The sequence below is a fragment of the Acetobacterium tundrae genome (genome assembly GCF_008086615.1).
Classification (GTDB): domain Bacteria; phylum Bacillota; class Clostridia; order Eubacteriales; family Eubacteriaceae; genus Acetobacterium; species Acetobacterium tundrae.
On the sequence record NZ_RXYB01000007.1, the window covers coordinates 1 to 57,671 of the forward strand.

Sequence of the window (57,671 nt, forward strand, 5' to 3'; positions counted from 1 at the left end):
ACCGGTATTGATCGCGAGCCAATTGATGCCCATCCCGATTTAGAAGTCATGGCGTCTTCTGATGAAGTGGGTGTTTATATTGTAATCGCCCATGAAGGACGCCAGATTTTTGTAACCGGCCATAGTGAATATGATCCTGAAACGCTAAAAGGTGAATACGATCGCGATATTTCCCAAGGGAAACCGATTAATGTTCCCAAAAATTATTACCCCAATGATGACCCTACCCAACCTCCCGTCGTGCGGTGGCGGGGGCATGCCAACCTCCTGTTCAGCAACTGGTTAAACTACTACGTTTATCAGGAAACACCCTATGACAACATGTCAATCGCTGAACTTTAAATCATTCCAAAAACACCACCTGAAAAAGAGAACCAGCAAACTTTATATCATAAAGTTTGCTGGTTCTCTTCAAATTATATCTGTAAGTCTATTATGGCCTAAATAAGGGGGTAAAAGCCATCGTTAGATCAGATAGTTTTCCTTAACGTTTCCTTTTCCGTAAACACCCCATTTAGCTAAGGCAATGCCTAATTCTTCATGTTCTCTGCCGGCTTCTTCTAAATCCTGTCCGTTCATATAGGCATCGATAGCTTGTCTAAATGCTACCGCACCTTTTCTTGGTCCTTGCGGATGACCGTGGATAGCGGCTCCGACACCCAGTAAGCAGTCATTTCCGGTTTTATCAAGAATGATCGGGATTAAGCCTTCAATAACGCCGCCGCCCATAAATGGTACTGACGTGTTCATATCGTATAATTTGCCTGAGCAGGCGATGACTCTTGAAATATATTTGTTTTCAACATTGTCGAATTTTCCCCATGGTGCTTCAATTAAGATGATGTCCGCACCACACATTCTGGTTAATTTTGTCAATACGACTGAGCTTACGCCCTGATATTTAGCTACTGATTGAGCTCCGCCAAAGCAGCAATGTGCTAAAATCGGAACATTGATTCTGGGATCTTCGGCCAAATCTCTCAGTGCCGATAAACCGATTCCGAAGACGTCAACCATGATTCCATTGGCACCGGCGGCGATTGCTCTTAAGGCATTATCTTTTAGTCTTGAAACCTCATCGGTGATGTTAACCGTATAAAGTGTTTTTTCGCCTTTAATAGCATCTGCCTTTGCAGCTGCTGCCATATTCATTTTTACGCGGTCTTCAAGTTTGTTGAAGACTCGGTCGCCACCGATTAATTCATCATCTTTGATGATATCAACTCCGCCGACTGCCGCTTCAAAGAATAATTTTGCTCCGACTTCCGGTGTGTATCCGGTACATGGCTTAATCATGTTATTTAACAATGGTCGGTCATAAACCCCTAAAAGATCTCGGACTCCCTTAATGCCGAATTTTGGTCCTTTGAATTTTTTTACAAAGTTCTTAGGGAAATCAACATCTAAAAGTTTTAGATACGGCATCGCGGTGATATTACCGGTTACTGTCGCAAAGAATAATGGTAAATTATCATCAACGTTATCAACCGGGAAACCGATTCTCATGATATAGAATCGCATTCCGCCATCAGGCACCGTTTGGTCAAGATCCATTTTTAATTCAAAATCAGGTACTTCGTATACGCCGATTGTTTTGCCGGCATATTTTTCTCTGATTTCATCGGTTTCGCCGGGAACGTCTACCCATGAGCCGGTTGTTTGTTCAATGGCAATACTTGCTGCCTTTAAAATTGGGTCTTCATCCTTTTCAGCTCCAACTAAATAAGTTGCAACGATTAAGTTTTCAACATCTGCACCTTCATAAAGCTTGTTCAATACATTACTATACAGTCTGTTCATTTTTTCCTCCATCACTTTTTGAGTGTTTAAATTTGGTTTGTATTATTCTATTTCTGCTGGTAATACTGACTGGTTATTGCGTAAATAGGATCCTTAACTACATTCTAATCAGCATTGGAATTATTATCAATATGGAAAATATTTTCATTCAATCTTTTTTAGATTGCCGCATGAAACCAAAACACCTTTACCGATTCTGAATTTTCGTCTCTCTTTATCGCATGTTGCACACCGGCTGGAACAATAAATGATGTTTCCGGTTCAAGCTTAATTTCCTGATCCCCGACCTTTGCCCATCCGGTTCCTTCCAAAACCAGAAAACCTTCCTGGTCCTCATGCGCCTGTGAATTTGGGTATGCTGTTTTTATATGACAGCTTATCCCCGTTTTGCATCCAGCTACACAACCATTTTTCTCATCGACTAAATAGCGACTCGTATAATCCGGTCTTTGCGTTTCTTCAACGTCTCTCAAACGAACATAGTACTTCATATCAGGACTCCTTTCTTAATCAAGAAACCTTTTTGATACTTCTGCAGCAAACTAAATCCACACCTGTCCCGGCAATGTTCGGCATGACAATATCCCCGACCTTAACCGGCGAATCCATCGCTAATTGAGTGATGGCTTTCATCACTTCAAATATTTTTTCTTTATTAACTGCTTCTCTTGTCTTTACCGGCACGAAAGGCAAAACTCCGTTATTCAGTTTGACTGTTGTAGTGATAATTCGTTTTGGTTCAGTGAACTCTGTTTTCGCATATTTAAGCCCGTTATCACAAGTATAGCCAGTAATCTCATTAATTGTTTTACCGGTGTGTTTTATGGTTATACCGCAGCCTTTAGGGCAGCCAATGCAAATCAACTTTTTTTCTTCCATGGCTTTTTCACCTCCATCCTTATTCTGCTTGTTCCCTGGCAATTGAAATATCAATTGAAGACGTGTCTTTGGTAACAAACTGTCTTGGCAGATTGAAAGTTATCATTGTCCCCGGTTCCACGATTGATTTTTTAACGTTCATTAATACTTTTTCAGAATTGTCTTTTACGACCAGTTTTATATCTTCATCCGGATTTTTCACCCGCAGGAAAAACTTAACGACTTTATCCTGATTATTTAAGGCATCAAAATGCTGTGGCAAAACATAACCAATATTCTTGTCATGGGTAACTTCCACGATCTTTTCTTCTTCATTCATTTTACCGGTGATCAAAGCCGCGGCAGCTTTACCGGCAATTTCAGCCTCCTGGGTAACATTGTCAACCAGATCATGCACATGAAGTACATTCCCGCAGGCAAATACCCAGGGAATATTGGTAATCCGTTTTTCGTTAACAATCGGCCCTTTGGTGACCCGATCCATTTCACAGCCTAATTTGTTGGTCAATTCATTTTCCGGTATTAATCCGACGGAAAGCAAGAGGGTATCGCAGCTTACATACTGCTCTGTTCCTTCGATCGGCTGAAGTTTCTCATCAACCGCTGCAATCGTAACCCCTTCAACTCGGTCTTTGCCATGAATCTCGGTGATGGTGTGACTTAAGAGGAGGGGAATACCAAAATCATCAAGACACTGCACTTTGTTACGGACTAATCCGGTTGAATAAGGCATAACCTCAAGAACCCCTTTGACATTGACCCCTTCTAAGGTAAGTCGTCTTGCCATAATCAATCCGATATCGCCAGAGCCTAAAATCACGACTTCTTTTCCCGGAATGTATCCTTCCAGATTAACATAGTTTTGTGCCGCTCCCGCTGTCATCACGCCGGCAGGTCGCTCACCGGGTATTGTAAGGGCTCCACGGGTTCTTTCTCGGCACCCCATTGCGAGTATTACCGCCTTCGTTTCGACGATAAACATTCCGTCTTTTCGGTTGACCGCAATAATCTGTTGATCTTCCAGTATTTCCAATACCATCGTTCCCAGTTTTACGTCGATATCCGTTTTTTCCACTTCCGTAATAAAACGCTCGGCATATTCCGGTCCGGTCAATTCCTCCTTGAAGTATGATAAACCAAATCCGTTATGGATACACTGATTTAAAATACCACCCAGATATGGCGCTCGCTCACAGATCAGTATTTTTTTAACGCCATTTCTTTTGGCTTCCAGTGCCGATGCCAGCCCGGCCGGGCCGCCGCCAATGACGACTAAATCATATGCTAATTTTTTCATAATTTCGGTCTCCTTCTTCTAAAGATAATTCCTTATTCCTAGAAGCCAATACAAAAGACTTATCTCCCTTTTGTGTAACTTCAAGCGGAGAGATATTCAGCTCTTCACTTAAAATATCCAATACTTTAGGACCACAGAAGCCACCCTGGCAACGTCCCATGCCCGCTCTGACCCTACGTTTGACTGCATCAATATTCGTTGCTGGAATTGGTCGGTGGATTGCCTTTTTTATCTCACCCTTGCTGATCGATTCGCATCGGCAAACTATTTCCCCGAAATCAGGATTCTTTTCGATCAAAGCCGTTCTTTCTTCATAAGGTAGGTCAGCCAGAACCACTGGTGCCTGTCTGCCTTTCTCATAGTTTGTTCGCGGCGCGAAATCCAAGTCATGGTCTGCTTCTCTCACCAGTCCTTCAACCATCGTCGCGATTGCCGGTGCTGACGTTAATCCCGGCGACTGAATCCCGGCAACATTAATGAATCCTGCGACTGTTTTGGCCGGTTCAATGATAAAGTCTTCATTCGTACTGGCTGCTCTCAATCCTGCAAAAGTCGTAATGACATCCCCCATTCTTGGAAGTTGTGGGAATAAATGTGAAATCGTATTTCCATAAATCCCATTTAACGCTATTGATGATGTTGCCAAATCCGTCGTATCATCAATAGTCTCAGCGTTTGAACCGGCCAGCAGGTTACCATCAACCGTCGGAACAATAATCATTCCCTTGGAAACCTTGGTTGGTGCTGAATAAATTGGATGATTTAAAACACTTCTCCATTTTTTATCATACAAGAAATACTCCCCTTTTCTGGGTTTAATCTCAAAATCAACAGCTTCTACCATACCTGCTATTTTATCGGCATATAACCCCGCCGCATTGATAATAACTTTTGCTTCAATATCGCCATTGTTTGTTTTAACACCTTTAACTTTTTTGTCTTCAACAATAACATCTAAAACTTCAGTTCCCAATATAACTTTTGCCCCATTAATCACTGCATTTTCAGCTAACGCTACCGTGAATTCGAAAGGATTGATAATTCCTGTTTCTGGTTCATACAAGCCATATTTTGCCTCCGGATTCAGATTGGGTTCCATTTCATGGAGCTCTTTCTGATTTAAGAGTTTCATTCCCTTGATGCCATTTTTTATGCCGTTTTCCAAGGTTCCCTTCATTCTTTCAAGATCAGATTCTTCAAATCCAACCGTTATTGAGCCCAGTGGTTTTATATAGCCAACACTTAAATCGTCGCACAATTGCTTGATCACTTTGTTTGATTCTAAAGCTAATTTACCTTTTAACGTATCGCCTTTAATATTAAAGCCACTATGAATCATAGCGGAATTTGCTTTACTGGTTCCCATACACACATCACTCGCTTTTTCAACCAGGATAATATCCATATTATATTTTGCCAGCTGATGTGCAATGGAAGCACCAATTACACCACCACCAATTATTAAAACGTCTGTTTTCATGGTGTCACCTCCATATTCTATTTGTAAAAAATGTTCATAGTCTTCGGCAGCACTTACCCGAAGTTTGTCAGCGCTGCCAAAGTAAATAATTTATTAATCTGCTCTACCGGTCATTTGACCATTCAAGGGTTGCTCTTATTGCCCGTTTCCAACCCTTATAAAGATCATCCCGGGATGATTCTTCCATTTTTGGTTTAAACACCGTGTCTACTGTTCTCTTGCGAACGATTTCGTCCTGGTCTTTCCAGAATCCAACTGCCAAGCCGGCTAAATATGCTGCGCCTGCGGCCGTCGTCTCCGTGTTGTCAGGTCTTTCAATATCAACGTTGACAATGTCAGAAGTAAATTGCATCAGCAAATTATTATTACAGGCACCACCATCTACTTTCAATATGGACAATCGTTCGCCCAAGTCTTCCGAGAATGCATCGAACATATCTCTTGTCTGATACCCTAAGGATTCCAGAACTGCTCTGATAATATTATTCTTGGTCGTTCCTCTTTCGATTCCAAATATTGTCGCTCTGGCATAGGAATTCCAATATGGCGCGCATAAACCGGTAAAAGCCGGAATAAAATAGACGCCACAGTTGGTTGTTTTCGCTTTTAGCGCAAAATATTCAGAATCGGGCGATTCATCAAGCATATCCATCTCATCACGGAGCCATTGAATGGCCGATCCGGCCGAGAAGGCAACTGCTTCCAGCAGATATTCCACCTTCCCATTGATCCCCCAACCGATTGTTGTCGTCAATCCGTTGTTTGACAAGAAAGGTTTTTCACCAATATTCACGGTCATAACCCCGGCGGTTCCGTAGGTAAATTTGGCCATACCTTTTTTAAAACAGCATTGACCGAAGGTTGCCGCCTGCTGATCCCCGGCATCTCCGGTAATGGGGATTTCTCGTTTAAATATTTTAGCAGTTACGCCAAAATGACCGCTGCTTTCCTGAACTTTTGGCAGCATACTGGCCGGCACATTCAAGAGCTTCAATAAGTCTTCATCCCACTTGAGATCATGAATGTTAAACATTAAGGTTCGGGAAGCATTGCTGTAATCTGTTGCGTGGGTCTTCCCACCGGTCAGATTCCACATAATCCAGGCATCAACATTTCCAAAGATTAAATCGCCTTTTTCCGCTCTTTCCCTTGCCCCATCAACATTATCAAGTATCCATTTAACTTTTGTTCCGGAAAAATAAGAATCAATCATCAATCCTGTTTTTTCTCTAACGACTGCTTCAATTTTGGGATCATCTGCTTTTAACTGATCACAATATTCTGCAGTTCTTCGATCCTGCCACACGATGGCATTGTAAACAGGTTCTCCGGTTTTTTTGTCCCATACAATTGCTGTTTCGCGCTGGTTTGTGATACCGATCGCAATGATTTCTTCTTCTTTGATGTTTGATTTTTTCATTGCTTTCTCGATAACTTCACTGGTAACCGCCCACATCTCCATCGGATCCTGTTCTACCCATCCTGAAGCCGGATAAAACTGATTAAATTCTTTTGCAAATACACTTACAATATCTCCGTCATGATTAAAGAAAATAGCTCTAATGCTGGTAGTACCCTGGTCAATACTTAAAATATACTCCTTCATCCGTTTCTTACCACCTTTACTTTTATTAAAAATGCAATGGTTAGCATTTTTTCTATTTTAAAATTCTTCCTGTTTTTTTTCTTTCTCTTTTGCATACAGGCTCATAATTTCGCGGCCAAGTGCATAGTCGATAATCAGAACATCCACCAGTTTACCTTTCAGCACTGAAAGGATTGTATGAGCCTTGTGTTCCCCTGATGAAATGGTTATTTTAGTGTTTATCTTCTTAAACTTTTCTAAATCAATTGCAATCGTTCGGTCTCTTAAATCTCCGCCACATTCCTCTCCGCGGTCATTAATAAATCGCAAGGCAATGTCGCCGTACACGTTTTCACTTTGAAGATCTTTCAACTCTGCTTCGGTCAAATAATCTCTGCTGGCTAATACGGAACTCAGGTTCGGATACATCGATCCAATCCCATTGATTGAAATCGTTACTTTATCAAACATATCAAAAACGACTTTCGTGTTTTTTTCATTTCTGATTGAATCAGCAGTCGCTTTACTGCTTAATAATGCTTCTGTCAGAAGATAATATTGCCTCCCGCCGAATGCCATGGCCATTCTTGATACCAGCGTTCTGACATCTAATTCGGAATCGCAAAATGCGATGCTCCCATGAAGTGTAACAAAAGCGGCATCCACTTTTTGGCAAGGATTCAGATAATGGATCAAATAATACATCGTTGTGCCCCAGGTGATACCCAACACGTCATTTTTTCTAATAATTCTCTGCAAATACCTGGCGCCCTCAAGGGCGACAAGCTTCTTAACCGACTCGGCGGTATTTTGCGCATCATCGACATGATTTAAAAAATCATTCGGTGCAATGATCACATCTTTTAATCCAAACGTATTCAGCAGTTCTTCTTCCAGGTGCATGCATTCAATATATGGATCTCTGATAACGAATTCCACAATTTTTTCTTCTCTGGCTTTTTTGATAAGCCGAGAAACAGTTGTTATTGAGATATTCATCTTTTTAGCAATTTCAGTCTGGGACTCATTTTTTATATAGTATAAATAGGCCGCTTTTGAAATTGCAAAATTTGATTGATTATATACTTCAGGTTCCATAATCACCCTTCTTTTTTCAGCTGCTCAAACAAGCATTATTTTGGTTGTTTATCTAAATATAAAAAGCCATTCTGAATAAAAAACTTACAAATTATTACCCTTTTTCTTTTTCGTTATTCAAATTCTGCTTATAATTGTGATTATACTTCCTGTGCTATTTATTAACAATAGTGAAAATATTTTCACTAAAAATTTATTATCGAATCTTAATTTTATAAAATTAAAAAAACGCAGCGATTACATGCTGCGTTCCGGCTCTTAAAAAAAGACTATTCTCTTGCCAATTAGTATTTTCAGACTTTTCTAATATAAAGCTTTCTTTTTTGATAAAACAACTTTAAATTTCCAGCCATTTTCTTTGGCTGCAGATTTTATAATTTGATTGAGCTTTCCTATATCAAAGTCATATTCGTAAGCTTTTCCATCGGTACTATACTGCACTGCCTTGACCTTCCGTGATAATGTAGATCCGTTTTGTGAAAAACTATCCTTTGTGAATCCAAATGAAAAGCCACTCTTAATTTCTTTGGTTAATTCCCAAAAATTGATGGTTTTTTCTTTTTCATTGAATAAAACAGCATTTTCATAATGAATTTTTATTTTCCCAGTTGGATGTTTTACATCTAACAATTCCTGATCAACAGCAATATCTGATGAACCGCCAATTTCAGGGACGATTCCAATAGCCGCATATTGTTTAGCAATACTATCGATCATTTCTTTTTTTTCCATTTTATCACCTTCTTCACATTAAATTCTTATTTAACCACAAATTCATTAACCGTGTCCGGTGTATCACGTTCATCAATATAGATCTCTACTGAATAGTTACCCGGCTGGGTGACAAGTGCTGCCGGCAAATAACCGGCCAGAGGTGCATCGCTAACATTTCCATTTGTAATGGTTATGGAATCTACTTTCTGTCCTTCATAATACCATACAAAGGTAATATTCGTATCGTTCGGTGCATTTTTCAACTCTGCAGCTACATAAACATCGCTATTAACAGGAAATTCTGTCACATTATCAATGGGGGCATAACTATCATCAATACCTGTTGTCATTACCGCATTGCTTACTTTCGCGGTAGTAGCACTGCAACTCGCTCCCATAAATAGCATCGAAACCATAAGAACAGTGATTGCCAATAAATATCCTGCAATTTTAGTCATTTTCATGCTTGTTTCCTCCTAATTGATTAATTTTTATAATATTAATCATATTTTGTCTTGCGGCTACTGGCTAAACAAAACACTTTACAAACGATTACATCACCTATCCCGACCTTCAGCCTTCTAAATTGTTTTACCTCCTTTTTCATTTCTATCTTTCTTTGTGTGATTTTTACCCTTTTATCATCGAAAAAAACAGAATTGTTCAATTATTTCTTAAGCAACCTAAAAAACAACCTTAAATACTTTTTCTGCAAAAAAAGTAATTTAAAGTTGTTTTTTATAAATTATTCAAGCTTATTTAATGATTATTTCTCCACCGTCAGTCTATTATTTTATATGAATTCTAGATAAATCCTGTCCTTTTAAGGCCTTCATTACATCAAAATAACGATAGGTAATTGTTTCGATTATTTTGATGATGTCCTCAACCGTATTCACTTCTTCATGTCTCATAATTAATGCATCAGCAATAAGTAACGAAAGCCGCCTTGCGCAATTACGGCTGAAAGGATTTTTTAACGCATCAAAATCCGGTAAAGGAAGCAGCCCTGCGACCCGACTGACAATTTGGCAACCTGCAAATCCGCATACTTCTTTAACGTAATTCTTAAGAACAACCTCCCGATATTCGGGATACCCCCGATAGATGGGTTTTGCATCTTTATCCCAGCATTCAGAATAGACCCTGATATATTCATTGACCACAGCGCTTATGTAACCCATAATTTCTTTTCGATAGGCTTTTCGAGATTCCCGGGTCCCTTCCGTATGATGGAACCAGGCAATATATTCATAAATCAAATTTCCGATAAGATACCCTGTATCCGATGACAGCGGTCCCATAAAAGGATACTCCATATCGATGACTTTCATCTCATTTTCGCCAATCATGATATTTGACGTATGCAAGTCGCCATGAACTAAACACTCGCTTCTTTTCATGTAAATGGCACGAAGCTTTAACAATTCCACCCGGACTTCCCGTTTATCCCAAAACAATTCAGCCATCGCTAAATGATTGGGGTCAACTTCCGAAATCTTCTCAAGCTTTTCATTGTCTGATGGATATCTTTTTAAAAATTGGCCGGTTTCCATGATTTGTCGCATTTCTGGGTTCATGAACTTACATTCCAGCGCTTTGTGCGCGATCTGATCTAAATAAATTTCCGATGTATAAAAATTTGATTTTGCAATATATTCCCCAATTTTTTTGGGGAATTCAGGGAACGATTTTCCCTTAATTAATTCAAAACGCATAATTTTCAGGCGACTGCAATCTTCATAAACAAATAAATTGTTTTGCGGATCGACATGATACATTTCCGGCAAATATTCCGGGGTGATTGCCGCCCTCAGCTTAATAATTGCCGCTTCGGTCTGATTTCGTTTTGTCGTCAGTTTTGCCGCTTTTCCAAAAATGCGCATATAGGGCTTAGCCTGCTTTACAATAACTGATTTTCCGGTTTTATCCCAAACCCGATAAATGTGATTGACAAAACCGTCCCCGTCTTCTTCTTCGCCGCCGATTTCATAGACATCAAGGATTGCCTCTGCGGGAAAAATGTTCGTATATGCTTTTATATATTCAATGACTGTTTCCGGATTCAAATCGCTGTAGAACATATCTTACCTCGCATCATTTTACTTGATAACCATTTTTATTCATTCTATCATGATCGTGAGTCTAATGAAATGAACTATTTATTTCAATAATGCGATTTTTTTGCATATTCACCTTATAATCTAGCTTTTTAAACGATCATATGAATCAAATGCCTTTTTCCGGGTTAAAAGAATTGATAAATGAATGCCAAAGTATCGAGAGATTAAGATCGCCGCCATAATTACAATTTGGTAAACAATCGCCGTCATCGGCATGGAACCACCTAAAATTTGACCCGTCATCATGCCGGGAAGCGAAACCAAACCGATCGTTTCCGTTGTCGCAATGGTAGGGTTTAAACAAGCTATAACCGCTTCTTTGTACCAGGGCAGCGTTGCTTCCCATTGATTGGCAGACAAAGCTAACCGGTAATGATATTCTCGTTCATTTTTTTTCAATCCATTATAGAAGGTATTGATCCCAATGATATTCCCGCTTAAACTATTACCCAATAGCATTCCCATTAAAGGAATATAATATTGGGCATCAAAAATGTTATTGAGTCCAATAACAAATTGATTAATAAAAAGAATCATGATCATATTGGGAATTCCAAAGCCCAGTAAAATAGGGATTAGTTGGCTCTTTAAGGTTAATCCGCAGGTTTTTACCGTTGACAAAGCAGCTGCTGAAATCATAAAAAGAATGTAGGCTGAATTTACCCAGGGGTTATTAAAAAGAAAAATATATTGAAGAAAAAATCCGACTAAAACTAATTGAATCGTCATCCGAAATACAGCATAAATAAAGCGTTTATTTATGTTTATTCGCATCTTGTAATTGATTATTACGAGTGGAATCATAAAAACAAGTAAATAAAAAGGTGTGTAAAATGATATTTCCTGAACGCCCATTACCAAGACACCTCCGTTAGCCCCCGGCCATGATAGACATCATCGTGTGATACAATCAGCATCGTCTTATCATAGCGCAATAAGATATCCACAATCTTTTTCTTGAGTTCTAAGTCCAACCCCGTTGTGATTTCATCCAATATCAAAATATCACGATCCAACAGAATTCCCATGATGATTGCCAATCGCTGACGTTCACCACCGGAAAGGGAATTCACATCTTTTTCAATTGTATCCGATGGCAGTAAAAAATCATCAAGCCACTTTATTAAATGCTCTTTTGTGTATTTCAAATGACGATTAGCCTGAAATTTAAATACTTCATCGAATACTTCGCCGACAATTCCTTTTGGGATGTCGGCATCTTGACTCACATAGGCTATTTTCTTTCGAATAAGATTGACCGTATCCCCGGATAATTTCATTTCATCAACAAAAATTTCACCATTATCCGGAATAACAAAACCTAACAGCATTTTAACCAGGGACGTTTTTCCGCTTCCCGACGGTGCTGATAAAAGGACTTTTTCATTCTTATTTATTTCAAGATTGAATCCTGAAATAATCGTCCTTTCATCAAATTTCAAATCAATATTTCGATATTCAACCAGCGGCATTTTTATCGCCATGAAATTTCCGGTTTTTTACGTGGCACGGTTCGCTGATATTCAACTCCCGGATAACCGATAACCAAACAGGCGATGATCTTTTTTGCATTGTCTTCAAGACCTAAAAAGGCCCTGATCTTTTCACTATTGTTGGCAGCACGAACAAAAAAACCGCTGTAAAACATTCCCAAGCCCTGGGCCTGAGTCATTAATTCCATTGATGATGCCGCCAAACCTCCATCAATCGGAGAATCGGAAACAACCAATATAACATTAGGTGCTTTAAAAAACAAACTTGTCGGCTGCTCCGGTTTTTCCAGATAGTCCTCATACATTTTCATCCATCGCTTCGCATAAAATAAAACCAATGGTGTTTCATTCTCTTTGTTTTTCAAATAGCCTTTTCCAATCTGAGCCAGGCTTTCCAAAGCCAACTTTGTCAGTTCAGGAAGCCCCTCTTGAACAACAATATAAGATACCGGCTGGCGGTTGCTTCCCGTCGGTGTAAAACGGCCGGCTTCAATAATCTGTTCGATCTTGTTTTTCTCCACCGGTTTATCTTTAAATTGACGAACCGCCCGTCTGAATTTAATAAAATTGAGCAGCTTTTCTGAGCCTATCGCAAAACTCTCGGCATCATATTCTTTCACCTCTGTCATGTCGTAATCCGTTATGCTCACGGCATTGACCGGACAAATGGCAATACAATGCCCACATTTTATACAATTGACATTTTTAGGTTCGGCCTTATCATTCTTGACAACAATATCCTGTGGAAAGCAGTCCTCGACACATTTTTCACAGCCAATACATTTTTCCTGATTAATCTCAATCATTTTTGCCTCCCTTAATATATTAATCTTTTTCAGTGCCTGCAGCGAATTGAAAATCCCGGTTTATAATTGACCGGCGATTAAGAAATAGGCTAACACAATCACCCCTAATACGATTCTGTACCATCCAAAAATCTTGAAGTTATTCTTTTTAATATAGTTCATTAAGAACTTAATCGCTAGTATTGACGTTAGAAAAGCGGTAACCATTCCGACCAGCAGAATAACCACTTCCCAACCGGTAAAAGCAAATCCGAACTGAACGAGTTTTAAAAAGCTTATCCCAAACATAACCGGAATGGCCATGAAGAAAGTAAATTCTGCCGCAATCGTTCGGGATGTTCCCAGAATCATACCGCCAATAATTGTCACTCCGGAACGGGAAGTCCCTGGTATAATCGATAATGCCTGAAACAAACCAATCAACAATGCAGTTTTATAAGTAATCTCGGGTAATTTGACGATTTCCGGTTTTCGTTTTTTGTTGTAATTCTCAACCACAATAAAGAGAATCCCATAAAAAATCAACATTGCTGAAACGGTTATTGGATTCATGAACAATTCATCAATGATCTTGTTAAGCAATACATATATCACGATTCCTGGCAGACAGGCCACCACAATTTTCGACCACAGTATTGCAATGTTTTTCCTTACCACCAACTTTTTGTCCTTGTATGTAAATGGCACCAATTTGTGCCAGTAAATATAGACAACTGCTAAAATCGCCCCTAATTGAATCACATATAGGAACATCTTTATGAACGAATCCGACATGTTCAGTTTTATAAACTCGTCCACTAAAATCATATGTCCGGTACTGCTAATCGGCAACCACTCGGTTATCCCTTCTACAATGCCCAGAATGATGGCTTTTAAAATCTCTATAAATCCCATATTTCCCTCTCTTTTGTCCTTATTTATAACGTCCTTAATCTCTTTAGTCAGATGTTTTTCTATTTAACTGTTGAGATAATAAACTGCTAACATTAATATTACTTTTTAATGCAAAAAATTACAACTTTTTTTAATATATTTAAGCTAATATTTCAAAAAAGAATGGTGCCGACTCAATTGAGACGGCACCGCTTTTTTTCTGACAACAGACTATTAGTTGCTGGGATTTTGGACTGCACCCATAAAAACAATCGCCCCGGTCTGACTGTCCTGAATGGCATAAAAGAAAGGACGGTTGAATTTCAGTTCAAAATCATACTCCGGCATGCTGGTAGCCGTCATTCCCGTCGAGGTTACCGCTGCTGCTTCTGTACCTGCCTCATCCACTTGAAGAAAGGTTTTATGTTTGACTTCACTGATGAAAATATTTTGGCTGGAATCACCGGTCGCCATCCCGGAGAAATCTGCCTTACCACTTTCAAAAGCGATACCCAATCCTAAATTTGTCAACGCTTGATTTAAAGTCTTTTCGTATGCTATTGAAAATTTCGGAAGCATGAGGGTCCCCTGTTTTTCCTCAAAAGAGGAAAGCCAACCGGCCCAGTTTTCGCTGTTAAGCTGGCTCTGGAATTGCTCCAGACTTGAGTCTTCATCCGGCAGGAAGAGAACCATCGCCATTCGATCTTCCTCCCCATAAGGCAAACGCAGCGCTTGAAAGTTCTGGCCTTTAAAATAGCTGAAAGAGCCACTCTGATACATCGTGGGCACCGTCACCGACTGATCATCTTGGGTAAAAAATGTTTGGTCAGATGTCAAATTCTTATCAAACTGGTGGGTCCATTCGCCTTTAAAATAAACGGCATTGATAAGAAACAGAATACTTGAAGGATCAACCGGCGGCTCCACAATTTCTGTAATCAACCCCTGGGTATTTTTCTTAACCCATTTGTTGATGATATTGGCTGCATTGGAATCGTTAAAGTCCAACTTCTGACTAGCGGCATGATAAAAAGCTTCAACATTATTTGTAAATTCAGAAGCGAATTCAAAATCCTGATTCAGCCAGACGGAATTGGCAATACTCAGTGTCACCTTTGGATCTGCCGTGCTTAACAGATAAAGAAGGGCCTGGTTATTCTTGTTCAGTTCTTCAATCTCATAACCTTTTACTTTTAATACCTCAGCCATCGCTTCTTTTGTATCTCCCTGAGCGCCATTATATGCCATAGTTAAATCCATGGCGACACTGGTCGGTGAAATCATGATGTTTTCACCGTCACTGGAGAGTTCTCGATAGAGATTAAAACCGAAATCATTGTTTTTATCTGCTATGGTTTTTTGAAAAGAATTAAGAATGCTGTCACTAGGTTTAGGTACTGCAGACGTCTGATTTTCGCAACCTGATAGCAGTAAACTGGCTGTTATCAGCCCAGCTATAACTGATTTTTTCATTTCCATATAATCTCCTTTCTCACGATTCTACAGAATTGCATGTCCATATTATTGCTTTCCTGAACTGCAGAATTTTAAAATTCATCCAACCGGGTAATTAAAAAAAGTCGACCTTTCCGGTACTTATATCATATTTCGCCCCAAACACCTTAACACTTTCCGCCTCCACCAGTTCATTAACCAACTTACTACTTAAAATTCGGTTCCTGCTGTTTTCAATATTAAGCCGCTCACAGATACTGACATCTGCTTCCTCTTTAAGGGCTGGTTTTATTTCATCAATTATCGATTGGATATGCCCTTCTCCATGTCCGAACATAGCGGCTGAAACAGCTCCGCAATGATTATGCCCCAATACGATAACAACACGTACCCCTAAATGTCCGACTGCATATTCAATGCTTCCTAATTCAAAATCACCAATGACGTTCCCTGCTGTTCTGATTACAAAAAGTTCACCGATACCGGCAGAAAAAATATGCTCCGGGGGCACCCGGGAATCCGAGCAGGTAACAATCACCGCATCCGGTTTTTGTCCATCCCGGGAAGTTGTTGTCCTGACGAAACTAGAAATATCGCCATGGTTCTTCTCTAGTTTTGTAAAATTTTCATTGCCTTTTTTCAGTGTTTCAATTACTGTTTCAATTCCCTTTATTCCCATTGTATCCACTCACTAACCTTTTTCAAATTTTTTTCGCTATTATAAACACTTGTTAAAATTCATTGGAATTTAAATTTCAGGCATCATTTTTTTCTATGCTTAACGCCCAAGTTTTCTCTGCATTTTTTCTCACTGTACCATTTTATCCGAATGTACCACTTCAACAAACAGCCTTGCAATATTAGGGTCAAACTGATTTCCGGCACACCTTTTGATCTCAGCAATTGCCTCATCTTTTCTCAATCCTTTTCGATAAGTTCGATCGCTGGTCATTGCATCAAAAGAATCCGCCACGGCAACAATCCTGCCCTGCAGCGAAATCTCCTCCCCCTTTAAACCTTTGGGATAGCCTTTACCATCCCATCTTTCATGATGCTCAAGAATATAATCAGCCATTTCTGAAAATTCATTGACCGAGCTTAATATTCGATAGCCGATTTCAGGATGTTTTTTAATTTCCTTCCATTCATCCATATTTAGCTTCCCCTGTTTGTTTAAAATATTTTCATCTATTCCCATTTTTCCGATATCATGAATTAATCCCGCGGTCTTAATCCGATTAATCTCATCCTGGTCAAATTTCATTTCTATTCCTATCTTTTCACAAATTCGACTCACTCTCGTTGAATGCATCATTTCGCGGTCACTTTTTTCATAAAGTGTGTTCATAATTATTTCAATGGTTTTGCTTCTTTTACTTGAACTTTCATACAACTTATGCTGATACATATTATCCTCTGCATTTTTAAGTACCTTTTGGATGTTTTCTTCTTTTCGCTCTTTTGTATAATTGCCAAACGCAATCGAGAGCTTTAATCCTTTAACCTTTTCTTTCGCTGCGAATGCTTCTATTTCTTTAATTATCCCTGCTGCCGTATTCTGACCCGTTTTAGGTAGAATAATCACAAACTCATCTCCGCCAAGTCTAGCGACGACATCACTTTTTCGGCAACCATTTTTAATCACTTTTGAAGCTTTTTTGAGAAGTTCATCACCAACGGCATGACCAAAAGAATCATTGATAATTTTTAAACCGTTAACATCTGCCATCACCAAAGTAAGCGGAAGATTTTCTTCTTTGTCTAATTTTGACAGTACTTCTTCGTAAAATCGCCGATTAAACAACCCGGTTAAATAATCATGGTAGCTTAAATAGCGAATTTTCTCTTCTGTCTTTTTTATCCGTGTGATATCTTGAATTGTTCCAAAATTACCGATATGATTTTCATGATCATCTAATTTGGGAATAACCCGTACATTCACGATTCGCTCTTCCAAATCCGGCCTGATAGCTCGGAAAATAAAATCTGCCGATAATCTTTTATTTAATGCCTTTTGCATATTCTCAAGCACATACGACAAATCATCGGGATGTATATATTTGACTAATTTTTCTTTATGATCAATCAAGGTTTCAGAGGAAACGCCAAAAATATTGAGTGCTTCATCCGAATAAGTCATTTTATCATTAGCTATATTATGTTCATAATTACAAAGATGTGCTAAATTTTGAGCTTCCATCAAAGCTTTTTCGCTTTTTTTTCTAGCTTCATTTTCCTTTTCCAGATCACTTAGCAATCTGATCGTCTTTTCATGCGCGGCTTCCAATTCCCGAGTTTTTTCCCTCACCAACGCCCTGAGTCTAATCTTTTCATTTCGTCTTTGAACGTTTGCATTTTTTATTTTCACCATTGCCCGGATCTGTGAAATAAGCTCATACTCATCAATTGGCTTATAAAGGAAACCTTCCGCTCCGCATTCCAATGCCAGTATCCGATTTTCTTTATCGCCTCTGGAGGTGGTAACAAAAACTACCGGTATATCTGAAAGATCTGTTTTCGATTTTAGTTCTCGGCATACTTCAAAGCCATCCATCTCCGGCATAATGATATCTAAAAAAGCAATATCCGGATCCTCTATCGCTGCAATTTTCAAACCTTGTTGTCCATCAAGAGCCATCAATACTTTCGCATCTGGAAAAGCATTATTGATCATCGCTTTCAATGTCACAATATTATCCTGATTGTCATCAATCACTAACAGTTTCAACTGTCTATTTTCCACAAATCACCTCTTAAAAAATCCCTATCTGATTTCTCCCTTTGTCTTTAGCTGTGTTTAGGGCCGAATCGGCTCTGGACACAATATTGGCTGGCAAAAGGTCATTTTTATATGCGGCTATTCCAAAACTAGCCGTTAACTTACCAACTTTTGTAAAATTAAAATCATCCATCATCGCTCTTAACTTTTCTGCCAATATCTCTGCCCCATTTTTATCTGTGTCTGGGAGAAGGATCAGGAATTCTTCACCATTCCATCTTCCCACTATATCGATTGACCTTACATTTTCTTTAATTATCTTTGCATACTCCACAAGCACGGTGTCGCCAATCTGATTTCCATATGTCTCATTCACCATTTTTAAGGAGTCGATATCCACTAGTATTATCGCAAATGGTCGCTCTGTTCTTTCAGAACGGTCAAGTTCCTTTTCCAAAATTTCATCGATTATTATTCGGTTATAAACTTGAGTGAGTTTATCTGTAATCGAAAGCCGTTTAATTTCTTCTTCCAGCCTTCTTCTTTCCGATATATCCTTGATTATAATTAAAACATGCGGTTTTCCTTTTATATTAATAACGCGAGATGAAACGAATCCAATAATCGCGTCTTCATTTTCATTGTTTACAGCAATTTCCATTTTCAGTCCATCACAAAAACCATTTTCTTTTAATTCTTCAAACACTCTTTTATCAAGTTCAAAATACAAATCCGGTGCACTCGTTTTTTTGTCTATAAGCGCTTCTTCTCTGATCTTGAAAACATCAGCAAAGACTTTATTATAGGCAACCACTTGTCCTTCATCCATGGTTATAAAAATAGCGGCCTCCGGAACCGTTTGAAATACCAGTTCCAAATTCTCTTGCGCCTCTTTTAGTTCTTTGACTGAATTTTGAATCGACTTGATTATTGCATCAAGTTCCCGGAAATCCGGATCCTGGATAAACTGTTCTGGAATAATCCCGCTTAACTTTTCATCAATAACCAGGGTCTTAATATAATCAATCAGTTCTTTTGTATCTTTATTTAACATGATCATTCCTATAAACACTTTCCCCACTCAGATGATTGGCCAAAATTAATTCAAAAGCACCTTTTCCATTCATGATTTTATCCCCTAAATTTTATTATTCTATTCTTATATTTTTGTAGTTTTTTTACACCATTTCGTAATAATAAGATTCTAACAGATATACCTGTTCGTATTTAACTGCCATTTTCCACAAATTTTTCTTTACTTTTTTAATCGATACTTCCCCTTTTTCGTACCGATCCAGCAGCTTTAAAAAATACTTTTTTTCACTGGGTAAGGCATTATTTCTAAAATAGCCCCATATATGTTGCGCAACATTAATCGAATTTCCGATGGTTGTTTCTTTTTGCAAAGCATTTTCAATCAAATGATAAAATTCAATGGCGGGATAATTGTTTTTATTATGTAACAGCTTTCGGATTTCCAGATAGTCCAAAGGTGATCTTTCTAAAACTGCATATTTGTACCTACTCCATTCTCGTTCAAGCACCTTAATTTTTCTATCTTCAGATATGCAATTAAGGCACTTTATTGCGGAGAGGTTTTTATCTTTCACTTCAAGCATAATATCTAGGTTCTTGTCGTCCAATCTGTCGTAAAAGGCCATAAACTCATCAATCCTTATGTTCTTGGAATGTGATCCCTGCTTTTTTTCAGGGTTCTGCTGTGAGTAATGGATTTTTTGATTGCCATCTTTTTTTTCCCATGTTTTTTTGCTTTCTTTAATCCAGAAGGCATCCGTTTTTTCCTCTTTGCAAGGGTTATCCTTATGATGAAGAACATCAAAAATAACCGGAATATCCAAATAATTTCCTATTTCCAACACATCACAGATTGTGTAACACTTGCCATCGTTTTCAATAACCAATCTGTTCTTAATCCTTTTATCCAATCCTTGATAATTTTTTATGAATCTCAGTTTCCCCTTATTTTTGTTATTGTATACTCCGCCGATGTGCAGAACGATTTTATGTTCAGTTCCGACGCCAAGACTATCTAACAAGCGGGTATGATAATTCAAGTCTTCTATGGCTCTTTTCACGATATCATCATCAATAGCATTTAATACCGTATACTGACCAGGATGTAGTGAAACACGCATTCCACTTTGCCTGATTTTTTTACCAATATGGGCCAGCTTCTTATCAAAAAGTTCCCACCAATTAAAATGATTCACCGGGCTGGAGCCAAAGGGAATTAACGAAGAACTTATTCTAAAAAGGTTGATATCATTTTTTAAATTGTAATCAATCATATTTTCAAGCACATTCAAATTATGCTCAATCAATTCAATCAATTTTTCATCGGAAGCATTTTTTAGCAAGCAAGTTTTTAAATCTGTATTTGGTACACCTACCGTTAAACATGCATAGCCAATCTTCATCAAACCCCTTCTTTCTTTAAATTAATACTCAATGAATTCCTTTATGATGCTTGTTTTTTATTTATTATAACATATCGTTTGCAAAAACAATATCAAGAAAGCGCTTTTCAATTTTCGCTTTTTTTCACTGACGTTCGCACTCATTTGCCTCTTTACCCCAGTACAAATAAAAAGCTGCCAAACAGGAAGAATTTTTTCTGTCTGACAGCTTACCTTGTATCTTTCTTTAAAACTTCTTCTATCAATACCCTGGCAACCTCCGGATCAAACTGTTTCCCTGAACATCGCCTGATTTCATCGATTGCTTCTGCTTCGCTTAATCCTTGTCGATAAGAACGATCACAGGTCATTGCATCATAAGCATCAGCGACGCCAATTATTCTTGCCTGAATGGAAGTTTCCGCTCCGATGAGTTTCTTGGGGTACCCTGTTCCATCCCATCTTTCATGATGCTCTAATACATACTTGGATATTTCTGAAAATTCATTTGATGCGCTTAAAATACGATAGCCAATTTCTGGATGACGATGAATTTCTGTCCATTCATCGTCATTCAATTCTCCCTCTTTGTTTAGAATCTTTTCATCAATTCCCATTTTTCCTATATCATGCATCAGGCCTGCGACTCGAATTTGATTGATATCGTCTTTTTCAAAGTTCATTTCTTTCGCAATCAATTTACACAATTCACCGACTCTTTTTGAGTGAAGCATCTCACGGCGGCTTTTTTCATAAAGTGTATTCATAATAAGATCAATGGTTTTACTTTTAATGCTTGCACTTTCAAACAATTTATGCCGATACATATCATCTTCCGCTCGTTTATAAATTTCTTGAATATCCTGTTCCGCATTTTCTTTGGTTTCATAACCAAAAGATATGGAAACAGCAAACGCGCCAATCTTTTCGTTTGAAATCTTTGCCTTAAGATTTTTGATCACTTCAACCGCTTGAAAAACATCCGTTTGGGGTAAAATAACAATAAATTCATCCCCGCCAAGCCTGGCCACAATACTTTGTTTCGGACACGCCGATGAAATGAGTTCCGCCGCCCTTTTAAGCAATTCATCCCCCATGACATGTCCAAAGGAATCATTGATGAGTTTTAGTCCGTTAACATCACCCATAATCAGGGTAATCGGCAAATTAAATGGGGTATCCAATCGAACCAATTCTTCTTCATAAAACCGGCGGTTATACAAACCGGTTAAGTAATCATGATAACTCAAGTAGCTAATTTCTTCTTCCGCTCGTTTTCTTTCTGAGATATCAGATATTATTACTGCAAATTCTTTAAATCGTGGCGAATATGCAATCACTTCAAAACATTTATCTAATTCGATTGAATAATTTTCAAAATGGACTGGCTCACCCGTCATTGCCACCTGACCATATACCTCAATCCAATATGTTTCTGTTCTTGGCAATACCGTCAATACGGATTTTCCAATAATATTTTCCCGTTTAAGTCCAGTCAACCGCTCATAGCTTTCGTTGGCATCCAAAAATATATAATCAACAACATTCCCTGACTTATCTACGATTACTTTATGAACAGCCAGTCCCTGAGACATTTGGGTAATCAGCAACCGATGCCGCTCTTCACTTTCTTTTAAAGCGTCCTCAATCTGGTTACGTTCTGAAACATCTACCAAGATATAACTGATCAATTTTCTTTTTAAATCGAAATCATTTTTATTAATATAAAACCATCTGGTATCATTATTTATTGTAACCTTAACCGGTGTTCGTTTAAAAATTTCCTGATCCAGGCTTTTTATTGTTTCTTTAATATCCTTTGCATTCAAAAATTCCTTTGCATTTGCATTAGAACAGACGATTTCCTGATCATTATTAATCAGAAATGCACCTTCTCCAATATTAGAAAAGGTGTTTTTCCAGCGATTTATTTCCAACTCAAAAATATCATTTTTAACTTCAATGTATCCAATCAAAGTAGTTATGAACAAAATGACAATCGGAGTCGGATCAAGATATTTATCAAAACCCAATAAGATGACAAGTACGGCAATCCAGGAGACCTGCATCAATAAAGCCAATATTTTGTAATTTCTTTTCAAGCTGACCGTATTTGTTTTGATAAAAGCTTTAAACAATGCAATTGTTGAAAACAGCAAAAAAACGGCATAGTAAACCAGTATTAAATAGTATCCAAGGTTTTTTGAAGTATGTGCTACTGAAAACCCTTGAATTCTTATTAATTCTATGCTGTTGTAGGTCCAATGATGAATAGGATTTGTTATATAAACAAGCCACAGCAGACTAGAAATTGCAGCCACAGCAGCCTTAGCATAAAAAGGCAGTTTGTTCTTTGTCAATCCCGAAACAAACAGCATCCCACAGGTTGGAATAAATACCACCCCCAAATATTCGAAGCTTCGAAAAATCAAAAATAAATCATTATCTAAAGAATTGAGTGCCAGAAAATAACCAAATGCATAAATTGCAGCGGCAAACATGAAAAGCGAAAAAAAATTAAACCGCCCCTCCACTTTTTGTTTAAACAACCTGATTCCAACAACAGTATAGGCAACCGAAATGATTGGCAGCGTAAACACGATTAAATTTAGCAACACCTGTTGAATATCCATTTCAATTCCTCATCATTCTCCGGCCAGTTTATTTTTTGTCTCTAAATTTAATGGGCACATGCATGGCGTCACAAAACGGTTTATCGCTTGACTTTCCACACCGACAAAGTACAACCCGATTTCTTTTTTCATAACATGTTCCGTCGGAAGATTCGATTGGGATATTTCCCTTTACAAAGATTCCGCCACTTACGCCTCTTTCCGGATCCTGAATGATATCAATACCTGGTTCGTATTCAGGTTCAAAAGCATTTCCAGCTTTATCAACGGCAACCAACCGCCCTGCCGGGCAATCGCTGGCGGCCTTAATAGCCTCTTCTCTTAATCTGGGATTGTTGGATTCTTCGGTTAGTTCCCAGACATCGCCATCATTTCTGTGACAGAAGCGGGCAAATGCACACCGATGATCATCAAATAAATCAAGATCCGGTCCTTCCATATACTCTGCCCGGTCTTCAAAGCTGTCTTTTGATGCGGTTTCTTCTCCATTAAAATCACTTTTTATATGAGCCCCGTCGCAAAATGGTGGATTTTTCGATTGACCGCAGCGACATAACGTATAGGTTTCAGCCTGGGGAAGCTCGCGCCCCTCAGTGTACACATAACCTCTTCCCGCCGCTGTTATAATTTTCTCAGAAAGTTTAACATGACCTGATACAACATAAGGCCCGTTTTTTAATATCTTTATTTTTTCACTTGTTTCATTATTTTTCATAATTTCCGTCCTCTTAGCTCCTTTTTAAAGACTTAGTAAAAAACACATAACCAAATACAGGGTGGTTCATTTGATGTATAGGCTACCCGATGCTTTTGGTGGGGAAGGATCAAAAGGCTGTCGCCTTTTGCTAATGCGACCCAATTATTCACAAATTCCAACTCAGCATTTCCATCGCATAGTACCACAAATTCAGTTTCTTCCTGATCATACCAGTCTGATATTTGCCCAGTGCTGATAATTTTTTCGATTCGGACTTTTTCATTTTCTATTAAAATAGTTGTCATTTCATTTGTTAGTGAAAGTTCCGATAACTCAAAAATATTCATTTTCTACCTCTATATACTGATGATATCATAAAATTCAACATTTGAAAAACAATGTGTTAATTTTTCCTTAAGTAATAGGGTTTACATTTAAAAACCGACCTGTTATACTGAAATTATTTAATTGTTTAAACTATCCAGGGGGGATCTTAACTTGACAGAATCATTATTAGAATTAAGAAAATTTGTTGTTCCAGAAATAATCATTGGCGTGGATGCGCGATTGCTGATCGGACGCTATATTTCTCATTTTAATGCAAAAAAACCAATGATTGTGACTGACAAAGCGATACAAAAGTTCGAATGGTTTCAGGAAATTATTAATCTCGTCCGATCATATTCCCACGGGTTTTATCTTTTTGATGAAATCACTCCAAATCCCGATGACATTGAAGCCATGCTCGGCGCTGAGCTATTTCTATCTTTCGGTTGCGACCTGATTATTGCCATCGGTGGGGGCAGTTCCATCGATTGCGCAAAATGCATCAGTATTGTCGCTGCAAACGGTGGCTATATCTTGGATTATGAAGGCGTCGATGAGGTGAAAATGCCGGGTCCTCCCCTGATTTGTATTCCAACGACCGCTGGTTCTTCTGCCGACGTATCTCAATTTGCAATTATCAAGGATAGTTCTACAAATATAAAACGTGCCATCATCAGTAAAAAGATCGTCCCCGATTTGGCCCTGATTGACCCTGTGCCCCTTATGACCATGGACCCCTATTTAACAGCTTGTACCGGAATGGATGCCTTAACTCACGCAATTGAAGCTTATGTATCCAATACCCATTCGGCATTAACCGATGTTCACGCCTTGGAATCACTCAAACTAATCAGTCAGGAAATTGAAAAATCAATATTACCCGATAGAACCCTCGATACGATGTTTCAAGTCATGCATGGTTCCCTTCAAGCCGGCCTGGCTTTTTCAAATGCCAGCCTTGGTGCTGTCCACGCCATGGCCCACTCCATGGGGGGGCTTTTAGACCGGCCTCATGGTGAATGCAACAGCATTTTACTCGAGCATGTTATTCGTATTAATTTTGACAGTGTGCCTGATCGGTTTAGAAATATTGCTAAACAATTGGGCATTCCAGTCGATAATCTTACTAATGACGTTCTTCTTGAAAGAATCATCGACAAAATTGTTTCCATGCGAAACAATCTGCACATCAAATCCACCATTGCCGTGGAAACACTTGATGGGGCGATGCTGGATTATCTAGTCGAGAATGCACTCAATGATCCCTGCATGGTAACCAATCCAAAAGTTTTAACAAAGGATGAGGTGAAAAGCATTTATGAACGAGTATTATATTCCCAAAAATAAAAAAGAGATCACCCGAGAGTCCATTATTGGTCTTGGAGAAAACTCATTTAAAAAGAATTATTATTCTGAACTTCAAACTAAATTATTGGATCTGGAACGGGTTAACAGCCGCAGTAGGGCATTAATTGCCACCATTCCGGATATTTTATTAATCGGCGATGAAAACGGTCACATTGCTCCATTTGGTTCTTCTTTAAATTGCGCCTCCAATGTTACTTTAGAAATCATGCGAAACCAAACCATTATGGATGATTTGAAACAGGTGATCCAATCGGTTGTGGCTAGCAAAGTTTTAAGCGCCTATTATTTTACGATGCCTTTAAATGAGCAACTTCACTACTTTGAGGTTCGTATTCAAATTTCAGAATTTGATGAAGTATTGATCATGATTCGTGACATGACTGAACGGGTAACGCTGGAAAACAGATTGCGAGATTTAGCCGAAAAGGATGCTCTAACGCACATTGCCAACCGACATTTTTTTGAAGCAGCACTTGAAGAAATAGACCATCAGGACATTAAAAATCTGATCATTATTCTCCTCGATATTGATGGTTTAAAATTTGTCAACGATACTCTTGGGCACTTAGCAGGGGATCAGGTAATTATTACAACAAGCCAATTTATCAATCAGTATTTTCAACGATTTGGCATTGTATCACGAGTCGGCGGCGATGAATTTGGTGTTATTGTACGAAATCAATTGCCTGAAACCATCGAGATGGCTTTAGAAAATTTGAAAATCGCATTAAATGCCTTTAACGAATCCAGTGATTCGGCGTTTAAGATATCTCTTTCTTATGGATACGCTTACCATGCCTCCGGCTGTATCAATTCTGATTTTCTTTTTCAAGAAGCTGACAATAACATGTACCAAAATAAATTGCTTAAAGAGTCCAGTATTCGCAACAGTTTAGTAAAAACACTCATGAAAACTTTGGCCGCCAAAGATTACATCACCGAGGGTCATACCAATCGGATGCATGCTTTATCAACCATTATTGCTCAACACCTTCATTTACATCAAAATATTATGGACCGCATCCAGTTATTAACAAAGTTTCATGATATCGGAAAAGTTGGTATTCCAGATAGCATTCTTAAAAAGCCATCCGGTTTAACGCCTGATGAATGGAAAGTAATGAAAAGCCATTCTATTATCGGAGAGCGGATTGCCAATGAATCCTCAGATTTAAAAGAGATCTCCCATTTAATCCTCAAACATCATGAGAGATGGGATGGATCCGGCTATCCGCTAGGCATATCCGGAGATAAAATTCCTATTGAATGCCGTATTCTGGCAATTGTTGACTCTTTTGATGCCATGACAAATGATCGACCTTACCGTCCGGCGCTATCCATTGATACTGCAATTAATGAAATTATTAATTGTTCCGGAACCCAGTATGATCCGAATTTAGTTGAAATATTCATCAAGGTGTTCGACAAATATATAAAGTCTCAATAAATGCTCAGTTTTATTGAGACTTTAGTTAAATCAGTTCATTCTTTAATCTGATCCGAGCTTGATGCAAAAGCAGATTTATCATCTTTCTTCCACAAATTCTCTTTCCAATGCCTCCACGATCTCCGGATCATAGTGGGTGCCAACATTTCTTTTTATTTCTTCTATTGCTTCTTTTTGGCTAATTACTTTTCGATACGATCGATTGCTTGTCATGTCATCAAACCGTTCCCCGACTGCAATAATTCGCGACAATTTTGGTGTCTCTCTTCCTTTTAATCCTTGTGGATAGCCGCTTCCATCCCATCTTTCATGATGCCCTAAGACGATATTTGCCAAATCAACCGTGTGATCAAAGGCATTCAAAATCCGATAACCCACAACCGGGTGTAATTGCATTTCTTTCCAGGTATTATCTACCACATATTCATTCTTAGAAGCAATCTCTTTATCAAGGGCAACTTTACCAATATCATGTAAATATGCCGCTTTTGAAACCTTGATAACCTCTTCATCGGAAAGATTCATTTTTCTCGCAATTTTTTGGCATATTTCGCTTGTTTTTCTAGCATGTCTAGCCTCAGATGGAAATTCTTCATAAAGTGTTTCTAAAATCATATTGAAAGAATCTTCTTTGTTTTGGCCCCGATCCAAAGTTTTTTTCATATACATATTTTCTTCTGCTTTTTCTAGAATATTGGCAATATTCTCCTCCGCCTGATACTTTGTTGCATATCCCATTGATACATTTCCTTGAACGGCTTTTATTTTTTCTTTGCTAAAATCATCTTTAATCCGATTTGAAATTCTTTCAGCATCTTTCTTTTGAGTTTGAGGAAGTAAAATGGCAAACTCATCGCCTCCCCAACGAGCAATAATATCATCGGCCCGGCACACCTTTTTGAATATCTCTGATACTTTTCTCAATAATTCATCACCGGCTTCATGTCCAAAAATATCATTTGTTAATTTTAATCCATCAACATCGCCAATAATCACTGAAATCGGAAGATTCCTTTCGGTATCCAATCGGATCAGTTCTTCCTCAAAAAATCGACGATTGTATAAACCTGTCAGTGAATCATGAAAACTATTGAATTCCAGTTCTTCTCTTTTTTCTGTTTTTTCAGTTACATCTCTGAATACCACCACCGCACCGCCAACATTTCCTTCATCATCGCTAATTGGTGCGACACTGTCTTCCAAATGGTATTTTTCGCCATTTCTAGCAACCAACATAACCTGACTATCTAATTCTTTCATCGAATTAGTATTAAAAACGGCCTTAATCGGATCAATAATAATCCCCTCTTTTTTTTCGTGAATTAAAACAAAAACCTCTTTATAATGCTTGCCTACTGCCTCTTCTGCACTCCATCCCGTCATTTTCTCGGCGGTGCTGTTTAACATTTCAATGATTCCTTTTCGATCGACCACCATTACCCCATCACCAATTGAAAGCAAGGTTTTTAAATATTTTTCTCTGTTTCTTTCCGAAACACTTCGGATATATGTACCAACTCCAAAGTTTCCATTCAATAAATCGACTGGAAATTTAGTCGATTTATATACATTTCCCTGCCATAACATTTCATCTGTCACAAATGTTTTCGTCTCCAGTACTTTCCGATCAGTTTTTCGTTCTTTGGTGGCCGTCTTCTCATCAAGTATCTCAAAATCATCCAAGCCAATAATTTTTCCCGAACTGATTCCATAAAATTTTTCCATCGCACCATTTATGAAAATATAACTTAATTCTTCATCTTTTAAGCAAACGGGGATTTCTTCTGATTCAATGAAGGTTTGAACCAACTCATTAAATCGTCGGATCTCTCGGCCCTTTTTTCTTTTTATTCTTTTTTTCATACCCCAAAAAACAAAAATGCCTAATAGAAACACGCTGCTAATGATGATGATGATTTGCAATATTGATATCTTCATTGATTATACTTTCTCCAATCATTAGCTTCAAATTTAAATTTTATCTGACGTTGTCATTAACTAGCCCATTATTAATGCACAATATTTATTATATTATAAACATTTTGCTTAAAATTGTACACAATTCAAACGATAATATTATTCACTCTCCAAATTTGTGAAAAAACCAAGTTTTAACTAGTTGGGTCAAGACGATATATCCCATTAAAATAAATAACAGCAACAGCCAGTAAAGCGGCGGTAATGACACAAACCCCAGTGTTTGAGCGAGTGGCGAAACCGTCAGCCAGGCCGCCGCTAAAGCAATGAGAATTGATGAAATAAGCAGAGGCCAGCTTGCGCGGCTTTGAAGAAATGGTATTTTATTGGTCCGAATGACATGAATAATCAGCGTCTGAGTAAAAACAGATTCAACAAACCAACCGGTATGAAACAAGGCCGGATTATCCCAGCAGTTAAATACATTAATCATCATGAAAAATGTCAGATAATCGAAAATCGAACTGATCGGTCCAATACATAAAATGAATTTTTGGATTTCTCCGATTCGCCATTGACGGGGTTTCTTCATCCATTCCGGATCAACCTGATCGGTGGGGATGGTTGTCTGGGAAAAGTCATATAACAAATTATTAGTCAGTACCTGTATTGGCAGCATCGGCAGGAATGGTAAAAATGCACTGGCTCCGACTACGCTGAACATATTACCAAAATTGGAACTGGCAGCCATTCGGATGTATTTAACGATGTTTCCGAATACCCGTCTGCCTTCTTTAACCCCTTGTTCCAGCACCAAAAGATTATTATCCAACAAAATGATGTCTGAGGATTCCTTGGCAATATCGACCGCATCATCCACAGAAATTCCAACATCGGCCGCCTTTAAAGCTGGAGCATCGTTGATTCCATCTCCCATAAATCCGACAACATGGCCATTTTTCTGCAAAGCATGGATAATCTCCTCTTTATGATTTGGCGAGAGTTTTGCAAAGATGACGGTTTCATTGACTGCTTCAGCAAGTTCCGCTTCATTCATTTTTTCAATTTGAGAACCGATCAAAATCTTATCAGTGGCAAGCCCTACTTCCCTGCAGATATAGGCAGTCGTAACCTCATTGTCACCGGTTAGAATCTTAACTCCCACATTCAAATCCTTTAAACGTTTCAATGCGTCTGGCACAGAGTTTTTCGGCGGATCAAGGAAAGATAAGAATCCCAGCAGCACAAGCTCCGATTCATCTTTAATTTCATAAACCGGCTGATCCGAAGCATTCGGAATTTCCTTGTATGCCAGCGCAATAGCAAGAAATCCCTGCGCATTTAACTCGCCAACGACCTTCTCTGCGTTTTCTTCATATTCGGGAAGCATCGGAAAAATGTTTCCATGGATTTCCACACGGTTGCAACAATCAATAATTTTGTCCACCGAACCTTTGCAGATCAATATATTCAAACCAGTTTCGTCTTTAACAATAACCGACATCCGTTTTCGGGTAAAATCAAAAGGGATCTCATCGATCTTGTTATACTTTTCATCGGCTTGTAAAAACTCTTCCAATTCACCATGATCGAGAATCGCTTCATCCATGAGATTTTTCAATCCGGTATGATGATAACTATTCAGATACCCATAATGCAGGACCCTGGAGCTTGGTTCTCCCTGTACATTGACGTGCTTTTCAAGAATTATTTTCCCCTCTGTGATGGTTCCGGTTTTATCGGTGCATAACAAGTCCATGGCACCAAAATTTTGAATTGAATTCAAGCGCTTGACAATCACCTTTTTGCGGGACATCATCATTGCTCCCTTTGAAAGATTGACCGATACAATCATCGGCATCATCTCAGGGGTTAATCCGACTGCGACTGCCATTGCAAAAAGAAAGGCTTCCAGCCAGTTCTGCTTGCTGATACCATTAATCAGAAATACCACAGGTACCATAACCCCAATAAAACGAATCATCAGCCAGGTAAATCCATTGATCCCTTTATCAAAACTCGTTAACTCCTGTTCCTCTGTAATACTGGCGGCCAAAGAGCCAAAGTATGTTTTATCACCGGTATGAATCACCACTGCCAAAGCCGTTCCGCTCACAACATTTGAACCTAAGAAGCATAAATTCTCAACTTCTAGAGGATTACGCTGGTCTTTTGACACTGGTTTTGACTGTTTTTCGATTGGCATCGCTTCTCCCGTAAGTGCTGACTGATTGAGAAATAAGTCCTTAGCTGATAGAATGCGAATATCACCGGGGGTCATATCCCCCGCCGATAAACGAATGATATCTCCGGGAACCAACATCTTCAGTGGTATTTCTTTTTCTTCTCCATCCCGGATCACAGTTGCTTCGCTGCTGACCATTTCTTTAAGTTTTTCCGCGGTATTATCAGCACGCATTTCCTGAAAAAAGCGAAGAACAACGCCTAAAATTACCATTGCAAAAATAACTAAGGTCGCCCGTACATCTCCGGTCAGATATGAGATCACAGCCAAAACGGAAAGCAGAATAACTAAGGGATTTTTTAAATTATTGAAAAAATGCAGCAGCACCGATTTCTTTTTTTTTCGAGCAATCTCATTGAATCCGTATTGTTTTATTCTCAAATTGGCTTCATCCTCTTGAAGGCCTTTTAATTGCGTATCAAGTTGCCTCAAGACATCATCGTTTTCTGCTGTTGCCATTTTTAATAACTCATCTGAGAAAGTCATATTTTTTTCTTTGGAAAGACTTTCTTTATGGTCATTTTTTTTATTTTCCATTGATCTAAATACCTCCAGTCCATTTTAGCATGCAATTTTATATTTGTATTACCCTTATTCCTCAAAAGCAATCAACTGGTACAAAAAAGAAAAACAGGCGCCGCTATTAAAACGGCACCTGTTTTTCTTTTTATATTTATTGATTTAGCTTAACACTTGTGATATCATTAAATTTATACGCACAAATAATATATTCTGATAAATTACAAGCGTATCATATCACATAAAAAATGCATTGTCAATAAAAAATACGTCTTTTATGTCTATCAAATATTTTACAAATGAGGTAACCAACATGTCATTTAATCTAATGCTTTTTGATAATGCGCTTGTCCAAAAGCAAGCCGTTTCAGAAATAATGCTGTGTAACGAAATAATCGATCAATATTCACTGGCACTAACCGAAGCATCCGCTCTTGAACTTGTTGAAACGCGTTCCTATTCCCTCGAAAATTTGGGAAGGATTGAATTTGGTGGCGGAATCATCGGAAAAATAATTATCGTATTTTGCGACTCTCCCTATCTTTCGCAAGATAATTTTGAAGGAATTCTGCACGAACTTATTGAAATATTTTATTACTATAAAAATGAAACTCTTGATTTAATGAGTGACGATGACCTAATCAACTATATGAAAATGTATTTTGATGGTGTTTGTCACGGCTCCCTGGACCAACTTAAATTCAGTGAGCTTGATAGAATGGCACGAAATGTCAGGTTTGGCTACAACCCAGATTATAATGAGCTGGAAGAAGCAATCAAAAGAGAAATGGAAGCGGAGGAGAAAGAAGAAAACAATGAATAGTATCGATAAACACTCAAAAATTGATGAACAGAAGCTTAGTAAGGAATTTTTTTTTCAATCACTTTTACAAGAGGCTTATATCCAGGGTGAACTGAGCCAATTAGAATCTGAACGCATCCAGGGAGAATGTCTTAAACTCTTATCCGAAAGTACTGAACGGTATACAAAAGGGCAAAGCAGCTCGGTAAGTGTGGAAATTGCCCAAAATATTATGGCTTCCAACTTATACACCATCAGTATTTATCTAAAGTCATTGCCTAATGTTTCAACAGCTATTTATCACATCATTCATGAACCCATTGAAAAGCTCTACGAATATGGCTACAAAATCATTATCCGAAAACTGAATGTTGCAAAGTATTTTTTTCATCAAATTGATAAAACCAAAATTTCAACTCAAAACCACACTTATAATGCAACCATTGAGACGGGACTTAAACCCTTTTTTGAACAATATAACGTAAACTTTGGTACCCATGAAATCCCCGGTTCAATTGATTATCAGCTCATCCATCCCGTCACTGACTTAGCCGGTGTGGAATACATCATTCAATATTTGGAAAATTTATACTATGAAAATTTATTTTGCCAAAAATTTGATGCCGACATCATTCACGAAGTCATGTGCGGTTATGATGAAAATTACAAAGACTTACTTGAGAATCTTTGCGAACAGGTTCTTCAAAATGCTTTGGGATGTATATTCCTAAAGAAACCGGTTCAATCTCTAGACTTAAATCTTTTGGATATTCAAAAGATAGAAAATGAGCTACAAGGGAAAAAACAGCCGTTTATTTTTGATCAATTACTGGCAGCAACAAATGAAATGTTTGAAGACTTGGAGATTTCAAACACCTCAGTGGAGCACTATCTTCTTTCAAACTTGCCTAAAATAGCATTAAAGATTTGCACCGCACTTGAAACAAGTTCCATCGAGAAAGTTTTTGTTCCGCGTTTCAATCCTCATTCGAAAACCATTGTCAAATACTACATGGGCGTTAAGATGGATGATAAAACCTATCGGGATATTGTCAGTGAATTGCTTTCCTGCCGATATTTTGAAGATAAACTACAGATTATAAAAGAGTATATTAAAACACTTGCCGATATGGAAGATATTATCATAGCTGGTCAATTTTCCGCAGCTGAAGCATCCACCGTGTTTGATTTGCTAGACGATATTGAGGTAGCGGCTTTAATTAAGCACAATCCCATCAACCAGGAAGTAAATGTCGTTGAATATTCAGAAGCAGAAGTTTTGATGCAGAAAAATTTAAAGCTGTATTTAGAAACCATACCAACCGAGCGACTCGCTAATATTCATAAAACGATGGCCACCATTGAAGTGATCTAAAGCTACTAGAACCGAAGGTCAATTTCTATAGGGTCATTGTTTCTAACAAAAGCCAAGCCAGAGTAAATCCTTTTACTCTGGCTTGGCTTGGTTTACTTTCTCTTGCCCTTGTTAATAACAATTGCTCAACATCCATCGTTTATCAGCAATCGGGGAGCCCTATCGAGGTCTTTTAATATATCCCGTTCCGTTAAATCGGGCAATGATTTCATCCGTTTCATCAAAAATATCCACAGTATAATTACAAATACTTCTGGTCGAAGAGATCTCTTTGGCTTTTGCAAACAGCCACTTGCCTTGCGGTGATTTAAAATATGATATGCTTGCATTGATTCCCACAGTAACCAGTCCTTTTGTATTTGAGGCTGCTGCAAATGCATAATCTGCCAGTGTGAAAATCACCCCGCCCTGAACAATATTTACGCCGTTAAGATGTACTTCTTTGATTTCCATTTTCACTTCTGCATATCCATGATCAACTTTTACCAGTTTTATTCCCAGCGAATTGGCGAAACGATCATTTTCTATTGTCTTAATCATATCTTTATCCATACCCAGCTCCTTTTTCGCTTACTAAACAGCCAACCGGTTATCCATCAGGACAGCCGGTTTTTAAAATCTTCATATCCGAATTGCTTAACCATTCGGATGTTTTTTGCTTCTGTGAAAATGGCAATCGAGGGTAAATTCATGCCGTTGAAGGTATTGTTTTTTACCATGGTGTAGATGGCCATGTCGCAAAATACAAGTCTGTCTCCAATTTCAAGCTGGCGATCAAAAGAATAATCTCCCATAATATCTCCCGCCAGACAGGTTGCCCCACCCAGACGATAGGTAAACGGCTTTTCTCCGGCTAACCCTGCTCCGATGATTTCCGGGCGATAGGGCATTTCCAATACATCCGGCATATGGCAGGCAGCAGATGCATCTAAAATCGCATTCTGAATTCCATTGTCAACAATATCCAGTACCGTTGATACCAAAAAACCACTATCTAAGGCCACCGCTTCACCCGGTTCAAGGTATACTTTCACCTTGTATTTATCTTGAATGTACTTGATACAGGCGATCAGTTTTTCAACATCGTAATCTTTTCGGGTAATATGGTGTCCCCCGCCAAAATTCAGCCACTTCATTTGGTAGAGATAACAGCCAAACTGATCTTCCACCGCCATTATGGTTTCTTCCAAAGCATCGGCATTTTGCTCGCAAAGCGTGTGAAAATGAAGTCCCTCCAGGCCTTCAAGCAGTTCCGGTTTAAACTGATTTAAGGTTACCCCCATCCGGGAACCTGGTGCACAGGGATCATAAATGGCATGCTCCTGAGTTGAACACTCCGGATTGATTCGCATCCCGCAGCTTCGTCCGGCCGCCAATGCCTGGTCTTTATATTTCGCCCATTGGTTAAATGAATTGAAAATGATATGGTCGCATAATGATACCATCTGATCAAATTCATTCTCTAAATAGGCGGTTGAAAAAACATGGTTTTCTTTTCCCATTTTCTCATAACCCAGACGGGCTTCAAACAGACCGCTGGCAGTTGTACCCGATAGATACTTCCCGATAAGAGGGTATAAAGAAAACATCGAAAAAGCCTTTTGCGCCAGCAATATGTGACAACCTGTTCGTCTTTGAACAGCATCTAAAATCTCCAAATTTTTAATGAGCCGTTCTTCATCCACAATATAACAAGGGGTTGGCAGCTCAAAAAAAGCATCGTTAATTCGCATCATCTAATCAACGAGGTCTGGGGTGAAGCTCTCCTGCCAGGGCAGTCCCCATTTGTTCAATGCTGCCATAAACGGATCGGGATCAAATTCTTCAATATTGTATACACCCGGCCGGTTCCACTGTCCGGTCATCACCATCATCGTTCCGATCATGGCCGGAACACCAGTGGTATAAGAAATTGCCTGGGAACCGACTTCTTTATAACATTCTTCATGATCACAAACATTGTAGAGATAGTAGGTTTTATCCTTTCCGTCTTTTTTTCCCTGGAAAATGCAGCCGATATTTGTTTTACCCTTCGTTCTTGACCCCAATGTGGATGGGTCAGGCAAAACGGCTGCTAAAAACTGCAGCGGTACGATTTGCCGGCCTTCGAATTCAATCGGTTTAATGGAAGTCATTCCGACGTTTTCCAGGCATTTAAGATGGGTGAGATAACTCTCTCCGAAGGTCATGAAAAAACGGATTCGTTTTATCCCTTTGATATTTAATCCCAATGATTCCAGTTCTTCATGGTGAAGCAGGTACATATCTTTTGGTCCAATCTCCGGAAAATCATAAACCCGTTTGATCTCCATGGGCTTGGTTTCAATCCACTTTCCAGCTTCCCAATAGCTGCCGTTGGCACTCACCTCGCGGATATTGATCTCCGGATTGAAGTTTGTTGCAAAGGGATAACCATGGTCTCCCGCGTTGGCATCAAGGATATCAATCGTGTTGATTTCGTCAAAGTAATGCTTTTGGGCATAAGCAGCAAAGACTCCGGTTACCCCCGGATCAAAACCACTCCCCAATAAAGCGGTGATTCCAGCTTTTTCAAAACGTTCCCGATAATCCCACTGCCATTTGTATTCGAATTTCGCGGTATCCACCGGCTCATAATTGGCCGTATCCACATAATTCGTTTTCGTTGCCAGGCAGGCATCCATAATTGTTAAATCCTGATAAGGCAGCGCCAAATTTAGTACCACATCCGGCTTGAATGCTTCAATGATGGCAATCAATTCATCCACATGGTCAGCGTTTACTTGCGCCGTGGTGATTTTCGTATCACCCCCATCAAGTTTAGCTTTCAACGCATCGCATTTACTCTTTGTCCGGCTGGCAATGCATATTTCACTGAATACCCCGCTGTTCTGACAACATTTATGAATGGCGACGCTGGCAACCCCACCGCAACCAATAATTAATGCTTTTCCCATAATAATAGCCTCCTTTAATTTTAGATTTTTAAAAACCTGCCGTGAACCTTGCTGCCAGTTTTACACGAAACAATTTTTGCACTGTACGGCGGACAGTTCGATGAACTGTTCGCCTACGCGTTCCAAAATTGTTTGTGAAAAATGACCGCGAAGCAAGTGTTGTTTGAGTTTTTAGAATTCCGCAATTCCTGTTGATATTTTAGTTTAATTGTATTATTTAACCACTGCCAGCAACAGCTCACGCAGAACTTTGCAGGCCACGGCTGTGGAAACGCCGCTCTGATCATAAACCGGTGATAACTCGTTGATATCGCAACCCACAATTGACAGTTTGCTGACCATTTGAATGGCCTCTAATAGCTGCAAGAAATTAACGCCGCCGGGTTCCGGTGTTCCCGTTCCTGGAAAAACTGATGGATCAAGCACATCAAGATCTAGAGTAAAGTATATCGGCTTGCCGCTGAGCTGCTCCACAACCTGATCCAAACCTTGAAAATCAAATTTCTGTGTAACGACGTGTTCTTTTCCCCACCGAAACTCGCTCCGGTCTCCTGAACGAATACCGAACTGAAAAATTCGATCATCGCCAACTAAATCCCACACCCGATGAAGGACCGTGGCATGAGACAGCCTTGCCCCAAGGTAATCGTCTCGCAGATCCGCATGGGCATCAAAATGAACCACGTGAAGATCCGGGTATTTTCTAGCTACTGCCTGCACCGCCCCCAGCGTCACCAGATGCTCTCCGCCGATCATCACCGGCAACTTATTGTCACCAAGAATCTGCGCCGTGAACGCTTCAATTTGGCCCAATGCTTTTTTAGTATCGCCAAAACAAAGTTCCAGATCGCCGCCATCAAATACATTGATATCCGCTAAATCCTTATCCTGATAAGGACTATAGGTTTCCAGTCCATCGGAATCTCCCCGCATCGTTTTACTGGCAAAACGGGTTCCCGGCCGAAAAGAGGTCGTGGAATCAAAAGGCGCTCCAAAAACAACGGTCGTTGCTTCCTGGTAGTTGCTATCACATCCCAAAAATGTTTCGATATTTTTATTCAACATCTTTCAGCAGCTCCTCCACATAATTTGGCAGGGCAAAAGCACCGACGTGTAATTTGGTATTGTAATAGCGGGTTTTAAAACCTAACGCATTCCATTTCACCGCTTTTAAATCCTCAATCGGATAATACTTCTTCGAAGCAAATCCAAACAGCCAGTGACCAGAAGGATAGGTCGGAATATGTGCCTGATAAACCCGACTGATGGGGAACGAATCGACAATCCGTTTATGGGCTCGTTGCATCGCCACCGCGTCATCCTGATAAAATGCACTTTCATGCTGATTGACCATAATCCCGTCTTCCTTAAGCGCTTTAAAACAATTGCCGTAAAATTCCTTAGTAAACAGTCCTTCACCCGGACCAAAAGGATCGGTGGAATCGACAATGATGAGATCATATTCTTGTTCACAGCGGCGAACAAACTTTAATCCGTCCTGATAATACACTGATACGCGTTCATCACCAAAACAGCAGGCGGTGTGAGGCAAATACTTCTTACAAACTTCCACCACCAGCTCATCAATTTCCACCAAATCAATCTGTTCTATTTCTTGATAACGCGTTAATTCCCTGACCGCACCACCATCACCGCCCCCAATGACCAATACTTTCTTCGGTGCCGGATGAACCGCCATGGGAACATGTACAATCATCTCGTGATAGATAAACTCATCTTTTTCCGTCAGCATCATGTATCCGTCTAACGTTAAAAACCGTCCAAACTCTTTGGAATCAAAGACATCAATTCGCTGAAACTCACTATGACCGCAATAAAGCTGACGGTCCACCTGTATTGAAAATTTGACGGTGGGGGTATGTTTTTCTGTAAACCATAGTTCCATTGCTATCCCTCTCTCAGTACATTGAGATTCTTAATGTCCATATCTTCCGGACCGGTCATAAAGCAACCCTTTTCTTTCATGTACTCAATTGAATCAAGAATTTCCGCTGTGATTTTTTCTCCTGGTGCCAGAATGGGAATCCCTGGAGGATAACACATCACAAATTCACTGCAAATACGCCCTCCGCTTTGTTCCAATGGAAGTGCTTCCTTTTCTGCATAAAATGCCTCTTGAGGGGCTACCAGCACCTCTGGATTAATGTATTCATATTGCAGCATTCCGGCTTTATCTTTTTTATAAATGCGGCGAATTTCGGCCAGGGCACTCACCAGACGTTCTAAATTTCGATGCGTGTCGCCGACTGAAATATAGGCTAAAATGTTTCCCACATCTCCGAATTCAACTTGAATGTCATACTCATCTCTTAAAATATTATACACCTCAATACCGGCAAGACCCACATTCAAAGTATTAATTGATAATTTTGTCGCATCGAAATCATAAATTGTATCGCCGTTAATCAATTCTTTAGAATAAGCATAGTAATCGCCGATCTGATTGATTTCATCTCTTGCATATTGAGCCATCTGAGATACTTTTTCGAAAATTTCTTTTCCCTTGCAGGCCAGATTTTTTCGTGAAATATCCAAACTGGAAAGGAGTAAATAAGAGCCGCTGGTGGTCTGGGTAAGGTTGATAATTTGCCTTACATAACCTGGGTTGACAGCCGCCCCACCGACTAAAAGAAATGAGCTTTGCGTCAGCGAACCGCCGGATTTATGCATACTCACCGAAGCCATATCCACGCCTGCCGCCATGCCACTTAATGGCATGTTCTCGCCAAAATAAAAATGGGTTCCATGAGCCTCATCCGCCAGCACCAGCATTCCATGCTGGTGGGCCAGCTCCGTTATGGCTCTTAAATTGGAGCAGATTCCATAATAAGTGGGATTGTTGACTAATACCGCTTTTGCCTCGGGATTTTCTCTAATCGCTTTTTCGACTGCTGCCAAGGTCATTCCCAACGATATACCCAGTTTGTGATTCATTTCGGGATTCACATAGACGGGAATAGCCCCTCCAAGAATAAGTGCATTGATGACGCTGCGGTGAACGTTCCTTGGCAGAATAATTTTTTCACCTTTTTTACAGGCAGATAAAACCATACTCTGAACTGCAGACGTGGTGCCATTTACCATAAAAAACGCCTGTTTAGCACCAAAGGCATCTGCCGCCAGCTCCTCGGCTTCTTTAATGACTGAAACAGGATGACAAAGATTGTCAAGTGGTTTCATGGAATTAACATCCACTGACATACAGCTTTCACCTAAAAAATCAGTTAACTCTAAATTTCCTCTTCCCCGTTTATGTCCGGGAACATCAAAGGGAACAACCCGGCTTTTCTTTAATTTATTCAGGGCTTCCAATATAGGCATTCGTTCTTGTTGTAATTTTGACACTTTTCTTTATTTCCTCCCTTTTTAATACACATTACTGCCGCTGAAAATTTCAATCATCTCTCGACGAAGGCTTTCCGTTATTTGCAATCGCGTTCTTGGCGGCAATTCATAAGCATCCGTATTAAAAAGATAATTTTGCAAACATATTTCTTTTAACATCATTTTTGTATGAAAGATATTGGATTGATAAACATTAATATCAATCGCATCATATTCCTTCAATGTTTCATCATTGATATAATCCTGAATTGATGTAATCTTATGATCAATAAATAATTTTTTTCCACTCACATCCCGAGTAAAGCCTCGCACCCGATAGTCCATGGTGATAATATCTGAATCAAAGCTTCCAATGAGAAAATCCAGCGTACTTAACGGTGTGATTTCTCCACAGGTGGCGACATCTATATCCACCCGAAAGGTTGCAATGGAATTATCCGGGTGATATTCCGGATAGGTATGAACTGTCACATGGCTTTTATCCAAATGGGCGACGACCGTCTCTCCATTCAAATCAGTTTTAGGAGCATTTTCTCCCTGACAACCTCTAAGAAATGTTTCTTCGGCAATTAAAAATGTTACACTGGCACCCTGAGGATCATAATCCTGTTTAGATACATTCAGTACCCGAGCCCCGATCATCTCCGTAACACGATACAAAATCTTAGTCAAACGCTCAGAATTGTACTGTTCATCGATATAGGCAATATAATCCCGCTGTTCGCGTTCGCTTTTAGCATAACACACATCATAAATGTTAAAGCTAAGGGATTTGGTTAAATTATTAAAACCATTTAACTTTAATTTATTTTCCATATTCCACCCCATTTCAATTTTTCCCTGTAAAGCAAAAAACTCAAGTGATCTTCCAGCATCTGCTGTCCATCCACTTGAGTTTCTTTTCTACTAATTTTGTTTTATTTCGAATTAAATGCTTAATCGCATTTTCAGGTTTATTTATTCAAAATGTAGAAGTCAGAGTCTATATAGCAAGAACTTACTTTTACTACTCTTATTGATTGTTTCACAAGTGTGATGTGCAAAAACGCACACGGTTTTAAGTAACCAACTTATAAAATTTGAGCATTCGCTCAATCAATAAGGCAACGAAAGTTGCCAACCGGCATTCGACCTAGCTGTCCGTATGGCATTCAATTTCTTTATCATTCTTAAGTAAATCGGATAAAGAAATGGTCAAAATTCTTTGACGCATTCAGAAAATTTCGTTTTAGAATACGCTAAATAGATTAAAATCTACCTCTAATCATACGACACAAATTGTACTATAGAAACAGATGAAAATCAAGAAGATTTTTTATTTAAAGAATGTTACTCATTTACTTGAGTAATATTTTTATCTGGTTCCATCACATTTGTCGTTTTTGATACTTTTAATGATGCCAACAATGTATTACAATACTGCACATTGAACAAATCAGTAAAATCAATTTCAAAATAAAAGGAGAAAAATAAAATGAGTACTCGTTATGAGTTAAACAAGAATTTGGCCCAAATGTTAAAAGGCGGGGTTATTATGGATGTCACCACTGCTGAACAGGCGCGTATTGCCGAAGATGCCGGCGCCTGCGCTGTTATGGCCTTAGAACGGATTCCCGCCGACATTCGGTCCGCCGGCGGTGTATCAAGAATGAGCGATCCAAAAATGATAAAAAGCATTCAAAAGGCGGTTTCCATTCCAGTTATGGCCAAAGTACGCATCGGTCATTTTGGCGAAGCTCAAATCCTTCAAGCCATCGAAATTGATTACATTGATGAAAGCGAAGTTCTTTCCCCGGCAGATGACACCTACCATATTGATAAAACCAAGTTCGATGTTCCTTTTGTATGCGGCGCAAAAGACCTGGGCGAGGCTTTAAGAAGAATTAGCGAAGGAGCTTCCATGATTCGTACCAAAGGGGAACCGGGAACCGGAGATGTCGTTCAAGCGGTTCGCCATATGCGACTGATAAATCAACAGCTTCGAACGATTCAAAACACCAGCGAAGATGAACTTTTTCAGGTTGCCAAGGATTTACAGGTTCCCTATGATCTAGTGAAAATCATTCATGAAACCGGTAAGCTTCCGGTGGTCAATTTTGCCGCTGGCGGTATTGCCACACCTGCTGATGCTGCTTTAATGATGCAGCTTGGCGCCGAAGGTATCTTTGTGGGATCTGGTATTTTTAAATCAGGGAATCCTGCCAAAAGAGCTCAAGCGATTGTTAAAGCCGTCACCAATTTTAATGATCCTAAACTGCTTGCTGAACTGTCTGAAGATCTGGGTGAAGCAATGGTTGGAATTAATGAACAGGAAATTGAATTATTAATGGCTCAACGAGGGATCTAATGAAAAAAACAATCGGCGTATTATCCGTCCAGGGCGCTTTTGAAGAACATATCAAAATTCTAAAGCAATTGGATGTGAACTGCATTGAGCTAAGAAAAAAGACCGATCTGACGGAGCATTCCATTGACGGTCTGGTCTTGCCCGGTGGAGAAAGCACGGTGATGGGAAAACTCATTCGCGAACTTGACCTATTTGATCCCTTAAAACAATTAATTGAACAAGGCATCCCGGTATTGGGAACCTGTGCCGGACTCATCCTGTTAGCCGGCAAAATTGCTGATGATGAAAGCCTCCATTTTGCTGCCATGGACATTGTGGCCAGGCGAAATGCCTATGGCCGGCAGCTGGGAAGTTTTCAGGCGGATGAAGAATTTGATGCCTTGGGGAAAATCCCAATGGTCTTCATTCGGGCCCCCTATATTGAAAGTGTTGGCGAAAAAGCAGAGGTTTTAGCCCGTGTTGACAACCACATCGTGGCAGCGAAACAGGCTAACATGATTGTCACTTCATTTCATCCTGAACTGACCGATGATCTTACGGTTCATCAATATTTCTTAAGTCAAATCTGATTTTATTAAAAAAACCTGAGCCGCTTAAAATTCTGCGGCGCAGGTTTTATCGATTATCTATTTTTTCAGGATATAAATCATGATTGTGTAGGCGATTTTTCGCGACCTCGAACCATTCTGTCCCTTCTTTTCCATAGTTGCAATAGGGATCAATGGATATCCCGCCTCTTGGGGTAAACTTTCCCCAGACTTCTATATACTTGGGGGCCATCAGCTTAACAAGATCTTTCATGATGAAATTTATCCCCCAAAGACAGCGGGGGTGTTGATAAACTTGTCCAGACGGCCATCATAAATCCTTGTCTGCTGCCATTTCGTACCGGCTATCGCCAGTTCGCTATGATGCATACAACTGCTTTTACAATGGCCGTCTGAATTTACATTTGCATTTTATCCACAGTCTGATAACTTATCCACATTATGCTGTTAAAAGCTGCCTATATTTTATAACCGTGATCCAATGGTCCGCTACCTTTTCCCAAATCAAGTTGTGCCGCCAATGCCCCGGTGATATAGTCCTTTGCATTTTTCACCGCCTGCTTCATATCCTGTCCAGCTGCAAGATTGCAAGCAATCGCGGATGAAAGGGTACAGCCGGTGCCGTGAGTATTCGGATTATTAATTTTTTTTCCCGTAAGCCAGATTTCTTCAGCTTCAATTAATAGAAAATCATCGGCACTTTCTTCAAAATGTCCGCCTTTAATCAGGACGCTTCCTTTACACTCCTGAGCAATGATCTTTGCCGCTTTTACCATATCAGCTTTGGACTGAATCTCAAAACCGCATAAACATTCTGCTTCCGGTATATTCGGCGTGATAATATCAGCAATCGGAAATAGCTTTCTTCTTAATGCTTCGACGCTGTCGTCACTACATAATTTTCCCCCACTGGTTGCTACCATTACCGGATCGACGACGATATTTTTGGCCTTGTACTCAATCAGTTTTTTTGCAACACTATTGATAATGTCAGCACTGTATACCATCCCGATTTTTACCGCATCCGGAAAAATATCGGTAAACACGCAATCCATTTGATTTTCCACAAAAGCGCTGTCAACCTCATAAATTCCATAAACCCCAGTTGTGTTTTGAGCCGTTAATACGACGATCACTGTCATGGCATACATTTTATGGGCCATGATGGTTTTCATATCGGCCTGAATCCCTGCTCCGCCGCTTGAATCCGATCCGGCAATTGATAAAACTTTTTTCATTTTCTCAACTCCTCAAAACTATTAATCGTTCGATCAGATACTCTTTTTATTTCTTCCCAATCATTTTTCGAAAATTCATCATAAACTCCGACAATATAGCACTCTGTATTTTTGGCCGCCTTAATACAATATAAAGAATCCTCGACGATGGCAATTTCTTTTTCCGGAATACCAAATGTCTCAACTGCCTGGTAATATATTTCTGGCTCACTTTTCGAAAGCCCGGTCATATCTGATGTCAAAATAAATTCAAAATAATCTAAAATACCCAGTCTTTTAACTGCCGTTTCAACCAATGAGCGATCAGTCGCGGTTAGAATACTCATTTTTATTCCCTGCCTGACATATTGATCCAGAACTTCCTTTACAAAAGGCTTTAAGGGTAAATGAGTCCCATAACTGTCTCGTATCATTTCGTTGATTTCAGCGTTCACCTCTGCTGCCGTTAAGGCGAGCCCAAATTGATTGACAAAATAACGGGAAGACTCCGCAAAGCTCATGGTTGTAGTGATCTCATTTAAATTATCCGGAGGCTCTATCCCATGATTTTTTAAAAAATTTCCGCCCAAGTTTTTCCATACCGGCATTGAATCAATGAGCGTCCCATCCATATCAAAAATGATTCCTTTTTGATTCATGATGTTATCATTTTCCAGGAAAGGTGGTGTAATTCTCTGGTTGCTTTGGCAATATCCAGCTTTGAGAAGATTGCCGATACCAAAGCCACGCCATCAACACCAGTCCCCTTTAAAGTAAGAATATTATTCTCATTTAATCCCCCGATGGCGACAACCGGAATGGAAATAGTACTGCATATTTTCTGTAATGTTTCAAGCGCGACAAGATTGGCATCGGTTTTTGTTGAAGTGGCGTACACGGCCCCTACCCCAATATAATCAGCTCCGTCTTCTTCAGCCTTAATGGCCTGTTCAACCGTCTGGGCCGATACGCCAAGGATTTTATCTCCAATGCGTTTTCGCAACTCTCTGGCATTCATATCTCCCTGTCCAACATGCACACCATCCGCATTGACTGCCATCGCCACTTCATAATTGTCATTAATCACAAAGGGAATTTGATAGCGATCCGTCAATTTTTTTATTTCTTCCGCCTCTTTCACAAAGTTTTCAAAGGACAACTCTTTTTCCCGAAGCTGAATAAACGTCGCTCCGCCGCTAATGGTCTCTTCAACCTGTTCTGATAAGCTTCGGGCCCCCAACCAGGTTCGATCGGTCACGGCATATAAAAGCATTGCTGATTTATCGAATTTCAACCTTCATTCCCCTTTCTAAAATCTCGACATCCATATTGCTCATAAAATCGATGATATAGGTTCTAAAGGATGACGTTCCCTCTTTTTGCGCCCAAACCTTTTCAAATGTCAACTCTCCGCATAATCCCATACAGCTTACAGCTGCTGCCGTGGCCAGAAGCAAATTATCCGGATTGGCCCCACAATAAGCGCCAATGAGAGTTGTGAGCATACATCCGGTTCCCGTTATTCGGGACATCATTGGATGACCATTTTTAATCACAAAGGCCTTTTCTTTATCAGCAACGATATCAATCGCTCCCGTTATTGCGATCATTGCTCCGGTTTTTTCACTTAAAGTTTCTGTAAACTGAATCATCTGATCAAGATTGTCATAAGTAACCGTGTCGTTACTATCGGCATCCACACCTTTTGTGGTTCCGCTGCCTTGATCAATCGTCTTAATCTCCGAAATATTACCTCTAATTACGCTAATCTTCACTTGCTTTAACAGTTCCAACGCGGTTTCTGTTCGAAACTTTGAAGCCCCCGCCCCAACCGGATCCAGTATCACCGGCAGCCCCAACTCATTGGCTTTTTTTCCTGCTTTAATCATGGCCGCAATGGTTCGTTCATTCAGGGTGCCAATATTAATAACTAATGCATTGCATATTGAAACAATATCTTCAACTTCATTGATATCGTCGGCCATAATAGGCGAGCTTCCACATGCCAACGCCATATTTGCGCAGTCATTGACGGTAACATAATTTGTGATTGCATGCACCAAAGGGTGTTTTCTATTGATATTTTCTAAGATTTCTTCGAACATAATTTAATTCCTCCATTAACTAATATAAATAATAGGCTAATCATGACCATTGCCGGCAGCGTGACCCCAACAGGAAAATCACAAGTCATCAATTGCCGATAAATTACCACGCCAGCTACCCAAATAATCATGTTTTTGACATCAATCAATTTTTTCTCATCTACTTTGGTATTTTTGAAAACAAAATAGTCAGTAATTAAAATCGCAAAAAGTGGAGCAAAGACTGATCCGATCAAATAAAGAAAATCCTGATATGCATCAATGGGTGCAACTATTGCCAGCAAAACACCGATCACACCGGTTATCAGTACAGCAGTTCTTTCTTTAACCTTTGTATCGATATTTACAAAACTCACTCCTGCCGAATAAACATCTAAGAATGCCGTTGTAACGGTGGAAAAAAGGATAATGATCAATGCCACCATCCCCAGGCCCACACTGGTCAGTATCACAAAAATATCAGAGGTACCCGCATAAAGAGCGGCACCTAATCCAATGATGTACATCCAGCAGCTTCCCATAAAATAACTGATCGAACTAACCAGTGAACCCGATTTCTCTTTTCTCGAAAAACGCGTGTAATCCGCAATCAGCGGAAGCCAGGAAATTGGCATGATCGCACTTAATTCCACAGCCCCGCCAAAGCTCATCGTGCCTTCAACGGCTGAGTTGGCGGTTGATCCGCCAAAGATCTGCAAACTTAAAATAACAGAACCGATAAACAGCAGCCCTACAGCAATATAGTTTAGCTTCTCCATATTTTTGAAACCCACGAGCACCCATAAAAAAATAAAGGCCCCGATTATTATACACCCCAGTGTTGTGTTTTGATAATTAAAAGCACTGACTGTTACACCATCAATTGCTTTTGCCGCAGTAATCACCATCACCGCTGTCCAACCGATCAATTGCAGGATGTTCAGTATTGAAAAAATATATGATCCGTATTTGCCAAAGGATATTCTTGACGATTCAATGGCCGGCAATTTACTTTGAGAACCAATAACTCCGGCCAGAAACAAGACGGATATCCCGATGACATGACCCATTATGATTGCAATCACGCCGTTTTTTAATCCCAGGGGCGCAATCAGCGTCCCAGTCATCACTTCTGCAATGGAGATGGCTGCGCCCAACCACAAAAGGGTCAGACTTCGATTTGAAAGTTTGTTTTCACTTTGCATGTAATTCCTTTCCGACTTAACTTGTACCTTTTGCTTCGTTCAAATAAAAAAAGCTGCACATCAATGCACAGCAAATTTTCACACTTTCCCTACGTCGGCATTATCCGTATCAGGTGCAAGGGTCGAAGTAACGCTTTACTTCCTCTCAGCCTAAATGCTCAAGCTCCCCAACTATTATATTGTTTAAAAGATTATCATACCCATTCTTTTTTGTCAATATTGAAAAATTACCTTTTATCATTCAGTTTCTTAACTCGCTTATTCCGACTTTCTCGTTCTTTAATTATTGCCTTATCCATGAAGACAGTGAGGCGCTCATCATCTTCATGGATAAGATATTTCTTAATTTAGCTTAATTACAACCTATTTCAAGATTTAATAAAGGTTCGCGCCTTATTATAGTTTCAAGAGATAAACATCTCCCCTTTTTCTTTTCATTCCTAATATAAAAGCAGCAGGTCATCCGGACCTGCTGTTTTTTTGCTTATCCTTATTTTTACAATCAACGAACAAATATAAAAAGTCTGCAAAAGATAATGTTTGATCATCTTTTGCAGACTTAAATTTCTGTTGATTATTCTAATATCTTTATTTTTCTTCTTTTTTTGCTTGCGCTGCTTGAGCAGCTTTTTCAGCCTTCGCTTTTGCAACAGCTTCCTTCAAAATTACTGATGCTTTTTTGGCATCTTCAGTCAAAGGAACAATCGCTCCTGTTGGGCATTTTTCCAGACAAATTGGATTGTTGCATTTTTCTAAGCAAATCGTTCCATTTACAGTAGCTAAATTGTTTTCAACTGTTATTGCATCGTAAGGACAGCTTTTTTTACAAGCTCCACAACCGATACAAGCAACCGAACAAACTTTTTTAGCTGCAGCACCTTTATCTTGTGAATTACAAAGAACTGCTACCGGTGCACCAATTGGTGCCATCGTGATTACATGTTTAGGACAGATCAAACTACATTTTCCACATCCTGTACATTTTTTCTCATCAACAATTGGCAAACCATTTTCTCCCATTGTAAGTGCATCAAATGGGCAATTAGCTGCACAGGTACCAAAACCCATACATCCATACTGACATCCTTTAGGTCCACCCTGCACGAGACTTGCAGCAATACAATCTTCCAGTCCAACATAATTATATTTTTTAATTGCATCTGATATCGGATTGTTACATTTTATTTGAGCAACTCTTGGTTCAATTTCAGCTGAAACTTTTCCAGTTATTTCTGCTACCTGATCTGCTACAATCTTTTTACCAGGCACACACAAATTAGGCGCTACGTCCGGCTCCAAAACAACTGCTTCAGCATAAGCTGCGCAACCAGCGTAGCCGCAAGCTCCGCACTGTCCCTTAGGAAGTACGTCTTCGACTATCTCAATAAGTGGATTTGTTTCTATGGCAAAAGCTTTGTTCGCAAATGCTAAGATCAAGCCAAAAACCAAACCAATGCCTGTCATTACCAGTACAACCATTATTGCAGTATTCATGATTCCTTATCTCCTTTCGATTATTAAATCATTCCTGAAAAGCCAAGGAACGCCAAAGCCAACATACCTGCCAGTATAAATGCAATCCCAATACCTTCTAATGATTTGGGTACATCCGCCAATCTCAGTTTTTCTCGACAACTAGCCATCAGGATTATTGCCAGTGCAAATCCCAAACCAGAACCTACCGCATTTACCAAACTTAATAAGAATCCATAATTAGATTCGATATTTAAAAGTGGTACTGATAAGACGATACAGTTTGTAGCGATTAACAGCAAATAAATTCCCCACATATTATAAAGTGCCGGGGCATGTTTCTTTATAACCATTTCCAGCAATTGAACAAAACTTGCTATCAATAAAACAAATACCGCTGTCGTCATGAATGTTAGTCCGAATGGGAATAAGATAAAATGATAGACAAGCCATGCCAACGCCGAACTCATAACCATTACAGCCGTAACAGCCATACCCATACCAACGGAAGCGCTCAGGTTTTTTGAAACACCAAAGAAAATACACAGACCTAAAAATTTTGTCAGTACGAAGTTGTTTACTACTACTGCGCCTAAAAACAGGGTTAAATATTCCATTATGCTTCACCCCTTTCCGCTTGCTTTTTTTCCATATGAGTGGTTAAGATTTTCCATGCAGCAACCAGGTATCCGATTAAAATGAATCCCCCTGCTGGTAAGATCATAATCAATGGGGCATTATACCAGTCACCAAGAATTTTTACTCCAAAAATTGAACCAGCTCCAAGCAGTTCGCGAATAATTCCAATAATTACCAACGCAACACAAAAACCTGAGCCCATTCCAAAACCATCAAAGAAAGATGGAACAACTTTATTTTTTGATGCAAATGACTCTGCTCTTGCCAATATGATTGCAAAAACAACAATCAAGGCCAGATATATTCCTAATGCATCATAAAGATCCGGGGCATATGCCTGAAGAACTAATTGCACCACGGTAACAATCGTTGCAATGGATGTAATATAAACCGGTACACGAACCTTAGGGTTTACGACTTTTCTGGTAAGTGAAACCACTATGTTATTCATCGAAATAACAAACATAACTGAAAGACCCATTGTTAACGCCGTCGTTGCTGAAGACGTAACCGCCAAAGCTGGGCAAAGGCTAAGTGCCAAAACAAATATAGGATTTTCTGCGACAATACCTTTTTTAAATATTTGCCAATAATTTTTCATAATTATTTATTACCTCCTGCAAACGCTACGACTTCATCTACTGCTTCCTTAACGCCTTTTGTTACGGCTTTAGAAGAAATTGTAGCTCCAGTCATTGCTTGAATATTTTCTTTGTTTGAAGGATCTTTTGTCACTACCAAGTTTTCAGATGTTTTTCCTGCAAACTGGGATTTAAACGGTTCTTTTCCAGCATTGTCCCCAAGACCAGGGGTTTCATTTGCCTTCAATATTGAAAAATTAATAACCTCACCAGTCGTTTTAACAGCAACCAGCATTGTTATCGCTCCGCCATAACCTTTTGTCTCACCTGGAACAACATAGGCAATTTTTTCGCCCCCCTTTGTTGCAGCATACCAATCGGTTTTGCCGTCAATAGGCGTAAAGGTATCTGCATCTGGAACTAAGGCCTGCATTGTTTTCATCTCTTTATCCGCTGCATTCTTTATCGCAATCGGTGACGTTACAAAATTTGTAACACCAATGATTAATCCAGCTACAAAACAAGCGATCATTAAATTTATAGCAATCTGAAAAATAGAATATTCTTTTGTAGTATGTTCAGTCGACATCTTCATTTACCCCCTTACTCCGAATTTTTTTGGTTGACAAAAGCGGTCAATTAGAGGTGTCAGACAGTTCATTAATAATATTGCATAACAAACGCCTTCAGGATAGCCGCCTTTAAGTCTGATTAAGGTTGTCAATACCCCTGCACCAAAGGCAAAAATTATTTGACCTTTTATCGTTATTGGAATGGTAACCATATCGGTAGCCATGAAGAATGCTCCAATGATTAAACCACCAGCCATCATATGAAAAAGTGGGTCTCCAGTAAGGAAGCCGGCTGGTCCAAATATCCAGGTTAAAATTCCGACAGTACCGATCATAACAACAGGAACTTGCCAGTTTATATATTTTTTATAGATTAAAAACAATCCGCCGAGAACTAATAGTACTGTACATGTTTCACCGATACTACCACTGCGGTTTCCTAAAAACATTGCCTGATACATATTTGATGCACTGCCAAAAGTACTAATTAATGCATCATAACCTTGTTGTTTTAAGATATTAAGTGGTGTTGCAGAACTTACAACATCTGGAACACTTGTTGTCATTTTACTCCAGGTTGTCATCGCAACCGGCCATGATACCATTAATGCCGCTCTACCAATATGCGCAGGGTTGAAAATGTTTGAGCCTATTCCACCCATGGCATGTTTTGCAACAACAATAGCGATGAATGAACCGACAATGGCCATCCACGCTGGAAGCGTTGGTGGCAAACACATTGCCAGCAACAGGCCGGTTAAAAAGGCACTTCCGTCTTTTATGGTAATCGGTTTTTTCCTTATTTTTTCGACTGCCCATTCGAAAAACACAGCAGATACAATACCTAATAATATAATCATAAGCGCATTTAAACCGAAATGATATACTCCGAACAATGCCGCTGGAGCTAATGTTAGGTTTACTGTCCACATTATTTTTGAAACTGACTCTTCTGAGCGAATATGTGGAGATACAGATACATTAAATAATTCCTTGTTTGATTTTACTTCCGCCATGAAAAACTCACCCCCTATTTCTTTGCAGCTTTTTTAGCAGCATTTTGTGCTTTACTGTATTTAACATATTGAACGATATTTCGTTTTGCCGGACATGCGTAAACGCAGCTTCCGCACTCAACACAATCAAGCAGACTAAAATCTTCAACTGCTTCTTCGAAAAGATTTTTCTCTCCTAAAAGACTAAACATACTAGGATTTAATCCCATCGGACATGCGTTAAGACATCTTCCGCATCTGATGCATGGTGATTGTTTCCCAGTGTTTGATTCTCCTTCGGCCAAGGCAAGTATTCCCGATACACCTTTGATGATTGGGAGATCTATATGTGGTTCTGCCATTCCCATCATTGGTCCACCACTAAGGATTTTTTCGGGTGTACTTGCAAATCCCCCACAAAAATCGATTGCTTCTCTAAATGTTGTTCCTACTCGAACTAAAATATTTTTAGGCTCTTTTATCGCCTTGCCGCTGATTGTTGTCACTCTCTGAATGAGTGGAATTCCCTGAGTTACCGCATCCGATATTGCAATTGCTGTACCGACGTTTTGAACAACAACGCCAACATCCATTGGCAGTCCACCAGATGGAACCTCTTTGCCGGTAATTACCTTAATCAGCATTTTTTCAGCACCTTGAGGATATTTTGTTGGGAGCCCCATAACTTCTACTCCAGTTCCCTCAAAAGCTTTCTTCATGACTTCAATAGCATCTGGTTTATTATCTTCTATTCCAACATACCCTTTTGTAACGCCAAGTGCTTTCATCGCAATTTTTACACCTGTTACTATTCGCGCTGATTCTTCAAGCATAAGCCGATGATCAGCGGTTAAATATGGTTCACATTCAGCAGCATTCAAAATAAATGCCTCAGCTGTTTTATCTTTAGGTACAGTCATTTTTACATGTGTTGGAAAAGTTGCACCACCCATACCAACAATACCAGCTTCTCTTATTATCTTGTTGATGCTATCCGCATCCAGACTCTGCCAGTCCCGTTTTAGTGGGATACCTTCAGCCCATTCGTCTTGGCCATCGTTTTCAATAACAATTGCCAGACATGTTCCCAACCCTGGATGAGGATATTCTCCTACATCGATCACTTTTCCCGAAATTGATGCATGTACATTTCCTGAAACAAATGCATCGGTTGTCGCAATTAATTGCCCCTTTTTCACTAAGTCGCCTTTGGCTACTATAGGTGAACAAGGTGCACCGATATGCTGTCTCACGGGAATGATTGCTTTGTTTGGCAAAGGTGCTGTTTCTATCGGCTTATTTGCTGTATAACTCTTGCGATCGTTTGGATGCACTCCACCGCGAAAACTCTTCATCATATTTAAAACCTCCCTTTTTTATATATTATAATGAATCTCTATAGATAAGCAAAAATATAAAGTCAAATCGGAACTTATTTAACTCAATATTTTTGTAATCACCGGCAATGATTTTACGTCTTTTTTTACGGCCTTATCATATAATTTCACAAAAATTAATGATAGACAAAACACTATTATTCCGCCACCTATTTGAAACGGAACCAATGGTTGTCCCAATTTATTTGCAACAAACCATCCCATAACTGCTCCAACTGCTGCTGCTAATAGAGGCATAACATAAACCATAAATGCAGCAATAATCATATTAGCTTCCTGTATTTCAAATGCAACCTTTTGTCCCGGTTTAGCTCCGATTGGATTTCGAACATCCATTATGATGGCATCCTCACCTGGACATGCTCCACAGTCTTTACAATCTGCATGTCTGGCGGCGCTTACTTTTGCCAGTTCACCATCTACTCCAACAACAATACCAATTTCTTCTTGTTTCAAACTATTAACCTCCTTAAAAAATCGCGATCATAAATTGCGTTGCTTATCGTTTAACTACTAATTAGCCCATACTTAATTCCGGGAAAATTATATACTCAAACAATTTTTCCGGAATTATAAAACGCCTATATTATTAATCGCTGAATCAAGTACAAAAAATTACATGTTTGAAACTTGTATATACATCGTCTGTTTCTAATTATATATGTAAAAAATTTATTTGCAACAGTTTTTTTGAAATTACCAGCGCTTGAATTTAGAACTCTTTTAAGTAAAAATTAGCCTGTTTTTCTCGCTATTTAAGGAACTATTTTTTTTTACGATTTTTCTCCCTTCATCTTCTTTATTTAGCTCGTCTTTTTGTGAAATTCTGTCAAATCAGTGGTTTTTGAAGCGCAGAACAAGCTTTTTATATTTTTTTTTTAAATTCTTTCGTTCCTTAAATCAATTTTTATCACTTATGATTGTATCTTTTTTAACATACTGTTATTTTGCTAAATTTTACTTATTTTCCTATCAAAATTGCTAGATTAATCCTAGAGGGTAATTTTTTTCCGTACTCACGTTTCGCTTTTATTGTTACCCTGTTAACTTAAAACGTTAATCTTTAAAAGAATACACGAAGCACGTATAATATATCTGCTAAAAACAACAGAATATCGGTTCGCATTTATAACCATTGATTTTATTTGAGTTATTCTTTTTTAAGTTACCTGTCTGAAAGAATAAAGCACTAAAAAAGAGGCTATTGCCAAAGCCCCTTTCCACCTAATTTTATGTAAAATTTCAAATGTTATATATAATCAGAAAAGTAAATCTTATCATTTGGAATAATATTTTCAAGTAATGTGATTGTTTTATCGTTAGCAGTTAATCGTTCTATTTTTCTTAAATAGGTTGGTCGCTTATAGCCCAATAACATTGTTGTTAGAACTCCGATATTCAATTCCACACAGTTTTCAGATCGGCCGTCAATCAATACCGGTTTTGACCCCTTATTAAACCGGAGTGTAAAGCTTTGATTATTCCAATCCAGCACCGAATCTCTAATATTAAAGGTGATCGTATCATTAATTTCAACATTAACAAAGTTGTACTGTTTAATAAACTCCTCAAAATCTACAATTCGTGCCATAATATAGGGTCTGATATTCTCTTTCAGATCACTGTCCCCAAATAGAAAAGATACGGTATGATTATTATAATTATTACCAACCACTTCATTAATCATGGATTCATGAGCCGCGATATAGCCCCACAGACCTTTCCTTGCCTCTTCGTTTAAGTAAACCATTTCCTTGACATGAAAAACATCATTTTCGATAAGGTAAACTAAATAACCGAATGGTTTGTTATTCTCGTTATAATAGATAGCAACCGTTACATCTTCGACATCCCAACGCCAGTATTCTTCCCAAACTAATTCAGATCTGATCAGGCATCCATGGGTTTGTCTTGCATAGTTATCATGTAAATCGATAAGATCCTCACTGTCTAGGAATACCCGTCTTACCCTGCCGGGGACATCAATATCTCTGGGTAACTGATTATCCCGGATACGATAGGTCATTTTGTCCGATACAACTTCCCAACCCTTGTGACGATATAACGGAATTGAATAAGGATATAGAAACGAAATGCTCTGTTTTTGTTTTCGCATGGTTTCAAGACTTTCTTTCATTAACCTTGACATTAAACCCAAGCCCATATATTCAGGATAGGTGGCAACACCGGTGATGTAACCCATATCGTAAATATTCCCTCTGATGTTCACTTCGAGTGGATATACTGCAATTTGAGCCGCCAACTTTTCTCCTTCAAACCAGCCGACGACCTCTGCCTTTTCTAATATGGGAAATTTCGAACGCTTAATTTCATCCTGTTTCCATCCTATTTTTAATAATTGTTCATCTGTAACCTGAAATGCATATCTTAAAATATCGTTGAATTGCGTTAAATCTTTTGACGCCAATTTTCTTAATTCAAGATCTGTTTTTATATCCTTGCGCATCGGAAATCCCCCTTAATTAACTACAATCTGCTAATCTTTCTTATTTTATATTTAAAAAGCACAATTCTATTGAGCTTTTGATATTGATACCCGCATCATTACGGTTGAAAATATGATATACTAAAAAATAATATTTAAGTGAGGGCAGTAAAAATGGTAAATGAAAAAGATATCGGATTGGTTGAATCAATTTTCAGCTTTTGGGATAAGCTAACTCCCCAGCAAGAATCGCTGATTCTGGGAAATTCAATATATACGAACTATAAACGCGGTGAAAATATTCATCATGGCAATAACGACTGTGTCGGTGTTCTGCTGATTAAAAGCGGTGAACTACGGACGTATATTTTATCCGAAGATGGCCGGGATATTACCCTGTACCGATTAGGGGCTGGCGATGTTTGCATCCTATCGGGAGCTTCCTGTATTTTAAAGAATATTACCTTCGATGTCCATATTGATGCTGAAAAAGACAGTGAGTTGATTTCAATCAACTCCGCTGTTTTTCAACAGCTTTGCAATGAAAATATCTATGCCGAGAACTTTTCTTATAAATCCACCATTGATCGCTTTTCAGATGTGATGTGGACAATACAGCAAATTCTCTTTCTAAGTTTTGATAAACGACTGACAAATTTTTTGCTGGACGAAATATCCCGAAGTGGATCAAACACCATCGTCATGACTCATGAACAAATTGCCAAATATATTGGTTCTGCCCGTGAAGTCGTTTCCCGGATGTTGAAATATTTTGAAAAAGAAGGCTATATAAAACTTTCACGCGGTAAAATCGAAGTCATTGACGCGGTTCAGCTAAAGGAAATAATCTAATCATGTTTAAAGCCAATTATTTATCACGCTGATAAAATAATTGGCTTTAAAATTGTCAATTTTCAATATTGCTTATTTTGCTTTATGCTTCCAGCATCTCTAAAATATCTTTTTTTGGCTTTGCTCCTACTGATTTTTTAACCACCACACCGCCTCTGACCACTGCAAGCGTCGGAATGCTCATTACCTTGAACTGAGCAGCCAATTCCGGTTGTTCATCCACATTAATCTTTCCAACTTTTATTACCAGACCAACTTCTTCTGCTATTTCATCTACAATAGGAGAAACCATTTTACAGGGTCCGCACCATGATGCCCAAAAATCCAACAATACCGGTTTGTCTGACTGTACGACTTCCATTTCATAATTATCTTTTGTAATTGTAACTACGCTCATTTTATTTATCTCCTTTATCTCTTAGATTTGTTTTATGAGCCTATTATAACTATGTTTTTTCATTTAAACAGTAACTTAATCACACAACTATTTTTATAATTTTATCGTCCTTTATGCTTTTGTTTTTTCTTTTCTTGTCTTAAATCGAATTGTCGCAGTTTTTCTTCTTCAGTCTTCAAACGATTCATTTTTTTTCTGCCGATTATCTTCTGCTCATGCTCTAATTTCAGCGCCTGCTGTGCTTTCGTTCCAATTCCTTTTTTTTCCATCTGGCGACTGATTTCCCTTTGCATTCTTTTGGGATTGATAGTTGTCTTTTGATCCTCAACTTGAATTTTCGACATACTAAAAGTAAGCGTGTCATATTTTTTCAACAAGAAATCATAAATTTCATAATCTTTTGGCTCCGCGCCAAAAACTACCTTGGCAACACTGAGCACACCCTGATCAATTTGTTCAAAAACACCCACCCAAAAGGGTTCCTCAAAAAAAACTGTCAACGAACCAACAATTTTATCCATCTTCTTCCTCCTAAAATTACTAGCGA

General features: G+C 39.0%; 54 protein-coding genes, 1 pseudogene and 1 riboswitch. Of the genes and pseudogenes, 8 read left to right on the forward strand and 47 right to left on the reverse strand.

Going from position 1 to position 57,671, the window contains the following annotated elements:
• The coding region (locus tag FZC40_RS07195; protein WP_187389063.1) for a homoserine O-acetyltransferase/O-succinyltransferase family protein at positions 1-342 on the forward strand (342 nt) is incomplete at its 5' end.
• A 123-nt stretch (positions 343-465) separates the two neighbouring features.
• Here FZC40_RS07195 and FZC40_RS07200 read toward each other — a convergent pair.
• From FZC40_RS07200 to FZC40_RS07305, 22 genes are all read right to left on the reverse strand, one after another.
• The gene (locus tag FZC40_RS07200; protein ID WP_243135774.1) at positions 466-1,800 is read right to left on the reverse strand and encodes a RuBisCO large subunit C-terminal-like domain-containing protein; all 1,335 of its coding nucleotides are present in this window, start codon (positions 1,798-1,800) and stop codon (positions 466-468) included.
• Positions 1,801-1,958: 158 nt separating this feature from the next.
• On the reverse strand, positions 1,959-2,291 hold the full coding sequence (locus FZC40_RS07205; protein WP_148603236.1) for a cupin domain-containing protein: 333 nt from the start codon (positions 2,289-2,291) through the stop codon (positions 1,959-1,961).
• Between the two features lie 19 nt (positions 2,292-2,310).
• Positions 2,311-2,679, reverse strand: a complete 369-nt coding sequence (locus FZC40_RS07210) for a DUF1667 domain-containing protein (protein ID WP_148603237.1) — start codon at positions 2,677-2,679, stop codon at positions 2,311-2,313.
• Positions 2,680-2,698: 19 nt separating this feature from the next.
• Positions 2,699-3,976, reverse strand: coding sequence for an NAD(P)/FAD-dependent oxidoreductase (locus FZC40_RS07215; protein ID WP_148603238.1), 1,278 nt, complete (start codon positions 3,974-3,976; stop codon positions 2,699-2,701).
• Positions 3,957-5,456, reverse strand: a complete 1,500-nt coding sequence (locus FZC40_RS07220; RefSeq protein ID WP_148603239.1) for an NAD(P)/FAD-dependent oxidoreductase — start codon at positions 5,454-5,456, stop codon at positions 3,957-3,959. Before FZC40_RS07220 ends, FZC40_RS07215 begins: the two co-directional genes overlap by 20 nt.
• Before the next feature lie 103 nt (positions 5,457-5,559).
• A complete protein-coding gene (glpK, locus tag FZC40_RS07225; protein ID WP_148603240.1) occupies positions 5,560-7,062 on the reverse strand; it encodes a glycerol kinase GlpK in 1,503 nt (500 codons plus the stop codon).
• Between the two features lie 57 nt (positions 7,063-7,119).
• Positions 7,120-8,139, reverse strand: coding sequence for a sugar-binding transcriptional regulator (locus FZC40_RS07230; RefSeq protein WP_148603241.1), 1,020 nt, complete (start codon positions 8,137-8,139; stop codon positions 7,120-7,122).
• Positions 8,140-8,442: 303 nt separating this feature from the next.
• Complete coding sequence (locus tag FZC40_RS07235; RefSeq protein ID WP_148603242.1) at positions 8,443-8,871, reverse strand: hypothetical protein; 429 nt, start codon at positions 8,869-8,871, stop codon at positions 8,443-8,445.
• Positions 8,872-8,897: 26 nt separating this feature from the next.
• Complete coding sequence (locus FZC40_RS07240; protein ID WP_148603243.1) at positions 8,898-9,317, reverse strand: hypothetical protein; 420 nt, start codon at positions 9,315-9,317, stop codon at positions 8,898-8,900.
• Between the two features lie 324 nt (positions 9,318-9,641).
• Positions 9,642-10,937 (reverse strand): S-methyl-5-thioribose kinase, encoded by a 1,296-nt coding sequence (mtnK, locus tag FZC40_RS07245; protein ID WP_148603244.1) that lies wholly within the window; start codon positions 10,935-10,937, stop codon positions 9,642-9,644.
• 120 nt (positions 10,938-11,057) lie between these two features.
• The gene (locus FZC40_RS07250; RefSeq protein ID WP_148603245.1) at positions 11,058-11,831 is read right to left on the reverse strand and encodes an ABC transporter permease; all 774 of its coding nucleotides are present in this window, start codon (positions 11,829-11,831) and stop codon (positions 11,058-11,060) included.
• Positions 11,831-12,460, reverse strand: a complete 630-nt coding sequence (locus tag FZC40_RS07255; RefSeq protein ID WP_148603246.1) for an ABC transporter ATP-binding protein — start codon at positions 12,458-12,460, stop codon at positions 11,831-11,833. Before FZC40_RS07255 ends, FZC40_RS07250 begins: the two co-directional genes overlap by 1 nt.
• On the reverse strand, positions 12,451-13,275 hold the full coding sequence (locus FZC40_RS07260) for a nitroreductase family protein (RefSeq protein WP_148603247.1): 825 nt from the start codon (positions 13,273-13,275) through the stop codon (positions 12,451-12,453). The genes FZC40_RS07255 and FZC40_RS07260 overlap by 10 nt, the downstream gene beginning before the upstream one ends.
• A gap of 60 nt (positions 13,276-13,335) precedes the next feature.
• Entirely contained in the window at positions 13,336-14,169 is an 834-nt protein-coding gene (locus FZC40_RS07265; RefSeq protein WP_148603248.1) for an undecaprenyl-diphosphate phosphatase, read from the reverse strand.
• 213 nt (positions 14,170-14,382) lie between these two features.
• Positions 14,383-15,621, reverse strand: a complete 1,239-nt coding sequence (locus FZC40_RS07270; protein ID WP_186843669.1) for a serpin family protein — start codon at positions 15,619-15,621, stop codon at positions 14,383-14,385.
• 97 nt (positions 15,622-15,718) lie between these two features.
• Positions 15,719-16,282, reverse strand: coding sequence for a carbonic anhydrase (locus tag FZC40_RS07275; RefSeq protein WP_148603250.1), 564 nt, complete (start codon positions 16,280-16,282; stop codon positions 15,719-15,721).
• A gap of 129 nt (positions 16,283-16,411) precedes the next feature.
• Positions 16,412-18,346, reverse strand: a complete 1,935-nt coding sequence (locus FZC40_RS07280; RefSeq protein WP_148603251.1) for an HD domain-containing protein — start codon at positions 18,344-18,346, stop codon at positions 16,412-16,414.
• Between the two features lie 10 nt (positions 18,347-18,356).
• Positions 18,357-19,376: a sensor domain-containing diguanylate cyclase gene (locus FZC40_RS07285; RefSeq protein WP_186843670.1), complete on the reverse strand. Its 1,020-nt coding sequence runs from the start codon at positions 19,374-19,376 to the stop codon at positions 18,357-18,359.
• 124 nt (positions 19,377-19,500) lie between these two features.
• Positions 19,501-20,760, reverse strand: a complete 1,260-nt coding sequence (gene uvsE / locus FZC40_RS07290) for a UV DNA damage repair endonuclease UvsE (protein WP_148603253.1) — start codon at positions 20,758-20,760, stop codon at positions 19,501-19,503.
• Between the two features lie 209 nt (positions 20,761-20,969).
• On the reverse strand, positions 20,970-23,372 hold the full coding sequence (locus FZC40_RS07295; RefSeq protein ID WP_148603254.1) for an HD domain-containing phosphohydrolase: 2,403 nt from the start codon (positions 23,370-23,372) through the stop codon (positions 20,970-20,972).
• 28 nt (positions 23,373-23,400) lie between these two features.
• Complete coding sequence (locus FZC40_RS07300) at positions 23,401-24,087, reverse strand: CDGSH iron-sulfur domain-containing protein (protein WP_148603255.1); 687 nt, start codon at positions 24,085-24,087, stop codon at positions 23,401-23,403.
• Positions 24,088-24,119: 32 nt separating this feature from the next.
• Complete coding sequence (locus FZC40_RS07305) at positions 24,120-24,416, reverse strand: cupin domain-containing protein (protein WP_148603256.1); 297 nt, start codon at positions 24,414-24,416, stop codon at positions 24,120-24,122.
• A gap of 151 nt (positions 24,417-24,567) precedes the next feature.
• Here FZC40_RS07305 and FZC40_RS07310 point away from each other — a divergent pair, with 151 nt between their 5' ends.
• Both FZC40_RS07310 and FZC40_RS07315 read left to right on the forward strand, forming a co-directional pair.
• On the forward strand, positions 24,568-25,743 hold the full coding sequence (locus FZC40_RS07310) for an iron-containing alcohol dehydrogenase (protein WP_148603257.1): 1,176 nt from the start codon (positions 24,568-24,570) through the stop codon (positions 25,741-25,743).
• Entirely contained in the window at positions 25,715-27,211 is a 1,497-nt protein-coding gene (locus FZC40_RS07315) for a sensor domain-containing diguanylate cyclase/phosphohydrolase (protein WP_148603258.1), read from the forward strand. The genes FZC40_RS07310 and FZC40_RS07315 overlap by 29 nt, the downstream gene beginning before the upstream one ends.
• A gap of 78 nt (positions 27,212-27,289) precedes the next feature.
• Here the strand turns inward: FZC40_RS07315 and FZC40_RS07320 are convergent, their stop codons facing one another.
• The gene (locus FZC40_RS07320) at positions 27,290-29,149 is read right to left on the reverse strand and encodes a diguanylate cyclase (RefSeq protein WP_148603259.1); all 1,860 of its coding nucleotides are present in this window, start codon (positions 29,147-29,149) and stop codon (positions 27,290-27,292) included.
• A 142-nt stretch (positions 29,150-29,291) separates the two neighbouring features.
• A complete protein-coding gene (mgtA, locus tag FZC40_RS07325) occupies positions 29,292-31,910 on the reverse strand; it encodes a magnesium-translocating P-type ATPase (protein ID WP_148603260.1) in 2,619 nt (872 codons plus the stop codon).
• Positions 31,911-32,205: 295 nt separating this feature from the next.
• Between mgtA and FZC40_RS07330 the strand changes: the two genes are divergently transcribed.
• Both FZC40_RS07330 and FZC40_RS07335 read left to right on the forward strand, forming a co-directional pair.
• A complete protein-coding gene (locus tag FZC40_RS07330) occupies positions 32,206-32,715 on the forward strand; it encodes a DUF6323 family protein (protein ID WP_148603261.1) in 510 nt (169 codons plus the stop codon).
• On the forward strand, positions 32,708-34,069 hold the full coding sequence (locus FZC40_RS07335; protein WP_148603262.1) for a DUF6179 domain-containing protein: 1,362 nt from the start codon (positions 32,708-32,710) through the stop codon (positions 34,067-34,069). The genes FZC40_RS07330 and FZC40_RS07335 overlap by 8 nt, the downstream gene beginning before the upstream one ends.
• A 159-nt stretch (positions 34,070-34,228) precedes the next feature.
• Here the strand turns inward: FZC40_RS07335 and FZC40_RS07340 are convergent, their stop codons facing one another.
• The 7 genes from FZC40_RS07340 to speD form a co-directional block, all read right to left on the reverse strand.
• Entirely contained in the window at positions 34,229-34,621 is a 393-nt protein-coding gene (locus tag FZC40_RS07340) for a PaaI family thioesterase (RefSeq protein ID WP_148603263.1), read from the reverse strand.
• Between the two features lie 44 nt (positions 34,622-34,665).
• Positions 34,666-35,802 carry a carboxynorspermidine decarboxylase gene (gene nspC, locus FZC40_RS07345; RefSeq protein WP_148603366.1) on the reverse strand — a complete coding sequence of 379 codons (1,137 nt, stop codon included), beginning with the start codon at positions 35,800-35,802 and terminating at the stop codon, positions 34,666-34,668.
• A 3-nt stretch (positions 35,803-35,805) separates the two neighbouring features.
• The gene (locus tag FZC40_RS07350) at positions 35,806-37,005 is read right to left on the reverse strand and encodes a saccharopine dehydrogenase family protein (protein ID WP_148603264.1); all 1,200 of its coding nucleotides are present in this window, start codon (positions 37,003-37,005) and stop codon (positions 35,806-35,808) included.
• Between the two features lie 213 nt (positions 37,006-37,218).
• Positions 37,219-38,067 carry an agmatinase gene (gene speB, locus FZC40_RS07355; RefSeq protein ID WP_207706706.1) on the reverse strand — a complete coding sequence of 283 codons (849 nt, stop codon included), beginning with the start codon at positions 38,065-38,067 and terminating at the stop codon, positions 37,219-37,221.
• On the reverse strand, positions 38,060-38,911 hold the full coding sequence (speE, locus tag FZC40_RS07360; RefSeq protein WP_148603266.1) for a polyamine aminopropyltransferase: 852 nt from the start codon (positions 38,909-38,911) through the stop codon (positions 38,060-38,062). Before speE ends, speB begins: the two co-directional genes overlap by 8 nt.
• Positions 38,912-38,913: 2 nt before the next feature.
• Positions 38,914-40,347, reverse strand: a complete 1,434-nt coding sequence (locus FZC40_RS07365; RefSeq protein WP_148603367.1) for an aminotransferase class I/II-fold pyridoxal phosphate-dependent enzyme — start codon at positions 40,345-40,347, stop codon at positions 38,914-38,916.
• Positions 40,348-40,392: 45 nt separating this feature from the next.
• Positions 40,393-41,187 carry an adenosylmethionine decarboxylase gene (gene speD, locus FZC40_RS07370; protein WP_148566276.1) on the reverse strand — a complete coding sequence of 265 codons (795 nt, stop codon included), beginning with the start codon at positions 41,185-41,187 and terminating at the stop codon, positions 40,393-40,395.
• 658 nt (positions 41,188-41,845) lie between these two features.
• Between speD and pdxS the strand changes: the two genes are divergently transcribed.
• A complete protein-coding gene (pdxS, locus tag FZC40_RS07375) occupies positions 41,846-42,718 on the forward strand; it encodes a pyridoxal 5'-phosphate synthase lyase subunit PdxS (protein ID WP_148603267.1) in 873 nt (290 codons plus the stop codon).
• A complete protein-coding gene (gene pdxT, locus FZC40_RS07380) occupies positions 42,718-43,287 on the forward strand; it encodes a pyridoxal 5'-phosphate synthase glutaminase subunit PdxT (RefSeq protein ID WP_148603268.1) in 570 nt (189 codons plus the stop codon). The genes pdxS and pdxT overlap by 1 nt, the downstream gene beginning before the upstream one ends.
• Positions 43,288-43,333: 46 nt before the next feature.
• On the opposite strand, the pseudogene FZC40_RS07385 reads toward pdxT, so the two are convergent.
• The 14 genes and pseudogenes from FZC40_RS07385 to FZC40_RS07450 form a co-directional block, all read right to left on the reverse strand.
• Positions 43,334-43,528 (reverse strand): annotated as a pseudogene (locus FZC40_RS07385) (preQ(1) synthase); the annotation flags it as partial.
• Between the two features lie 196 nt (positions 43,529-43,724).
• Positions 43,725-44,504, reverse strand: a complete 780-nt coding sequence (gene thiD / locus FZC40_RS07390; protein ID WP_148603269.1) for a bifunctional hydroxymethylpyrimidine kinase/phosphomethylpyrimidine kinase — start codon at positions 44,502-44,504, stop codon at positions 43,725-43,727.
• Positions 44,501-45,142 (reverse strand): HAD family hydrolase, encoded by a 642-nt coding sequence (locus FZC40_RS07395; protein WP_148603270.1) that lies wholly within the window; start codon positions 45,140-45,142, stop codon positions 44,501-44,503. Before FZC40_RS07395 ends, thiD begins: the two co-directional genes overlap by 4 nt.
• The gene (gene thiE, locus FZC40_RS07400) at positions 45,139-45,777 is read right to left on the reverse strand and encodes a thiamine phosphate synthase (RefSeq protein WP_186843672.1); all 639 of its coding nucleotides are present in this window, start codon (positions 45,775-45,777) and stop codon (positions 45,139-45,141) included. The genes FZC40_RS07395 and thiE overlap by 4 nt, the downstream gene beginning before the upstream one ends.
• Positions 45,764-46,588 carry a hydroxyethylthiazole kinase gene (gene thiM, locus FZC40_RS07405; protein ID WP_148603271.1) on the reverse strand — a complete coding sequence of 275 codons (825 nt, stop codon included), beginning with the start codon at positions 46,586-46,588 and terminating at the stop codon, positions 45,764-45,766. Before thiM ends, thiE begins: the two co-directional genes overlap by 14 nt.
• Positions 46,570-47,772, reverse strand: coding sequence for a putative hydroxymethylpyrimidine transporter CytX (cytX, locus tag FZC40_RS07410; RefSeq protein WP_148603272.1), 1,203 nt, complete (start codon positions 47,770-47,772; stop codon positions 46,570-46,572). The genes thiM and cytX overlap by 19 nt, the downstream gene beginning before the upstream one ends.
• 68 nt (positions 47,773-47,840) lie before the next feature.
• Positions 47,841-47,952: riboswitch (TPP riboswitch) on the reverse strand.
• 408 nt (positions 47,953-48,360) lie between these two features.
• Positions 48,361-49,266, reverse strand: a complete 906-nt coding sequence (gene rnfB / locus FZC40_RS07415) for an RnfABCDGE type electron transport complex subunit B (RefSeq protein WP_148603273.1) — start codon at positions 49,264-49,266, stop codon at positions 48,361-48,363.
• 23 nt (positions 49,267-49,289) lie between these two features.
• Entirely contained in the window at positions 49,290-49,865 is a 576-nt protein-coding gene (locus FZC40_RS07420) for an electron transport complex protein RnfA (RefSeq protein ID WP_170253856.1), read from the reverse strand.
• Positions 49,862-50,485, reverse strand: a complete 624-nt coding sequence (rsxE, locus tag FZC40_RS07425; protein WP_148603274.1) for an electron transport complex subunit RsxE — start codon at positions 50,483-50,485, stop codon at positions 49,862-49,864. Before rsxE ends, FZC40_RS07420 begins: the two co-directional genes overlap by 4 nt.
• 2 nt (positions 50,486-50,487) lie before the next feature.
• On the reverse strand, positions 50,488-51,054 hold the full coding sequence (locus tag FZC40_RS07430; RefSeq protein WP_148603275.1) for an RnfABCDGE type electron transport complex subunit G: 567 nt from the start codon (positions 51,052-51,054) through the stop codon (positions 50,488-50,490).
• A gap of 6 nt (positions 51,055-51,060) precedes the next feature.
• Entirely contained in the window at positions 51,061-52,053 is a 993-nt protein-coding gene (locus FZC40_RS07435) for an RnfABCDGE type electron transport complex subunit D (protein WP_148603276.1), read from the reverse strand.
• A 14-nt stretch (positions 52,054-52,067) separates the two neighbouring features.
• Positions 52,068-53,390: an electron transport complex subunit RsxC gene (rsxC, locus tag FZC40_RS07440; RefSeq protein WP_148603277.1), complete on the reverse strand. Its 1,323-nt coding sequence runs from the start codon at positions 53,388-53,390 to the stop codon at positions 52,068-52,070.
• Positions 53,391-53,468: 78 nt separating this feature from the next.
• Positions 53,469-53,885 (reverse strand): SoxR reducing system RseC family protein, encoded by a 417-nt coding sequence (locus FZC40_RS07445; RefSeq protein ID WP_148603278.1) that lies wholly within the window; start codon positions 53,883-53,885, stop codon positions 53,469-53,471.
• Positions 53,886-54,678: 793 nt separating this feature from the next.
• Positions 54,679-55,896 (reverse strand): GNAT family N-acetyltransferase, encoded by a 1,218-nt coding sequence (locus FZC40_RS07450; RefSeq protein ID WP_148603279.1) that lies wholly within the window; start codon positions 55,894-55,896, stop codon positions 54,679-54,681.
• Positions 55,897-56,049: 153 nt separating this feature from the next.
• Between FZC40_RS07450 and FZC40_RS07455 the strand changes: the two genes are divergently transcribed.
• Complete coding sequence (locus tag FZC40_RS07455; protein ID WP_148603280.1) at positions 56,050-56,727, forward strand: Crp/Fnr family transcriptional regulator; 678 nt, start codon at positions 56,050-56,052, stop codon at positions 56,725-56,727.
• An 82-nt stretch (positions 56,728-56,809) separates the two neighbouring features.
• Here the strand turns inward: FZC40_RS07455 and trxA are convergent, their stop codons facing one another.
• Together trxA and FZC40_RS07465 are read right to left on the reverse strand one after the other, a co-directional pair.
• A complete protein-coding gene (trxA, locus tag FZC40_RS07460) occupies positions 56,810-57,124 on the reverse strand; it encodes a thioredoxin (protein WP_148603281.1) in 315 nt (104 codons plus the stop codon).
• Positions 57,125-57,225: 101 nt separating this feature from the next.
• Complete coding sequence (locus FZC40_RS07465; protein WP_148603282.1) at positions 57,226-57,645, reverse strand: YjdF family protein; 420 nt, start codon at positions 57,643-57,645, stop codon at positions 57,226-57,228.
• Positions 57,646-57,671 lie beyond the last annotated feature (26 nt).

Coding starts and splice junctions, on each gene's coding strand:
- FZC40_RS07200 (WP_243135774.1), bottom strand. CDS start 1,800: ATGAACAGACTGTATAGTAATGTATTGAACAAGCTTTATGAAGGTGCA.
- FZC40_RS07205 (WP_148603236.1), bottom strand. CDS start 2,291: ATGAAGTACTATGTTCGTTTGAGAGACGTTGAAGAAACGCAAAGACCG.
- FZC40_RS07210 (WP_148603237.1), bottom strand. CDS start 2,679: ATGGAAGAAAAAAAGTTGATTTGCATTGGCTGCCCTAAAGGCTGCGGT.
- FZC40_RS07215 (WP_148603238.1), bottom strand. CDS start 3,976: ATGAAAAAATTAGCATATGATTTAGTCGTCATTGGCGGCGGCCCGGCC.
- FZC40_RS07220 (WP_148603239.1), bottom strand. CDS start 5,456: ATGAAAACAGACGTTTTAATAATTGGTGGTGGTGTAATTGGTGCTTCC.
- glpK (WP_148603240.1), bottom strand. CDS start 7,062: ATGAAGGAGTATATTTTAAGTATTGACCAGGGTACTACCAGCATTAGA.
- FZC40_RS07230 (WP_148603241.1), bottom strand. CDS start 8,139: ATGGAACCTGAAGTATATAATCAATCAAATTTTGCAATTTCAAAAGCG.
- FZC40_RS07235 (WP_148603242.1), bottom strand. CDS start 8,871: ATGGAAAAAAAAGAAATGATCGATAGTATTGCTAAACAATATGCGGCT.
- FZC40_RS07240 (WP_148603243.1), bottom strand. CDS start 9,317: ATGAAAATGACTAAAATTGCAGGATATTTATTGGCAATCACTGTTCTT.
- mtnK (WP_148603244.1), bottom strand. CDS start 10,937: ATGTTCTACAGCGATTTGAATCCGGAAACAGTCATTGAATATATAAAA.
- FZC40_RS07250 (WP_148603245.1), bottom strand. CDS start 11,831: ATGGGCGTTCAGGAAATATCATTTTACACACCTTTTTATTTACTTGTT.
- FZC40_RS07255 (WP_148603246.1), bottom strand. CDS start 12,460: ATGGCGATAAAAATGCCGCTGGTTGAATATCGAAATATTGATTTGAAA.
- FZC40_RS07260 (WP_148603247.1), bottom strand. CDS start 13,275: ATGATTGAGATTAATCAGGAAAAATGTATTGGCTGTGAAAAATGTGTC.
- FZC40_RS07265 (WP_148603248.1), bottom strand. CDS start 14,169: ATGGGATTTATAGAGATTTTAAAAGCCATCATTCTGGGCATTGTAGAA.
- FZC40_RS07270 (WP_186843669.1), bottom strand. CDS start 15,621: ATGAAAAAATCAGTTATAGCTGGGCTGATAACAGCCAGTTTACTGCTA.
- FZC40_RS07275 (WP_148603250.1), bottom strand. CDS start 16,282: ATGGGAATAAAGGGAATTGAAACAGTAATTGAAACACTGAAAAAAGGC.
- FZC40_RS07285 (WP_186843670.1), bottom strand. CDS start 19,376: ATGTTAAATAAAGATACAAAAGAACTGATTGATTATATTAAGACCCTG.
- uvsE (WP_148603253.1), bottom strand. CDS start 20,760: ATGAAGATTGGCTATGCATGTTTAACGGTAGGTGTACCAAATACAGAT.
- FZC40_RS07295 (WP_148603254.1), bottom strand. CDS start 23,372: ATGGATATTCAACAGGTGTTGCTAAATTTAATCGTGTTTACGCTGCCA.
- FZC40_RS07300 (WP_148603255.1), bottom strand. CDS start 24,087: ATGAAAAATAATGAAACAAGTGAAAAAATAAAGATATTAAAAAACGGG.
- FZC40_RS07305 (WP_148603256.1), bottom strand. CDS start 24,416: ATGAATATTTTTGAGTTATCGGAACTTTCACTAACAAATGAAATGACA.
- FZC40_RS07315 (WP_148603258.1), top strand. CDS start 25,715: ATGAACGAGTATTATATTCCCAAAAATAAAAAAGAGATCACCCGAGAG.
- FZC40_RS07320 (WP_148603259.1), bottom strand. CDS start 29,149: ATGAAGATATCAATATTGCAAATCATCATCATCATTAGCAGCGTGTTT.
- mgtA (WP_148603260.1), bottom strand. CDS start 31,910: ATGGAAAATAAAAAAAATGACCATAAAGAAAGTCTTTCCAAAGAAAAA.
- FZC40_RS07330 (WP_148603261.1), top strand. CDS start 32,206: ATGTCATTTAATCTAATGCTTTTTGATAATGCGCTTGTCCAAAAGCAA.
- FZC40_RS07335 (WP_148603262.1), top strand. CDS start 32,708: ATGAATAGTATCGATAAACACTCAAAAATTGATGAACAGAAGCTTAGT.
- FZC40_RS07340 (WP_148603263.1), bottom strand. CDS start 34,621: ATGGATAAAGATATGATTAAGACAATAGAAAATGATCGTTTCGCCAAT.
- nspC (WP_148603366.1), bottom strand. CDS start 35,802: ATGCGAATTAACGATGCTTTTTTTGAGCTGCCAACCCCTTGTTATATT.
- FZC40_RS07350 (WP_148603264.1), bottom strand. CDS start 37,005: ATGGGAAAAGCATTAATTATTGGTTGCGGTGGGGTTGCCAGCGTCGCC.
- speE (WP_148603266.1), bottom strand. CDS start 38,911: ATGGAACTATGGTTTACAGAAAAACATACCCCCACCGTCAAATTTTCA.
- FZC40_RS07365 (WP_148603367.1), bottom strand. CDS start 40,347: ATGCCTATATTGGAAGCCCTGAATAAATTAAAGAAAAGCCGGGTTGTT.
- speD (WP_148566276.1), bottom strand. CDS start 41,187: ATGGAAAATAAATTAAAGTTAAATGGTTTTAATAATTTAACCAAATCC.
- pdxS (WP_148603267.1), top strand. CDS start 41,846: ATGAGTACTCGTTATGAGTTAAACAAGAATTTGGCCCAAATGTTAAAA.
- pdxT (WP_148603268.1), top strand. CDS start 42,718: ATGAAAAAAACAATCGGCGTATTATCCGTCCAGGGCGCTTTTGAAGAA.
- thiD (WP_148603269.1), bottom strand. CDS start 44,504: ATGAAAAAAGTTTTATCAATTGCCGGATCGGATTCAAGCGGCGGAGCA.
- FZC40_RS07395 (WP_148603270.1), bottom strand. CDS start 45,142: ATGAATCAAAAAGGAATCATTTTTGATATGGATGGGACGCTCATTGAT.
- thiM (WP_148603271.1), bottom strand. CDS start 46,588: ATGTTCGAAGAAATCTTAGAAAATATCAATAGAAAACACCCTTTGGTG.
- cytX (WP_148603272.1), bottom strand. CDS start 47,772: ATGCAAAGTGAAAACAAACTTTCAAATCGAAGTCTGACCCTTTTGTGG.
- rnfB (WP_148603273.1), bottom strand. CDS start 49,266: ATGAATACTGCAATAATGGTTGTACTGGTAATGACAGGCATTGGTTTG.
- rsxE (WP_148603274.1), bottom strand. CDS start 50,485: ATGAAAAATTATTGGCAAATATTTAAAAAAGGTATTGTCGCAGAAAAT.
- FZC40_RS07430 (WP_148603275.1), bottom strand. CDS start 51,054: ATGTCGACTGAACATACTACAAAAGAATATTCTATTTTTCAGATTGCT.
- FZC40_RS07435 (WP_148603276.1), bottom strand. CDS start 52,053: ATGGCGGAAGTAAAATCAAACAAGGAATTATTTAATGTATCTGTATCT.
- rsxC (WP_148603277.1), bottom strand. CDS start 53,390: ATGATGAAGAGTTTTCGCGGTGGAGTGCATCCAAACGATCGCAAGAGT.
- FZC40_RS07450 (WP_148603279.1), bottom strand. CDS start 55,896: ATGCGCAAGGATATAAAAACAGATCTTGAATTAAGAAAATTGGCGTCA.
- FZC40_RS07455 (WP_148603280.1), top strand. CDS start 56,050: ATGGTAAATGAAAAAGATATCGGATTGGTTGAATCAATTTTCAGCTTT.
- trxA (WP_148603281.1), bottom strand. CDS start 57,124: ATGAGCGTAGTTACAATTACAAAAGATAATTATGAAATGGAAGTCGTA.
- FZC40_RS07465 (WP_148603282.1), bottom strand. CDS start 57,645: ATGGATAAAATTGTTGGTTCGTTGACAGTTTTTTTTGAGGAACCCTTT.